The organism is Pseudomonas sp. Pseusp49 (assembly GCF_059491875.1).
Genome location: NZ_CP168514.1, coordinates 2,190,892 through 2,243,902, shown reverse-complemented (window position 1 = coordinate 2,243,902; position 53,011 = coordinate 2,190,892). Strand labels below are relative to the sequence as shown.

Here is a 53,011-nt window from a genome sequence, read left to right as displayed (position 1 = left end):
GGCAGCGCTCTTGACCGCGCCCCAGCTCGCCTCGAGAAAGCCGAGGTTCTGCTTGATGGACGTGGAGGTGCGGTTCAGACCATCCTCATACGCCGCCGTTGCCGCTGCCGCCGCCTCCTGCGTTCTCCCCTGCTCCTGCAACGACTTGATGTTTTCGTAGGTGGTGGCCGTGAGGAAGTTCATCGACTCGTTGAGTTTCAGAATTTCGCCGACAGGATCCTTGGCAATTTTCTCGAAATTCTCGACCGTTTTGCTGGCCGCAATTCCGGTCGCCGACTCGTACTTGATCACCGCCTCAGAGATCGACTCAAACGCCGCCACGGGGATCTTGGTAGAAGCCGCCAACTGCGCCAGCACTTCGGATGCTTTGCCGACGGTACCGCCAGAGCTCGACACCTGGCGGGCCATGGTTGCCAAGCTACTGGCCGTGGTGCCGGCGGTATTACCGGTCATGGCCAGCGAGGTGGTAAACGCGGTTCCCTCGTCTGAACCCTGTTTGTAAGCAAGCGCCAGAACACCAGCGGCGGCTGCCGCTACCGTGAACGGATTCACTAGGCCCAGCACGTAACCGCCCAACGCCTTGGCCGCAGGGCCGACGCCGCCGAACATGTCCTTGAGCTGGCCGCCCTGCTGCAGGAAGACCGTCATCGGGTTTTGGCCGGCCTGCAAGGACACGGCGATATCGGTGAACTGTGCCGGAACGCCGCGCAGGTTGGCTGCGTACTGCTTGGCGGTCTGGCCGTTCTTGGCCATGACCCGGTCGACCTTCTCGACCGCATCCCGCTGTTCCTTCAGCTTGTTGAGGTACAGGGTGAAGTCGGCATTATCCAGCCGACCAGCTGCGCGGTGCTTGCGCAGCTGCTCTTCCATTTTGTCGAGGCGACCGTAAGCCCCAATCACCGGGTCGATCTGGCCTACCAGTTTGTCGAGCTGGCCAGCCTGATAGGCTGCTTCCCTGGTCGCCGCTTTGAGCGCGCGCTGGGCGCGGTCCATGCCCTTTTCGAAGCCGCCGGTGTTGGCAACCAGATCGACCGTCAGTTGGCCAAGTGAATCAACCGCCATAAATCACCTCTTGACCGACTGCAGCAGCGCTAACAGATCCTGCGGCGTGGCTTCTTTTGGCTCGGGCTTTTGACCCCGATCGGGCAGGAAATCATCAAAGGTTGCCTTCCCGCCGTGCACGTTGTTGAGCAGCGTCGCCAGCATTGCGAAACCATGCTCGAGGCGAATTCCCAGATTCAGCGAACCGGCTTTCCGGGCATACCGCATCCAGTCCATCGCTTCGACATAGCTCAGGTTTTGCTTGGCTTCCGCGATCGTGCGGCCGCCGATCCCCGCGAGGACGAGCTCGTGCCAGAACTCTTCCTCGGGGTCGATTTTTTTTCCAGGGCGCCCTCCGACATCTGGTTGACTTCGCCAATCGCCGAAAGCAGCACGATTGCCAGCTCAGCACACAGCGGGCCGTGCCCTGTTTCAGGCCCGCCAAGAACGTCAGACACCGTGAACACCGGCTTGCCATCCTTGTCGACGATGCACGACGCAATGCGCTGCGCGGTAATATCCACACCTTGGTTCTGCGCGTCCCAGCGCTGGGTTACAGAGATGTACGACTCATGAGCCACGTAGACCGTGGCTTTCTGAAGGACACCGCCCGCGTGCCATTGAATTTCCTTCTTCACCGACGGAGCGGCGAACGCGCCGGCGGCTGCCAGCGCTGCAATACTCAGATCCATGGGGATTCCTTAAACAGAGGTTTTGGCAATCAGCTCGATCTCGCCGGACACCTGGATACCGACGTTGGACTTCACGACATCACCGAGTCCGAAGGTGAACGGGAAAGCGTTCATGTAGCCTTCGAAGGTGAGCCAGGTCCGGGTATTCGGAAGGTCGAAGTCAGCGCTTTCGTTGACCAGCGCACGCGCTGATGTACCAGTGCCTGCGCCACCGGTGAGCGCCACCGTCGGAGCGTTGGTATAGCCTGAGCCAGCGTTGGTGATGGTAAATCCGGTGACTTTGCCGTCGGCAATCTGGGCCGTAGCGGTCGCACCGGTACCGCCACCGCCGGTAATGGCAACGGTTGGAGCCGTGGTGTAACCCGTGCCCGCAGAGTTCAGCACGATGCCTGCCAGAGAACCTTCGGCACCTACCAGGGGTGGAATACCGGTTTCGGTATCGAAGTTGTAGCCGTCCGACCAACCCACCACCCACTTGAGCTTGGTGCCCGCCTTTTTCAGCTGGTGCAGCCGCAAATGGGAAGGGTTTTTCGGGTCGATGTTCAGGCCGAACGATGCAGATCCTGGCTCAGCCAAGCCGGCTTCATACTCGCGCGCCTTGGATTTGGTGCAGGTCACATCGATCTGCGCGATCGCCGTGTCAATCCCGTCCAGCGAAGTGAAGCAACCGACGTCGATGACGCTGTTGTCGGCCGGGTCGAGCGCGAAAAGCTCAGTGCCTTGGGTGTTAATGGTCAATTTGGTACTCCCCGATTTCCTGTGAAATCACTGTTTGACAGGCATAAAAAAACCCGCCGGAGCGGGTCGGTCTTTCTGGTGCGATCTACTGGCTCACAAGCCAGGCGACGTCGAAACCTTTTCTGTAGTTGTGCGTGTCCTTGTCCCGATCATCAACACCGAAACCGGTGACGTATGCACGCTTGGCGATCGCCTGGCGCAGCGCTTTCACAACCGCTTCAGCAGTTGATGCCGTTTCGGCGTACACGTCCACCTGCAGGCCGTACCGATCCGTGTCCGGAACGCCGTTGATGTAATTGATTGGCGAGCCGCTGACGACCTGCCAGACCGCGTACGGCCGGGGCGTACCCTCCGGTGCTTCGCCGTGCGGATAAAGCCGGGTCGGGTTGATGCCGAGCAGCGCAGTGACTGCCGGCGCCCCGGCGCACACCGTAAAAATGGGTGCGGTCATCAGTTCACCCCCAGCTTGATCAGTTGGTACTTGGCCGAACTCAGGAACTCCCTGAACAGCGCCTCGCGGTTGTTGGCCAGGGCCGGCCGGAGAAAAGGTTTCGCCCGGTTCTTCTCGGTACCCAACTCCACCCACCACCAATAGAACGTGTTGCCGCCCTTCTGCCCGCGCTTTCGCATACGCACGCCCACGGAGATGACCACGGCGCCGACTTCCTCGCCGATCGCCTTGCGTTCGATCATCGCCAGGTTGGCCGGGATGAAGTTGGCCGTTTCCGGGTCATCGATACGTGCTGCTCGATCCTTGGCGTCGAGCAGAACGATGTCCATGGCGTCCTTGGCCGCCGGCAACACCACCTTGCGGCGCATTTCCTCGGTCAGGCCCTTGAATCTGGCGGACAGTTCGTCGGCGCCCTTCAGGTTGTAAGTGACCCAATCAGCCATCGTTCACCCCCGAGGTGACCAGTAGCGTCAGATACTCCTTGCGAGAATTCGCGTCAGCCAGTGGAGGCCCAACGATGCCGCAAACAGTGCCATCATCCAGCACAACACGCATTGCAGTGGTGATTCCTTCGCGGTGTCGAATGACGACCCGACTTTTCGCCTCTGATTGGCCGGCCTGCGCGGCAATGAAGTCGCGAGCGCTCAAATCCTCGACTGAAGCCCAGACCTTGGCGAACTCAACCCATTGTTCAGTCAATTGCTCACCGGTTTGCTGATCCTGCGCCGTCACTTTGTGCTGGATTTGAACCCGATGCTTGAGTTTGCCGGCCTGCATTAGAAGCGCTTCCTGTACCAAAGCAGCCTGTCGACTGCGAGAGGGACGGCCGACGGCGCACCGCCGATCACCACTGCTTCCCGGTTGGAGTACCAGTGCCCCACCAGCAGCAAAATGGCCTGCTCGACATCTCGGGTCAGGCCCATTTCATCTGGCTCAACGGGATCCGCTTCGACCAGTTTGCGGTCGCAGTGCTGCTCAACGTGCGCCTTGGCTGCTTCGAGGTAGCCACCGATCAGCGCTTCTTCTTCATCGCCATCGACTCGCAGATGCAACTTCACGGTGGTCATGTCGAGCATCTACTTGGCCTCTTTGGGCGACGCCTGCTTGCTTTCCTTCGGCTTAGCGACCTTCGGCTTGCCGTTGGCATCCAGTTCAACCGCGAGACCTTTGCCGAGCAGCACATGGGCATACTCGTCATCAGCGTTTTCAAACTCTTGACCACGCTTGACCTTCGGCGAATCGGCGCCGAGGAGTTCGGCGTTACCTACAAAACCCCACAGAGCTTTGATTTTCATGTTGCCTCCAGAAACAAAAAGGCCGGCGAATGGCCGGCCTTGAACGGTGATGGTGAGTTACGGCGCGACCGTGAACTGGCCCTTGACCAGCGCTTCCTTGCGGCGGACGCCCAAGCCCAGGCGCTCCTCGACCAGCAGCGCGATCTCGTTACGAATGAACTGATCATTGATCAGGCCCATCTTGAACTGGTACGCCATGCGGTCGAACAGCGTGGTGGAGCGCGCGAAGTTCGCCACCAGGAACTCGCCACCGGTGTCTGCATCGCCCTCGTCCATGCTGTCGGAGGTGATCACCGGACGCCCCCACAGGATTGGCGTGACCAAGCCCTGCAGGTTGGCGAACAGGTAGCGGTTTTCGCCATCCTTCTGCAGCTCAATGTTCATCCAGTCGAGCTCGGTCATGACAATGCCGTCGGCCGACATTTTCGACTGCTTGCGAACCTGGTATATGGCGCGACGGATCAGGTCGATCGCCGTGTCACCGGTCTTGCTCAGGGTTGTGTTGTAGGTAGTGGCCTGAGTCATCAGGCCATTCAGGTTTTCGCCCGAGCCGTCACCCTTGAGGATCTGGGACTCCTCTTCGAGTTTCAGGTCGTAACGCAGCAGTTGCTGCAGATAGGCGAACATCTGAGGCACGTCGGACAGCACTTCATCGGTCGCCGGCATCCATACTGCGATCTTCTTCACACGATCGGTTTCGGTGGTGAAGGTGACGTTGCTGGTCGGCTTCAAGCCGCCTTCAGCGACCGGAGCCGCGCCACGGGTATGCACGTTCTCGCGGAAGTAGGTGTAGTTTTGGCCGGACACCGGAATGGTGGTCAGCAGGTCGCGGATGCGCAGCTCCTGACGGATGCCAGGTTGAATAACCGGGTCATAGATCGGAGCCACGATACCAGCGCTGGTGACCTTCATTTCCTTCATGCTGGCCAGGTCAGATTTCGTCACTTCGATTTCGGCGGTGCTGACACTCTTTTGCTGCAGGCCTTTGTAGTTGTCATGGCCCTTGACCATGTCGATGAAGCTTTTGCCCTCACCTGGCTGGCCGCGTAGCTTCACGCCTTTCTGTTCGAGGTCCTGCACCTGGTCGATGACCTTTTGCAGTTCACCTTTTTGGTCTTCGATCTGTTTCTTCAGATCGCCGGTGACTTGGTTGCCCTTCTGCACCTCGGTCATGGCCGAGTCATACTTTTCTTGCAGGCCCTGGAAGCCTTCCTTCAATTGCAGTTCCAGGGAGGATTTCAGTTCTTTCACTTCGCTCATGGCTTTGCTCCGAATGTAGTAGCGAATAGGGTGGAAATTTCTTTCAGCTCTTCCACGATCGCCGTGGCCTCGCTACCGCCGTCACGGCGGAGCGCGGGATAGCCGAGCGAAGCGACTGCCGCCGCTTCCTTCTGCGAGAGGCCCATGCGATCGCGCAGGGCATTCTCGAAAAGCCTGATATCTGATTTGACGCTGAGGATTTGAGCCTCGGGATTCATGCCGAACGGGACAAAGGAGGCCTCCCACAGCTCGGCTTCTTTGATAATTCGAACAGTCCGGCCAGCACGCTCTTCGAAATCAGCCTTGAGCGTGTTGAAACCGATGGACATGCTGTCGAGAATCCCGGCCCGCATCAGCTCATAGGCGTCTTTGGCATAGCTCACTGCCTGATTGACCTTCCCTTTCACCAGAAGGCCATGGTCGTCCTGGGTAAAATCCGCCAGACCGACCAATCGAGTCAGGTCGTGGTAGAGCGCCAGCTTTAATTTTCCGCTACGCGTTGTTTTTACTCGTGTGAAAGCACCGGGGAGGATGACGTCATCGCCGAGGTCAACGTTGTTGAATACCGCGGCGTAGCCCTCGAAGTTGCCCGCGTCATCCACGGTTTTCAGTTCGAACGGGACTTCAATTTTTGACATTGGTCTGCATCTCCCACCGGGTGACCTTGTTGTACTCGTCGCCAGCCAATGGCGGCAGATTCTCTTTTTCTCGAACCTCGTTGATGAACATCCATCCAGATCCACCGGAACCGCCAAGCGCTGCCTGGTAGTAAGCCGCGCGCCCGGCGCTGTCGGCCCGAAGAAGCCCTTCGACTGTGAACTCGGCGAAACGGGAAGACTTGCGGTAGACCTTGTCGTTGAACTCGTCCTCGACGGCGTCGATATAGGGTTTCAGGCCAAAGGTGATGAAGCCGGTGAGCTGCTGTTCGAGGTTCGACCCCATGATCGAAGTCTTGCCAGCACGGTTTGCCAGCCAGAGCGGCACGCCGTAGATACCGGCCAGCGCCTCCTCCTGAAACTGTTGGGATTCGATGAACTGAGCGTCTCGTTGGCTCAGGCCCGCAGGAACAATCTTTGGATTGCCCTGCAGGATTGCCATCTTCCCGATGTCGTCGGCATCTGCCTTCCGAACGTCCGGAAACTTCGCCATGATTTGAGCTTCCTGCTGCTTGGTCAGGAAGTTCTCATAGATCACGTAGCCGCCAGTGAATCCGCCTTTTCGCATGAACCGCGACGACCACTGCTGCCCAGCTTTAGCCAGACCCATCGTTTCTGCCTGGTACTCAATGGGTGACAACCCGACGATGCCGTCGAGGCTGAACAACTTGAAATGCAGCATGTTTTCCGGCGATACCGGATAGGGATCCCCCTCACTTGGCGTTACCAAATAAAAGAGATCGTCCTCGGTATTGATCGTGACAGTATCGAATCGCAGGGGGACAAACCCGATGGGGTCGCCGTTACGATTGCGCTCAATCAAGGCAAATGCGTTTCCCCGCAGCGCCATGTTCACCACCACGAACTTTAGGAAGTTCAGCCGCGTCATGTAGGGGTTGGGTTTTCGCAAAAGCTTCAGCGCAGGATCATTTCCCGGTACCTGTTTTCGACCAGATTCGGCGTCGTCAAACAGCTTGAGCGGCAAACCGCTCAGTGATTCCGAGAGGATCTTTACGCACGACCAAACCATGCTGATTGATAGCGCAGTTTTGGTGTTCACCCGGACGCCGGATTTAGTGCGCTTCCCGCCGATTTCCATATCCACTTCGACGTAATCGCCCGTGGTCGGATCGGTGTAGCCAAAGAATCCCCAGGTACGGGGGTTGTACCAACGAAATGCCATGGTCAGCCTACTAGTCCGAAAAAGCCGTTATTGAGGTAGTCGTCCATGCCCCCACGTGCCTCTGGGTTCAGAGACAGCAGCGATACGGCGTTGAACGTGGCCATGAGTGGGTCGATTTTCGCAGTGCCCGACGCCTGCTTTGTGATCAGGAATGCGTTGGCCGATGGCACGCCCTTCGCGTTGCCGCAGGCCCAGGCCATCAGTGGCTGACCACAGTGCAGCAGGGCGCCCTCTGCGAGCTTGCGCTCGGTGGTTTTGATTGCGCCTGTCAGCTTCCAGCCTTGTGAAATACCGATGATCTGGTCTTCCTCGACGCCGGCATCTGCCAACGCATCGAGCACGGCCCCGATGCCGGCCGGATCGAGCCCGACCTTGTCGAGCAGGCCCGCCTGATTGATGCGCGCGACCGTCGCGGCAAGGTGTTCAACGTCATCGCCAATTTTCTGCACAAGCGTGAGGTCACCAACTGCCGCCAAGTCCATCAAGCGTGGAGCTTCCGATTTACGGCGCGCCAGAACGGATGGGTGAGCGTATGCGTGCGCCCAGTGCAACCAAGTGCGCGACTCTCGAACCCGCCCCATGACCGCCAGCCCCAGCAAGTCATCCAGCCCCCCACCATCGACACCTACGACGATCACTTCACAGCGTTCAATGAGCGAATCCAGCGTCAGGCCCTTCTCGGCTTGTGGCTCCCAGAAATCGGCGCCCACCCAACTGTCAGACATCAGCGCCAGGCCGATCTCGATGTTCAGGAACTTGGCCAGGAAGCCTCGAACCTCGGCTTCGCCGTCGAGTTCGGCCTGCATAAACAGGCGTTCAAGCGTCGGCCTGTCCACCGAGTACCCCATGTTGGGGTTCACCAGGTGAAAATTCTCAGGGCGCCGGGCTTCGCCGCTCTCGATCATCTCCGGGGGAAATTCGTAAATCACCGGCAGGAAGCGTGGATCGTCGATTCGGCCCTCACGCACGCCGCGCGCGTAGCTCAGTTTCGACTTGAATATCCCGGCCGGCGGCTCGTTCGACTGAGTCGTCAGCCAGATGATGAAGCCTTCCGGACGGGACAGCAGGCCGCCCGTGGCCTCCCGGATCATGTCCGGTGCCTTGACGTTCTTGCCGAACAGCCAGGCCTCGTCGATCAAAACGCCGACGGCCTTTTTGCCACCTACGACGTCGCTGTCTGCTGCGACGACCTTCAATGTTGCGCCCGTCTCACGGTGCGTGATCAGTTTCAGGTGTGGCTGGACGTGAAGCAGATCGCTCAGCTCTTCGTCGTGTTTGACCATGGCCGCGCACGGCTTGAAGGCGTTGTCGGCAATCTCCTTGGTCGGTGCCAGGATGATGAACTCGGCTTCCAGCCGCCAGTTGCGAATCAGCGCGGTCAGCATGATCGCCGCCGCGATCGTCGACTTGGAGTTCTTCTTCGGAATGCAGAGGAAGTATTCGCTGATCAGGCGATGGCCTGTTTCGCTGTTGTAGCTGCCGAAAATAGCGCCGGCAAAATCCAGAACCCACGGCGCGCACGCTGTTTCGATGGTCGGGCAACCAGGTGCGTCCACGATTTTCAGCGAACGGAATACTTCCAGCCCTTCCTCCGCCTCTGCAGGAAACAGCGGTGCCGGGATGATTGACTCGCCCACAGAGAGGCGCTGCCACCAGTCAGGGCAGGCAGTTGTCCAAAGCATTGGCTACTTCCTTACGACAGTGAGCGGCGGCTTGCCGGCGGAGTATTTGCCCTTCCCCGCCTCCTTGGCGGCCTGCTCTTTCAGTTCCTTCTTGCCGGCGTCACCCTTCTTGCCATGCACATAGGGCACAGCCGTCTGGGCAGCGTTGCGCCGATCAAAAACCTTGGCCCTGGGCTCGTTCATTAGGGCCAGTAGCCAGACCAGTGGATCTTCGGTGGTGGGAAGGCAATCGAGGAACTCACCACCGGCTTCTTCCGTCTCAGGCACTTGGTCGGATGGCTGCTCTCGGCGTTTGCGCGATTTCTCAGGGTTAACACTGAGCTCGGCCCGGCGAGCAAGGATTGCGCTTGCAATCTTGGGATCATTGGCCCAGCGGGAACCCGCTGCGGAAGCCGTGGAAGCCTTACATCCTGCGGCTTCTGCCGCTTCTTTGTTGGACGCACCCCGGGCTTTTGCGTCAACAAACTGTCGTTGTTTGTCTGTTAACACCATTAACAAAAAACCTTAGGGTCGGGAAAAAAAGTACGAATGGGATCGGGCGCGGTCTGGAGCGTATTAACCCCCTATATTTAACACCCCCCCTCCATAGCTATTCTCAATCGCACCACCTTGGTGCATCTCAAATGAGATTTCATCTCATTTGCGCCGCGCTGCCCGAGCCACCTACCACCCTCCAGTCGCGCCAGCCTCTTCGGCCTGTTTGACCGAGTCGTGGCAAGGCTTGCACAGGGTCTGCCAGTTGGATCGATCCCAGAACAGGACCATGTCGCCGCGGTGAGCGATGATGTGGTCGACAACCCTGCCTGCTGTCACTCGACCGTTGCGCTCGCAGTAAACGCAGAGCGGGTGATCACGAAGCCAGACCTCACGCGCCTTCTGCCACTTGTAGCCGTAGCCGCGCTGAGCAGATGTCTCCTTCGTGGCACGCCATGAGTTCGTGTTGATGGCTGGCAGCCGGTCAGCCTGGGTTTGAACTCTGCTTCCCAGCGTCCTCAGCCTTCCCATCAGGTAACGCTCCGGTATTCGATTTCGGTGAGATCAACGAGGCAGCACGCTCTCGGGCGATGCTCAACCACTTAGCCGCTCGCACTCGGCGGGCGGCACATCCAGCACAGGCCATCACTCAGCACGCCGAGGCAGTTTGAAGTCGGCGAACCGATCAGCCAGGTCAGCGATCTTCTTCACACCGAGGAAGCCGATGAACACACCGGCGGCCGTGGCGAAGTTCTGCGGCAGACCGAAGTACTCAAGCAACGGGATCAGGCCGATGGTGATCAGCGTACAGAGCGAGGCTTCCAGCAGTGCCTGTCGCCGAGTGCCGCCGCCGTAAATGATGCGTAAGGCACCCACCACGAAAGACAGCCCACCGGCATAGATCGTTGGCGAGTGCTGGCTCAGCCACGCGAGAACGAGCAGCCAAGTGTCTGGTTTGTCGGGCATATTTGGCATCTCGGCGTCCTCCCTTTCGGGGAGCGAATTGATCCGGCTCCAGCAGCACTCCCAGCTCGGAGCAATGGGTGTGGTGGAGCCGAAAACGAAAAAGCCCCGGCCAATGCCGAGGCTCAAAATAAATAACTTTGGAACATATAAATCATTTGACCACTAGGCCCAATGGGCCTAATATAAGACCCATGGGAAGCGCACATCGCCCGGCCCGACAACCCCAAAGGGAAGAACAAATGAGCATCGACATGACCACCGCCGAACTCGAAAAGATCCACTCTGAAATCGCTAAGCTGATGGCAGAGACCAGCAAACTGAACGCCGAGACCAGCAAGTTCCGTGCTGAGACGTTCAAGATGAGCCGCGAAGCATTCTGGTATCCAATCGCGATAGCGTCGGGTTTGGTCGGCGCAGTAGCCGCAGCCACGGTCGCACTTACCAAGTTCCTCTCCTGATCCCAGAGCCCCGCAAAAGCGGGGCTTTCCATAAGGGCACTATGAAAACCATCAAGCACTACACGCCACCAAGCACCGTCGACCTCGAAGCCCTGAAAAATCGGCTGAACAAGACCGGCAATGATATGGCTGCGATCGCAGGATTGTCTGATGGCCGACAGTGGCGCAAGTACACTGGCGGGGCCAAGCCTCGTGAGGTCAGCGCTCAAATGCTGTTCTTCATTGCTGCGCGCTTGAGCCTGCCAGATGAACAACTCGGTGCCATCTATGAGCAGATGCGCGAGATGGGCGCGGAGCTTGAGTTTGAGTGAGTTTCGCAAACGGTAGAAAGCAAAAAGCCCGACTCAAGGGTCGGGCTTTGCTCGCGGAAAAACCGCAAAGTAACTGAAATCTATAGTTCGTCCCCGGCCTTGTCAAGCTGCCTCGCGGCGAAAATCTAACGCACCGTCAATCCATGCAATGCCGGCCTTCCACAGCTGGCGGGTCTTCTCTTCACCGAAGCCCAGTTTTTTGCCCACATCGACCAATGCCTTGTCCCGCGCGGTGTAGTACTTCATCAACACATTGCCGCACTCGGGGTAGCGCTTGAGCAGTCGCCCCATCAAACCATCAATCATCAGCGCATCGTCGTCCGTGATCATCGGCGTGTGAAGGGTGTTCTCGCGGGATGCGCAGCAGGACACGCCAGATCCCAGCACCACCCAGCGCCCCCAATGCTCCAGCAGATCTTCAGCCGTTCGCTCGGTGAAGCTTTTTGTTCTCGCCATGAATCAATCCCCCTTGAAAGACGAGCGGCCCGCGCCGCGGCTATTGCTCTGCTGGTACTCATCGACGATGCAGCGCGTTGGGCTCTTGCCAACCAACTGACTGCGCTCCCGGCGAACCATCCGCCCCAACTGGAACACCAGATCTTCGATCAACAGCGGTTCCAGGGTCTGGGCGTGAACGAAGCCCGAAGAGTGACAACCGATGCAATAGAGCTGGTGAAACACGCCCTGGATGATCCCTTTACCAGCACACGACGGGCAGTCGGCGAGCGGGATTAGAGAGCGCACAAGGGCGGGTCCGTGAGTCCTTTTATCCATTTTTAAACCTCGCCTATGGTTGATTCTTGAGTGGCCTTGCAGCCCTTGTCCCGTGCGGCTTCCAGCGCATTACCGGAATCTTCAAATCTAAAGCCGGTCAATCCGTGAATGACTGCAAACCCTTTCTGATCTAGATGCGCGTGCCACTGCTCCAGTGCGTCACGCTTGCGAGCCATGACGTCGGACTGGATGTACACCTTCACGTTGTGGCCCATCGCGTGGTTGATCAGCAGCTCGCCGATCAGGTGGTCTACGCCGAGATCTGCCCAACCGGTGCGGGCCACCTTGCGCAGGTCGTGGCTGGTCCATTCGCCCTGCCCCAACCGCCGGAACACGGCGCAGCCCTGGGCTTCACCGAGTGCCTTGCCATTGCGCGCCGGGAACAAGAACTGGCCGTCATAGCCTCGGGCGTACTGACCGTCGCGGTACCTGATCAACAAGGTGCAGACCTGCTCGGTCAGGGGCAGGTGATGCTCGACGCCGGTCTTGGTGTGCTCGGCCGGGATGAACCACTCGCGCTCGGCCAGACTGATGTGCGACCAACGCGCCATGCGGGTTTCGCCGATCCGTGTGCCGTGGCACAGCATCATCAGGGCCAGCATCGAATCCAGTGGCGCAGCGGGCATGACCTCGGCCAATTGCGTCAGCAGGCCTTCCAGTTGAACGCCACGCAGACGGGACGGCTTGATCCCAACCTTCGCTTTGGAGAAGTCGTTGAACTTGATCGCCGCCATTGGGTTGGCTGTGATCAGGCCCAACTTGAAGGCCTGACGGAAAGCCAAGGCCAGCAGCTGGAACACCGACCGCACGTAATCGATGGAGATGGTTTCCTGCAACGGCCACATGAGCTGGTTGTCCAGCGTGGCCTTGTCGAGACTGATCAGCGGCAGGTCACCAAGGCGCGGCATCAAGTGGCATTTGATCATCGACGCACCAGTTTTCTTGCGCTTTGCCGACAGGTTGCGATCCCGGGCCATGCGATCGGCGTACCAGTCCAGCAGCTCGCCTACGGTGTCCCACTTCGACAGACTCGCACCTTCCCCGGCAGCCAAGCGCAAGCGGATCGACGGCAGCGCCGCGACCACCTGGGTGTGAAAGAGCTCAGGGTACTTCCCGATAGGGTTCCATTTGCCCTTGAGCACCAGGAACCACGAGCCTCCGTTGCGCGCCTTGTTGAATCGCAGGTACAGGCCCTTGTTCTCGAGGTCTCGCAGGTCCTGAACAGTGCCAGCGGCCTGCCGTTTGATTTCGGCCTGAGTGATCTTGACGGCGGCGGTACTCATTCGGCCACCGCGACGGACTCAACGATCGGGTAATCGCGGATGTGCACGCGCACTTCGCCGCCTGGTACGGGATCACCGATGTTGATCGTGGTCACGAAGTTCTTGTCGTCGATGCCCAACCCGTCAGCAATGCCATCACGGCCAGCCTTGAAGCGCGCCAACAGGTTGTCGTCATCATAGGCCCGGCGGTTCGGCGGGCAGAACGTCACCCAGAAGTACTTCTTCCCGGCCAGGTGCGGTGCGTTGAGTGCAAGCGCAATCAGTCCGCAAGTGCGGCGGTAGGCCTTCGCGTGCCTGTGTTTTTGCTTCCAGTGCACGCGGGCGTTCGGACTCAATTCCTTCGGCGGCCACGGCAGCGTCATGTCGATCATGCAGCCCCCTTTACGGTGAGAATTCCGGCCCGGATCAGGGCCTCATGGGTTTCAGCGATGGCTCTGGGCATGTCCTGCCAATCGACCTCGCCGGCGCTGCGGCCGTCGATGACGTCGTGGCAGGCATTGCAGGCATACACCGCGACGGTGTCGAAGCCCTTCATGCCCATGCCTTTTTGCCCGCACGGCAGATGCGCGAGGACGGTGGTGGCTGGGTTGTGATTGCAGGTGCCCGGAATGCGGACGGTGCAGTCCTGACCATTGGCCGAGGCCCGGAGTTTCTTCGAGGTCACTCGCATACCCGCGCCCCAGTGACGACGTCGACGACTTCGTAAGTGCCCGGCCACATCCACGAACCGTAGCGCTTGGCCATGGCCGCATCCACGAACAGCGCCAGGGCGTGATCCGGCGTTGAGCTCAGATCAACCTTGAACGAGCAGCAGTACACCGCAAAGCGGTAGGTATCGATTTCAGGGAGAGCTAAGCGGCGATCAGACATGGGCAGCACCTCCAGAACGCATGGCGCGTAGATCGGCAAGCGCTTGATTACCGATCGAGGGAGTGCGGCGCCCTGCTGCCCGGGCCGGGAGCGCCAACGGCATCTTTTGCAACGGCAACCCATCGACCAAACGGCGCACAGTGATCACGTAATTGCGCTCGAAGAGCTTTCGCGCCAATGAAGTTTCGAGGCGGTTCAGGTTTTCGAAACCGGCCTCTTTCGCCGTGTGCCAGACCGCGTCATGAGACCAGTTAGCCTGGCCAGCCATCGACGGGTGGGCATTGCGGCAGGCTTCGCGAAATGCGGTGTCCAGCGGCGGGATGCCGAGCATTTCCGGAGTGGCCTGGCACAGGCCGATGAACTTGCCGACGCTCGGCGCAAAGTCGGAGCCGACCTTGCGGCACTGTTCGATGCCGAAGCGGATCTGCTCAATTTTCGTGATGCGCTCGGCCATGAAGGCCTTGGTCCATGTCGCCTTCGCGGCGTTCATCGCATCTTGATCCGGCCACGCCTGCTTCCATGCCGGAAAGATCGCCATCAGCTCGCGGAACAACGCGTTGATCACCTGAACCGTGCCCGCATCGGCCTTGAGCGGCACAACCTCGGCGGAGGAAGCGTTGGGCAATTTTGACAGCATGCTCGATACAGACTTCATCACAGACCTCCCAGGTCATCACCCCAACTGGTGTCGTTGAAATCTGGCTCTTGTCCCCGGCCTGCTGCTTGAACACGCTCACGCTTTACCCACTGGACAAGGCGATAGCACCAGCCAGCACTGGAATCGAGGGTGTTCGGTTTGGCGCAGTGAAAGCCCTTGAACTTGCGAACCGTTTCGTCAGGCACGCACTCGGCCGGCAGCCCGGCGATTGCGATCTGGTCGGCCAGTGACTTAGCGTCAGGCTCCCAGAGGGCAAACATGGCGAAGCGACCGTTGGAAGGATTGCATTCGGCGGCAGCCTGTTCCTGTCGAGAAATTTCATCAGCCAAATCGCGCTGCAGCTGCTCTTCGGTTACCTGATGGTTCAGTGACGGATTGGGTGCAGATTCTGCACCCCGTTCTGTCTCAGGCTGCACCCCGTTCTGTTGTGAGTTGCACCCCGTTGCGTCATTTGCACCCCGTTTTGTACGGGGTGCAGGATTTGCACCCCGCGATAGTTGAAGGTCGTAAACGACTGGGCGCCGGTCATGACGATCGATGTGCACGGCGGCAATAGCCTGATTGCCCTTCTGGATCAGCCCGACCTTCTCCAGATCGTCCAGCTTGTAACGCACGGTACGCTCGGACAGGCCGGTGTCTTGTGCCAGAGTTGAGGCCGATGGAAAGGCACCAGCACCGTTCGACCCGGCATAGTTGGCAAGGCACAACAGCACGTGACGCGCACTTGAGTCTTTCAGGGATTCGGTAGGCAGCGAGAGCGCCCAGGACATTGCTTGAACACTCACAGCATAATTCCTTGAAGTTGTTCCGCGAGCGTGACGATGCCCGAGCGGGTCACCATCACCTGCTCGACGACCTTGATGTCTTGCCCTTCCCCGCCCCCGACCTTGACCAGCTTGTGCTTGAGCCAGCCGGTGTTCAGGCGTGGCTGATACGCAACCCAGCTTGAGTGGGTGGTGCGGCGATGAATCCAGCGGTTCTGGTTCAACCATGCAAAAAGCTTGGTGGGGCGAACGCCGAGAATTTGCGCGGCGGTGGTGATGCAGACGTCACCTTGGGTTTTGGCCAATCGCTGAAGCGCCTCGACCTTTGGGATTTGTTTGTCGATGACCTGCTGAAGCTGGAGGTTCTGTTCTGCTTGGAAAGCTGCGAGCCGAAGTGCAGAGGGCAGATCCTGCGGAATCGTCACGACATGTCGCGACACGTTTTCGAGTTCGCTCAAACGTGTCACGACACGATGGCGAAGAGGAATGCTGTACCCGGTCAAAAGGGTTTCGGTCAGGATTCGGTCGAGGCGAAACTCGGCGGTGTAATCCCGCCCATCCTTGACCTCGTGGAGATGGCGCAGATCTGCGCCATCATCAGCCAGAGCTTTGCACATCACGCGGATGTCGCGAATGACGTCCTTGTGTTGTTTGCCGGTGAGCTCGGCGATCTCCCGACTCGACATAGTGACCGTATTGCTTGGAGCGACGATCGTGTTCATAATGGCGCCTCAACTGCTGTACGTTTTGAAGAAGCCGGTCTAGCCACCGGCTTTTTTGTGCCTGCGATTCAGGCGATTTCTTTCCTGCAGACGCGACCAATCCCGCCGACTGAGCTACCGCCCTCAGCGTTTAATGTCCCCAAACGTCCTGATGTATTGCCGTCCATTTCCTTTCCCCGAATGGTCTTCCTGATAGGTCTTTTCTACTGGATGGATCAACAGCCATTGCGATGCACTGCCCCTCTCCCCCGTTAAATCCGATACTGGCGCCAATGGACCTACGGGCTATTTCTCAGCGTTCCGAAGGTCTTCCCGAATCCCTTCAAGGTCTTCCTTGAGTAAATCGAGGTGGTGCTGCATGGCTTCCAATCGCTCCAGGGTGACTTCAGTGGTAGGCACAGCCCCCGCTATGCCACAGCCTTTTTTGGGTGAGCCTCGGCAAGCAACCAAGCGACATCAAAAGGCTTGCCTTTAGCGGCCGCCAATTCGGCAATTTTTTTGGCGTATTGGGTTTCACCGGTGTACTCAGTGCGCGGCAAAGCATCAGCGACCAGCCACTTGTAGATCGCTCGTGGCGTCTTCTCACAGGCCAGAGCCACAGCGGGAACACCACCGGCATCATCAATCGATTTCTTGAGCGGCCGCATATGGCCTCCGAGTCAAATATGAACTTACAGTACATATTATGTCGGAACTGAAAGTACATGCAAGGGCATGCGATATTGAACCTATGGTTCATATCGAAGACATCCGAGCAGCTTTCGTTGTCCGGCTCAAAAAAGCCCTAACTGCCCACGGCATCGACCAGTGGGGCGCAGGTGCTCGACTGGCCGAAATCGCTAAAGTCACGCCGAAGGCCTCAAGCAAATGGCTCAATGGTGAGTCTCTGCCAGGACCTGCCAAGATGAGCGCAATTGCGGATGCGCTCGGCGTGAAAATCGAGTGGCTGCAACATGGTTCGGGTAGCGAGCCCGCTTTTTCAAAGCTTGCCGAAGCGGATAGCGGCGAAACTGAAAGTACCTCACCTTCAGCAACGGATATCGTGCGCAACATGCTTGCCAAGCAAGGCAAAGGACTGTCAGACGATGCTCGCAGACGGATACTTGCGGTCGCCGAAGCAGAAGAAGGCGGCGGAGCAATTGAAATCGATTACTACCGACCTGGTGTCGTGGGAGATGAAGTCTGGATTGCGCATTACGACGTCCGGGCCGCGATGGGCGGCGGGCAGATTCCCCACGACTATCCCGAGATGTTCCAGGATGTGCGTGTCAGCCCACAGCATCTGCGCGAGATGGGCGTTGAGTTCAAAGAGCACTTTCACCTGAAGATGGTGACAGGCTGGGGCCAATCGATGGCTCCCACAATCAAGCATCGCGACCCACTGCTGGTCGACGTTAGCGTCCGCGAGTTCTCAGGCGATGGGATCTACATGTTCTCTTGGGAGGGGCATCTTTACATCAAGCGGCTCCAATGGATCGGCGACGAGCAGATCACGATGCTCTCAGACAACCCCCGCCATCCGCCGCAAACCATAAGGGCGGAAGACACCTACATTCAGGCACGGGTGCTGCTGGTATGGAATGCCAACTTGGTTTGAGCCCGCTTGCAAAAAGCCCGCCGTTCGAGCGGGCTTTTTTGTGCTCGTTCAAAAAGGCGCGGGCTCCTCAACTTCTTCGGCAACCTCCACCGGCCGGTCCTCTTCGGGGCTGGCTTCCCACCTCAGAGTCACCGACTCGTCGTCATTGAATGTCATTTCAATGCCGTCTGTTTCGGATAGCAAGCCCATCACCTCCTCCCACTCCCGATCTCCGTCCGTGTCCAGGCGATGAATCGTCACCCATCGCTGAGTCTGCGCTACTGGGTGATTGATCATCGATGAGACGCGCAGGCCGAGCCGCTCTATTCCGGTGATTTCCTGTCGAACGGTCTGCTTTGACTGCTTTTGCGGCTTTGCCATTCCACTCCCCTATTGCTGTATATGCATCCAGTATAAAGCAACTATATCGAAGCGGCTCCCAGTGGTAAATCCCCAAATGTGCCAGGTGGAGATTTCCATGAGCTCTGTACTTTCCATAAAAATATGTACTTTTGGTACTTGACCTAATATGAACTACTGGTTCATATTTAACCCATCGAAGCGACACACCGCCGCGACGACCACCAGACACCGCTCTTTAACAATCAGCGAAACAAACAACAGACCGCATTGCCTCTACCGGCGACCGGCGAGCAGACAGGCCCGAAAGCCTGCCAACGACAGGAACAACCTGGACGGCTGCTCGATGGTGAAACGCCTTAACCGTGTAGCCCAGTAGGCACGAATGACCCGGCAAGCAATGCACCCCGCCCCTTCCGGCGGTAATAGGACGGACAGTTTCACTGATGCACCTGGATACCCGGGTGCATTGGGAAATCAACCGAGAGGTACACAGCATGGAATCAACAATCAAAAGCGGCACATGGATCGGCCATCTCGGCCGAGGCCTTGCTCGTCGCGAACTCCAGTTTTTGCTTTCAGTTGCCCAGGGCTTAACCGCAAAACAAATCGCCCGAGCCTTCGATGTCGAGCCAGGGACCGTGGTTAAGCGCATATCCAACGCAATGTTCAAGTTGGGCGTCAACCGCCAGACCGCCCTTGTTGCCGAGGCGATGCGGCGGGAAATCATCGTTGGCCAGGCTGAAGGCCCGAATCCTCAAGGCCCAGTTGGGGAATCTACTGATGGTGTTTTTATCGCGTAAACGACGGCAAAGCATCGCTGCTGCACCTTGGCGACAGGGTGCATCGGGATGACAACCAAACAAGGTGACACCGATGAAAACAGAACAATTAACTGTTCGGGTTGAGATCCCTAAGCAAGGGGACGCGGACTTTGAAGCGCTGGTAGCACATCTCGCTGAGGCGGTGTATCAACGAGTGAAAGAGCGCCTAGAGCAAGATGCTAAAGGCGCCGGTGGCGATATCAGCGACGCTTGAACGCCTTCTCGAGACGCTTTTTCATATCCTGGACAAGCTTATCGGCCTCTTTCTGCGCTGCCTCTCTCAGCTTGGCCGTTACCGCTGCTTTATCCCCGATATCCGTGTTGCATTCGCTGCACCGGACCATCTGATCGACCTCGTCGTCATCCGGAATCACGAGCATCTTGCTCCCGCACGCTGCACATACTGCAGAAATCTGCATAAGACTTTCCTTGCTGATTGGTAGAGCTCTCAGCATATCTGGGAAGCGCGTCACCTGCGTAGTGGTGAGATGGCCGCTGGCCACCCTACTCGCAAAGCACCACTTCTGCCCATTCACTGAGTGGGCAGCGGGATGCGGATGATTCTGCACCGCGCAATGCGGCCCCCCGCAGGCAGCACCAGAGAACGGCGAGCGCCCGCCAAGATGCCAACGGCGCGTTCTTGAGGATGACCAGCATGAAGTAGCCCACCGATTCACCGGCGTGGCGCAGTAAGCCTGAAGGCTGCGCCCAACACCTTGGCAGGCAGCGGACATCTTGGCCGTCGGTGTCACCGCGCACCAATCGGGCAACCGGTAGGCCTACCCCCTCGCGACAACACACTGATGATGATTCAAACCCAGGCCGTCGCCAGTAGCGGGCCTGGGAGGCTGTCACGTAGGGAGGTCTTCGTGACGCAAACAAAAGCCCGGTTCCGATCGGGCTTTTTTTCGCCTGCCTTTATCCGTCAGCACTCTCCCCTGCGCCCAACGGCAACCAGCAGGCGGCCCGAGTGCTGACGGATACACGCAACCCCACCAAGGAATCGCCATGCATCCATCACTTCAACAGCGAGTCGACGGGGTTGCCGCCCTGCGTGCTCGTGCAAGCATCGCCACCGCCGCGTTCTACGCCCTGATCGGCAAGGAGCCACCCGTGCAGAAGGTACGTTTTCAGGTGAAGACCGCCGGCAAGGCCTATCACGTCGTCGACCTGGTCACCGGCAAGACCCGCGGCTTCCGCTTCGAATACGCATCCGCCGTCGACTTCGCCATCCAGCTCGAGGAAAAGGCCAACCGGCTCCCAGGGGGTGCGCAGTGATCGGCGTACCAATGCCCAACCCGCGCGACTCGCTCATCGACGACCTGAACCGAAAGCTGGATCAGTTCTTCGGTGCTGGCCGATCGGTGCAGGAAATCGCCCCAGGCGTCAGCGGTGAACGAGAGTTAATGTTCGGCAGCTCCCACAGTAACAAGCTGAAGATCGAGCGCGACAAACTCGCGCCACGGCTGAAGGAACTGGCCGTCGCCGGCAAGACCGTCATCGAAGCAGCGAAAGAAATGGGCATGGAAGCCAAGCGCGCCAGGCTCATCGCCCGCGAGAACAACATCAAGTTCCCGGGGCCGCCGTGAGAAAAATCAGCAACCAGGTGCGCCAGCGCCGACGACAGACATGGCTGGATCTACCGGCCCACAGAATTGAAGAGGCAGGCCATGGCCGAGGAACAGCAGGAGCCGACGGCGGAAGCCATCAAGCAGCGCAAGAAGCGCGAGAAGGAAGCGGCCAAAAAAGCCGCGCTGGGCATCGAGAAGTTCACAGTTGAGGTCGCCGGCGTGTTCAAGCCTGACCTCAAGCGCGTGATGAAAGAACACGGTTTCAACAACCAGCAGGAGGTGTATCAAAACCTGCTACGTAACTTGATCGCCGCGGACTTTGATACCGCTGCTCGAATGCTTCGATGTGTCACGACACCTTACGAACCAAGCGAAAAGGTGTCGCGAGCTTTTCAGACGGAAAGCATTGCAGAACTCAGGCTCGATCCCGGCGATGAAATCGTCGATCCAGATTAGACCTCACTTCTTGCTTTGCGCTGCAGCTACTATTTTAGCTAAATGCTCTTGCCGTTTAAAACGAGCGATATACCAATCTTTAATGAGCGTCTCGATCAACTCAATTAGGAGTTGAGCCTCCTCGGGATCAACATCAATTATCTCGTTAATATCCCTCTCCATGTGAGCACCAATATTTCCAATCTGACGAACCGCATCAATTGCTGCCCAAGTATCAGAGTCCACCTCACCCTTTAGTGCATCTATCTCATCTACCAAGCGCTTTTTAACTATGCCTTTAAAGTCCCGAATGATCCCTTGAAGGCATCTCCGAGAAAGAGTGGCAGATGCTTTCGGGCTAAGATCACGGATCTTACAGGCTTCTTCATAATCTTGACGAATAGCCGCAGGTACATATTCAGGGAAGACGATAGCAAAGCTAGAAGGTCTCAATCTCCAACTATCGAATTCCTCTCCCACACGAAAGTTTCCGTTTACAACTCTCGACTTACCAAAATTAGCGACGAGAGCGACCTCTCTACATTCCGGATTGGGGCAGACTATTGACTGTATAAACACAATCAACCCACAGTCAAACTTATTATTATCATTAAAATTTAAGTAAGTTGACGATGTATTTTCACCGCCTATTGTTGAATTATTTCCGCAAAACGGACAGCGCCAGTTAAATGCCATATTCCCTCCCTCAAAAATTGTCGTTGAAGCACATAGGTATATCGCTCGGGCCTCGCCCTTAGAGAGCGAGCGCCGTAGCGCCCATCGTTGCAGTCAGCCAAGAACATATCCTTCCGGCTCCATACCGGCCGAACACAAATACCCCACTTCAACGAATCACGCCAGCCGGCGAGGATCCTCTATGTCCGCACAACAGAAGAAACACCCCTTCGATTTCAAAACCCAATACGGACTTGGCTTCAGCACTCAGGACGATGAGATCGTTGTCGACTTCTTCTGTGGTGGCGGCGGCGCCGGTACCGGGCTGGAGATGGGCCTGGGTCGCGCGGTGAATGTGGCGAAAAACCACAGCCCTCAGGCGATCAGCATGCACACAGTGAATCACCCGGGCGCAGTGCACTACACCACCGACGTGTTCGATGGTGATCCGGACACCGAGTGCGGCGGAAAGGCCGTTGGCTGGTTTCATATGTCGCCGGACTGCACACATTTCACGCAAGCTTCCGCAGGTCAACCCCGCAAACGCGAGATCCGCAGCCTATCGTGGATCGGCCTGAAGTGGGGTGGCAAGAAGAAGCCGCGGGTGCTAAGCCTCGAGAACGTGAAACAGATACTTCAATGGGGTCCACTGATCGCTAAGCGCTGCAAAAAAACTGGCCGAGTGATGAAACTCGACGGCACCGTTGCCCAGATAGGTGAGCGCGTTCCGGTTGAACAGCAGTACCTGGTCCCAGATCCGGCTCGGCGCGGTCGCACCTGGCGTCGCTTCATTGCCTTGCTGGAAGCCATGGACTATGTGGTTGAGTGGAACATCCTCAAGGCTTGCGACTACGGCGCACCAACCAGCCGCGAACGTCTGTTCATGATCGCCCGCTGCGACGGCCAGCCTATCGTGTGGCCTGAGCCGACCCACGCCAAGCACCCGACTAAAGGCCAGAAGAAGTGGCGGACTGCTGCCGAGTGCATCGACTGGACGATCCCAAGCAAGAGCATCTTCGACCGGCCAAAGCCGCTGGCACCGGCCACCCTGCGCCGGATCGCCAAGGGCATGAAGAAGTTCGTCATCGATGCCGCCGACCCGTTCATAGTGCCGATCGCGAACTGGTCCGGAGAAAGCGTCCAGTCATCGCTTGAACCGCTGCGCACCGTAACGTCCTGGCCGCGCGGCGGTTCGTTTGCGCTGGCCAGCCCTGTGTTGGTAGGTGTCGGTGGTCCCGAATACGCAGGGAAACCGGTATCGATCGAGCAACCAACAGGAACGCTGATGACCCAGAACCACCGGTCGATAGCTTCAGCGCACCTGGTAGCCGCGAATCTCGCAACGCTGCGTAAAAACTGCATTGGCCGAGGGCTGGATGAACTCGTACCGACAATAACCTCTGGTGCCGAGCACCACGCACTTATCGAATACAAGCTGTCCCCTGACCACGAGGACGGCGCGTTGCGAGTCGCCGCTTTCCTGATCAGCTATTACGGCACCGAGAACGTGAGCGGCGCCAATGAGCCAGCACCAACAATCACCACCAAGGATCGGCTGGGACTGGTTACCGTAACGATCAAGGGCACGCCCTACGTCATCGTCGATATCTGCCTGCGGATGCTGCAACCAGCCGAGCTGTACAAGGCCCAGGGCTTTCCCTCTGACTACATCATCGGTCACGGTGCCGACGGAAAACCATTCACCAAAACCCAGCAGGTGCACATGTGCGGGAACAGCGTCAGCCCACCACCGATGGCAGCGCTGGCTAGGGCGAATGACCCATGGCGGCAAGCAACATACCAAGTTAAAGCAGCGTAACCCATAAGGCGGATATGTAGCTCTGCTCAGCTTCCCATTACTGCCAAAGACTATCGTCCAGATTTCTAACGATTTTGTAGTTTTTAAATGCAGTTCTTACCTTAAAGCACTCAACTTCGCCGTAGCTTTCTCCCAACGAACGCTTTAGCTGCTCTCTCGATACCGAAGAATTACAACCCAGTATCACCTGACGCAACTTACCGATCTCCGAAAATGGTTTGAAATAAAGTTCGCCACTTTTTTCCGTTCCAGACAATAGGAAAATTTGGCGAACTTCCTTCTCATACGACCATTCAGAGTGCTTTATACGCAGCTGTCTTAACATAATTTCAGAACGTTCATCTTTTGACTTTTTGATGAAGGTCTCGGGAGAAAACTGCATACGGCCGCGTCGATACTCAACTATGTGTAGATCCTCGGTGCTTACATCGAATGCCAAGCATAATCCCTTATGCCTGTCTCCATAATGCCCCCACTGAACGGGGCTAACATAGGTTTTACTAAAACATAACATCCCATACAGTTCAGCCACACGTCTTTTGAAATAAGAAATGGCTTTCCTCATATCGGCCTCAGGAGAGGAGTAGCACATCATTTCAAATGGATCATTTAAATCCATAACCGTTGCAACTTTCAGCCTAGATCTTTCAATGTTTTGCAAGCCATATTCTTGATTGCAAAAATGATAAACCCTAATCGTTGACGCATTTGTCATGCTCTCCCTCACCTGACAGAGGACAAAGCGCCAAATATACCGCCGAGGCTTCTCCATGCCCACAGAAAACAAACCGACCGAGCCGCTGCAGGTTGAGCGCTCGACAGTGACAAAGCTGGTGATCACCGGCGCACTGCGGCTCGACCCAATCACCGTGTTCCTCGAAGACTTTGGCCGGCGCGACTGCCCTATCGAGTCAGACCCGAACTACCAGACCGCCCAGGGCAAGATCACGATCAACTGCTGGGACAAGAGCTGGAACGCTTACTGGGGCGGCATGGGGCCGCGCACCGTCGCGGATTTCGTCACCAACTGCGGCTGGGACTACGTGTTGAACTGCCTGGATCGCGGGATCAGCAGCACGCGATTCAGCGGTGACGCCCTCTATACCTTCGCCAAAAAGTGCATCGTCCAGCGCCGCCGGCAACAGACCGGGCGCCATGACTGGGAACTGGGCGAACTGAGCAAAGGTGAAGCCTACGAGCTTTGGCATGACATCGATGTTCTGCGTAGCGTCGAGTCGCCAAACGAGTGCTGGCATCACAGCAAGCTGCTGACCGAGTTGTTCGGTGATGAATGGCATTACCCAGTCGACGACTGGGCTGTCGAGGAAAACCGCGAATACACGTACCTGCGCCGCATCGTCGAGGCTGTCCAGGCAGCGCTGCGTCAGGAATAGCAGCAGACTTCCCGAAAGGAGTACATCTGCACTCCACCCCGCTCTAACTCACTCTCTCTTCCTTCGAAGTCAGCCGCAGCTTAAAATTTCACTACTTAACCAAACGGAGATACGGCCGTTCTTTTGGGGTTAACAGAAACTCTTTCTTCGCTGCGGCAAGAAGACTGGATAGTTTCCCGAGATAAATTTCACACAATTTGTCAACAGATAGGTCCTTCAATTCACCGGGGATATTATCTGGCAGGCTATGGAAAACCTGTTTAAATTCACCTATAGATTTTGGAATTTCGACGTAATACATAATAGATTCACCATGACCAAGGTCCATTTCCCAGCCTGAGCAACCATTTTCATCCCCCATAACAAATGAAGTCGCATCAAACGGAGGCTTTTCTAATTTCGCCAAATCACCTGAATTAAAACTTTTGATATAGCCTGAAGTAGCGACATCAAGACGACCTTGCTTTTCCAGATTATTTCTCGCTTCCACGAAATATCGCATCAACGGATCGGCGCGCATCAAATCTTGATGAGGGGCATACCAATTATTAAATCTTTGCTCACCAACAATAGATTTCAGATTCTGAATCACGAACGTTACCGACCTTCCAAAGACCAGTACATTTCTTAAACCTGCAGACCTCTCCGATGGATGCCCGTTTTTCAAGAATTTTAGCCCAAAGTAAGCGGTATCAAGCACTTGCTGTGCACGTTTGATGGCGAGAGCTGTCTCGTCTTTTTCCATTTTGTACTGATCCTTTCACTGGGACTGTGACAATACCCTTTGACCAGACAGGTCGAAAGCCCCCCCCTAACCCTCCCCCTGCAAAGTCAGCCGCTATAGCGGCAAGGACGAAGTCATGCTCAAAGAATACCTAGCCGCCCTGCTGGACGGCATTCAGTACCCAGCGCATCGAAGCATCGCAAAGGACCAGATTGAGGCCGCCAAGGCTGCCGGCCTGGTGATCGTTTTCGGCGCCAGCGATGACCTGATGGAATTCGAAGGCGCTATCCGCGACGAGTTTGGCTGCTACGACGGCGGAGTCGCGTTGATCGATGACCAAGGCCTGCTACCCGAGCGGGAGAACATCGAGGATGACGAAGAGCTTGAGAAGTACTTCAAGCGCAAACCCTTGGCCAGAAAGATCGAGGCGCTCTGGTGCAAGGAGGAAGGTTATTCATGGACCTACTCAACGGACGTTCCCCACTCGACCTTCGATGTGCTGGATGGAGAGGACCACTACTGCCGCGGAATTGTGTTTTCACTGGCAGACCTCGGCCAGAAGGAAGCTCCATGATCTTCGCCCCGCTCTACATGTTCTGGCTCATCTACAAGGGGCCGCGGCGGTAAGAGCTCACCTCGCCAGTCACCTCAGGGGAGAAAGCGTGTACGCAACTGGCGAGGCGAACCAATAAACCGTAGCTCACCCGCTCAGCTCACCTGACGCCCCTCATCTGATTTCACAATCCACCTACCAGCCTGCCGATAAACGGCGGGAGAGGATTTCGCATGTCCGCATTAAACCGATTCCACGAAACCGCAAGCGATGCACTGGAGAAGATCAGCGCCAGCCTGCCGCCCGACGCCAAACTCTGCTTGGTCATCTACACACCAAAAAAGCCAGAGCTCGACATTGTGCTGCAGGACAAGGGCCTGGACCTCAATGAGGTGCTTTCAACCCTGCGCCGACGCGGCCTGAGTATCGACGGCGACAACGTCTACAAGCGCGACTTGCTTGATTCGGTCGTGGGGGCGATGGCCTTCGGAGTAAAGAACCTGAACCCACCACCGGCCGGACACTGTGGTCAACGCTTCTGGGATATCGCCCGAGAAGAACGTGCTCTGTCCGAAGAGCTGGTCGCAGCGTTGAAGCTCACCCGCGAGAACCTGCGCGCCTGCCAGGCAACCATCCACCTGTGCGGCGGTTTCGATCCTGCCTATGTCACCGAGGCCCAGGCCGCGATGAAGATCGCAGACGCCATCCTTGCCAAAGCCACCCAATAACCACCTTCTGCCGCCACGTGCAGCATGGAGCATCATCATGGCAAAAGTCCTGGCCCAAATTACGGTCAAGTTGCCGCGCCTCATGGAGGCAGGCGAATACAGGAAGCTGCGGTACGTCGGCGGAAAGCCGAGCCTGCAGCAGTTGAAAAAATGGATTGAGGAAGGCGAAGTGATCGGAGAGGTAAAGGGCGGGATGTATTTCGTGGATGTGCAGGCGGCAATCATGGGGTCGAGCGACCCGCTGCTGGCCAAAATGCTGGAGATCGGCTGATGGCTGCCCGGCCGCGCACGCTTCAGAACAAGAAGCTACCGCCAAACCTCTACCCGAACGGTAAGTATTGGCGGTACCGCAACCCCGTCACCGGTGTGATGACCAGCATCAACCGCCCACTGGAAGAGGCGATCAAGTTGGCCAGGGCGGCAAACTTGAAGTTCGCGGAACTGGTAGTGGACGACGGCTCGCTGCTTGCCGTCCTGACCGGGGATCGACTGCCGATCGTCAGCAACCTGCTGCAGCGCTTCACGGACGAGTGGCTGCCGGACAAGGGCTACGCCTCCCGCACCCTGGAGGAAATCAAATTCAAGATCGGGCGGTACCGGCAGGACCTGGGCGACCGCCTCATTGGGCAAATGGACGTGCTGGCTATGGCTGAATACCTGGACCAGTTCAGCAACAACGCCTACACGAAGCACCGAGGGTTGTGGGTGCAAATCTTCGCCTTCGCGGTTGCCAAGGGACTGGCCGAGCGCAACAACGCCGAGCTGACCCTGGTGAAGAAGGAAGCGGAGAAGAAGCGCCAGCGGCACACGCTCGACGGACTGAAGACGATCATTGACGCGGCGACCACGCCGCCCTGGCTAAAGCGTGCCATTCGTCTTGCACTGGCCAGCCTTCAGCGCCGCGAGGACATCGTGACCTGGCTGAAGTCGGCTGTGGACATGGACAAGAACACGCTGACGGTATCGCCCGGGAAGACCCAGGGCTACGAAAACCCGGTCCACCTGAAAATCACCATGGGAGCGGCACTGCGTGAGGTTGTCGGTGAGTGCTTGCGATCGCCGCTGGTGTCGCCGTACCTCATCCACTACAAGCCGAAAGCCAGGCGCCGGGAACAGATCGATGCAAAGGACCATTGGACGTCGGTGACCCCGGACTATCTGACCAAGGAGTTCAGCAAGGCCAGGGATGCGGCGCACGCCTACGACCACGTGCCGGCCGGCGAGCGCCCCACTTTTCACGAGATTCGCGCTTTAGGGGCATGGCTGTACGAGCAGCAAAATTTCCCACAGGAATACATCCAGGCGCTGATGGGCCATGCTGATGAGAAAATGACGAAGCACTATCAGGAGGGGCACGACGAAAAGAAGATCGAGTACCTGGAGGTGGGCGCCGAATTGGCGTTCTGAGGTGGGAGTTTTGCAAAAGTTTTGCAAAAGTTTTGCAAATCGCAGAAAGCAAAAAGGGGTTACCGTTTCCGGTAACCCCTCTAGACCGCCCAGCAGAGCGGATTTTGTTTGGTAGGCGCGATTGGACTCGAACCAACGACCCCCACCATGTCAAGGTGGTGCTCTAACCAACTGAGCTACGTGCCTGCTGTGAGGCGGCATTCTACGGAATTCCGGAGGGGTGTCAACACCTTTTTTCGCGCTAACCCTATGAATATGCAAAATATTTAATTTTGCCGGTACAAAGAAGATTTTCCGGGTGGCTGGCGGGCGATTTTCAACTCGGGTAGGATCAACACACTCGTAAAATATATTAAACAGAGGCTGCAGGATGGCTAACACCCCCTACCCAGAATCCTATTACGCCGCATCGGCCAATGCGGTTCCGCCGCGCCCGGCGTTGCAGGATGACGTCGAGACCGATGTCTGTGTGATTGGCGCCGGTTACACGGGGCTGTCCTCTGCCCTGTTTCTGCTGGAGAACGGTTTCAAGGTCACGGTGCTTGAGGCCGCCAAGGTGGGTTTCGGGGCGTCCGGGCGTAATGGCGGGCAGATCGTTAACAGTTATAGCCGCGACATCGATGTCATCGAGCGCACGGTCGGCCCCAAGCAGGCTCAGTTGCTGGGGCAGATGGCGTTTGAAGGTGGCCGGATCATTCGTGAGCGGGTCGCCAGGTACAACATCCAGTGCGATCTGAAGGACGGTGGCGTGTTCGCCGCGATGACCGCCAAGCAGATGGGTCATCTGGAGTCGCAGAAGCGCCTGTGGGAGCGATTCGGCCATACCCAGCTCGAGTTGATGGATCAACGGCGCATTCGCGAAGTGGTGGCGTGTGATCAGTATGTCGGCGGCATGCTGGACATGAGTGGCGGCCACATTCATCCGCTCAACCTGGCGCTGGGTGAAGCGGCGGCGGTCGAATCCCTGGGCGGGACGATCTACGAGCAGTCGCCGGCCGTGCGTATCGAGCGCGGTGCGAATCCGGTGGTGCACACGCCGCAGGGTAAGGTCCGCGCCAAATTCATCATCGTCGCCGGCAACGCTTATCTGGGTAACCTGGTGCCGGAACTGGCCGCCAAGTCGATGCCTTGCGGCACGCAGGTGATTACCACCGAGCCCCTGGGCGAAGAACTGGCCAGGACTCTGCTGCCTCAGGACTACTGCGTCGAAGACTGCAATTACCTGCTCGACTACTACCGCCTCAGCGGTGACAAGCGCCTGATTTTCGGCGGCGGCGTGGTGTACGGCGCGCGGGATCCGGCGAACATCGAAGCGATCATTCGACCGAAGATGCTCAAGGCCTTCCCGCAACTCAAGGACGTGAAGATCGATTATGCGTGGACCGGTAACTTCCTGCTGACCCTGTCGCGCCTGCCGCAGGTCGGACGCCTGGGCGACAACATCTACTACTCCCAGGGCTGCAGCGGCCATGGCGTGACGTACACGCACCTGGCGGGCAAGGTGCTGGCCGAAGCTTTGCGCGGCCAGGCCGAGCGTTTTGACGCATTTGCCGACCTGCCCCACTACCCGTTCCCTGGCGGACAAATGCTGCGTACGCCGTTTGCGGCGTTGGGTGCGTGGTATTACGGATTGCGGGACAAGTTCGGGTACTGACCGTTAAAGCAAAAGATCGCAGCCTGCGGCAGCTCCTACTCCCTGGGCTGCAGCGGCCATGGCGTGACTTACACGCACCTGGCGGGCAAGGTGCTGGCCGAAGCGTTGCGCGGCCAGGCCGAGCGTTTTGACGCGTTTGCCGACCAGCCCCACTACCCGTTCCCCGGCGGACAGTTGCTGCGTACGCCGTTTGCGGCATTGGGTGCGTGGTATTACGGATTACGGGATAAATTTGGTTATTGACCGTTAAAACAAAAGATCGCAGCCTGCGGCAGCTCCTACTCCCAGGGCTGCAGCGGCCATGGCGTGACCTACATGCACCTGGCGGGCAAGGTACTGGCCGAAGCGTTGCGCGGCCAGGCCGAGCGTTTTGACGCGTTTGCCGACCTGCCCCACTACCCGTTCCCTGGCGGACAAATGCTGCGTACGCCGTTTGCGGCATTGGGTGCCTGGTATTACGGATTGCGGGATAAATTTGGTTATTGACCGTTAAAGCAAAAGATCGCAGCCTGCGGCAGCTCCTACTCCCAGGGCTGCAGCGGCCATGGCGTGACCTACACGCACCTGGTGGGCAAGGTACTGGCCGAAGCGTTGCGCGGCCAGGCCGAGCGTTTTGACGCGTTTGCCGACCTGCCCCACTACCCGTTCCCTGGCGGACAGTTGCTGCGTACGCCGTTTGCGGCATTGGGTGCGTGGTATTACGGATTGCGGGACAAATTCGGGTACTGACCTTTACAACAAAAGATCGCAGCCTGCGGCAGCTCCTACAGGAACCATGATCCTTGTAGGAGCTGCCGCAGGCTGCGATCTTTTGATCTTAAAGCCGGTCCCGCGCAATACCGCTGCGAATCCGCAGGATATCCGCCAGCACCGCCAGGGCAATCTCCGCCGGCGTCTTGCTGCCCAGGTTCAGCCCGATTGGCGCATGAATCCGCCCCAACTCGACCTCCCCCAGACCGCCGATGCGCCGCAAGCGCTCGAAGCGCTTCTGCGAGGTCTGCATGGAGCCCATCACACCGATATAGAACGCCTCGGTGCGCACCGCCTCCATCATCGCCAGGTCATCGATACGCGGGTCGTGGGTCAACGCCACCACCGCCGTGTCGCTGTGGCAGCCGCCGTCGGCGATGAACACCGACGGCAGTTGGCGGCGAATCTCCACGTTATCCAGCACGACGCCTTCCAGCACTTCGTCCCGCGGATCGCACAGAATCACCTCAAAACCCAGGCCCACGGCAAACTCCGCGCAGGCCTGAGCCACACTGGAATACCCGGCCAGCAGCAGACGCTGGGCCGCGCCGACACGCACACGCACGCGGTCGATCTCACGCTCGATGCGCACACCCTGCTCACGATCATCGAACAGGCTGCGCGCACCGCTTTGCAGATCGACTTCGCGGATCAACCGACGTCGACCCAACAGCGCCGACTCCAGCTCGCGCAAATGCGCCTGCACGTCACATTCGGCGTCAAGCTTCTCGACCAGCACGTCCAGCACCCCGCCACAGGGCAGGCTGACGCGCGAGCGTGGGTCGTCGCCTTCGCCGTAGCGAACGACGCTGACCGGCTGCAGAAACGCGCCCTCGGCGACTCGCTCGAGAAAGTCTTCCTCGACACAGCCACCGGACAGCGAGCCAATCCAGTGCCCGTCAGCGTTCACCGCCAGCAACGAACCCGGTGCGCGCGGTGCCGAGCCGTAAGTTGCCAGCACTGTACACAGCCAGATACGCTGACCGGCCGTCGACCACTCCAGCGCCCGGCGCACCACTTGCAGATCGAGATGCTGCATATCAGTGCGCCTTGTGCTCGAGCGGCGGCGCATCGGCCCGCAACTTCTGCACGTCGTTCACCGCCAGGTCATTGGGCTGACCGCCCCAGCCCTGACGCAGGTAGTTCAGCAGATCCGTGAGTTGCCCGTCGCTCAACTTCTCGGCGAAGCCCGGCATCGGCTGCATGTGCTCGAACCCGGAGAACTTCTGCTCACCGATACCGTCGTCGATCACCCGCACCAGGTTGCGCGGGTCTTCCAGGCGCAGCGTGGTGTTGCCGCGCATGGCGACGGCGATGTGCGGCTTGCCCTCGCCGCCCGGCGCATGGCAACCGGCGCAGACGTTCAAATATTCCTGACGGCCACGCTGGGCACTCGGGCTCAGCTTGTCCAACGGCACTTCGGTGAGCACTTTCGCCGCTGGCGGCTGATCGCCGAGCAGGAAGGTCGCCATGGCCGCCAGATCCGGATCGCTCAGGCCCTGGGTGCTGTTGTGGAACACCGGGAACATCTCGTTGAACATCGTGCCCTGGGCGCTCATGCCGTGCTTGAGGAACGAGCTCAGGTCCTGATGGTTCCAGCCACGGGCTGCCAGGTCGTTAGCCAGCAGGCTTGGTGCGAGATAACCATTGAGAATGCCGCCGGTCATGCGCTTGTCCTGCTGCATCGCACCCGGCAGGCCGCGCGGGGTGTGGCACTCGCCGCAGTGACCGAGCACGTCGACCATGTACTGGCCGCGCTTCCAGGCTTCGCTTTTGCCTTCAGCTGGCTCCAGCTTCACGTCCTTGCCGTACATCATGTTCCAGCCCATCAGGCCCTGGCGCACGTTGAACGGGAAGCTCAGGCGGGTGACCGGGGCGGCGCGCTCGATCGGCTCGACGGTTTTCAGGTAGGCATGGATCGCGTCGGAATCGGCGCGCGGCATCAGGTGATACGAGGTGTACGGCATCGCCGGATACAGGTTCGCGCCATCGCGGCGCTTGCCTTCGGTCAGCGCGGCGAAGAACTCGTCATCGCTGTACAGGCCGATGCCGTGCTCTTTGCTCGGGGTAATGTTGGTGCCGTAGATCGTGCCGAACGGCGACACGATCGGCAGGCCGCCCGCATAGGGCGCGCCACCCGGCGCGGTGTGGCAGGCCATGCAATCGGCGGCGCGGGCAAGGTACTGGCCTTGCTTGACCTGCGCCTCATCGGCATGGGCCAGCAACACAGGCGCAGCCAGGCCGACCGCCAGCGTCAGGCGGGACAATAGTGACTTCATGCTTAACCCTCCTTGACCAGGCCGAGATCGGTCAGCACGTTGCGGGTGGCGCTGTAGTAGCGCACGTACCCGGTGCAACGGCAGATGTGATGACCGAGGCTGTCCTCGATGACTTTTTCCAGCTGGCTTTTGACGATCGGCTGACGCTGCAGCTTTTCCACCAGCACGGTCGCGGCATTCACGAAGCCCGGCGCGCAGTAGCTGCACTGGAAGGCGAATTCATCGACGAAGCGCTGCTGGATCGGGTTCAGCTCGGTGACCTTGCCTTGCTCGTCGCGGGTCGCATGGCCTTCGATGGTCCGTACTTTCTTGCCTTCGAAATAGTGCGCACCGGTGATGCAGGTGCGAACTTCTTCGCTGGTGCCGTCGGGGTTGTCGACGATCACCACGCAGGCGTGGCAGATGCCCTGGCCGCAGCCCAGGCGCGAACCGGTGAGGTTCTTGTATTCGTGCAGGTAGTCGATCATCGGCAGGTCATCAGGGATGTCCACCGGGCCGACGGATTGACCGTTGAGGGTCAGTTGAAGCGGACGGTTAGCCATTGAGGGCCTCCTTGATGCGTGCAGAAGTGATAGGCAGGTCGCGGACACGTTTACCGATGGCATGGGCCACGGCATTGCCGATGGCACCGACCACCGGAATCATCACCACTTCGGCAATGCCCTTGGACGGGTCGCTTGGCGAGAGTGGCGGCAGGATCTCCGCCGTCTGCTTCCACACCGCGACGTGGCGCGCCATTGGCAGGCGGTAACGGTTGAAGTTCCAGTCACCCTCCCCCGGCCCGCCTTCGTACAGCGGCATTTCTTCCATCAGCGCATGGCCGATGCCCATGGCGATGCCGCCTTCGAGCTGGCCCTTGACCAGTTCCGGCACCAGCACACGACCGCACTCGACCCACGAGTGATGGTTGAGTACCGACACTTCGTTCGAACCCTTGTTGACCTTCACTTCCACCAGCGTCGCCACCGGGCTGTAGTACGTCACCGCCGCGTTGTTCAACTGGGTTGCCGGGTAGGCGATGTTCTGCCGGTCCAGCAAATGGAAACCGGCGCTGTTCATCTGCGCCTTCTTCGCTTTCGGTGCACCGTCGCCGTACTTCACGGCCAGGCCATCGAGCGGCAAGCGCTCACGCACGCCGTCGATGCTGAACTCGGCCTCGGCCCAGCTCCAGCGGTTGAAACCGTGCACCGTGGCGCCGCTCACCAGGCCGCGCTCGTGAACACGCTTGGCCAGCATGGCGAACGGCAGGGGTTCCATGCCGTTGGCGGTGAGCTTGCCGTCGACCCAATGGGCGTCTTCGCGGCGCACCACGTAAGGGTTGGCCTGACCGCCGTAAGGGCCTTGGCGCCAGATCTCCAGCGCCGCCGGCCACAGGCCGTGGTTGAACAGCACGCGCGCGGCTTCACGGGTGGCGTGGCTGAAGTAGTACGCCGAGTTGGTGGCCGACGATGCCGAAGCCACCTTGCCGACCCAACGCGGGTTGCGCAGGACATTGTCCTGTTCGGCCTGGCTCATGATGTACGGGTTGCCGCTGCTGGTCAGCTGCAACTCTTTCCATTCGGTTTCACCGGTCTTCACTTCGTGCGCCGGGACACCGAGGAAGTCGGCCACGACCATGGCCTGCGAGGTCGACATGCCGGTGCCGATCTCGATACCGATGTGGCGCAGGCTGATGCGACCTTCGGCGGTGAATTCAATGCTGGCCATCGGCGCTTCGGAACCGGTGCCGAAGTCTTTCTGGCAGATGGCGAAACCCACCCCGTACCAGTTGTCCGGATCGGCGGCTTCGCGTTGCTTCTTGATCGCGTCGCGGTTTTTCCAGACCTCGTGGACAGCCGCCTTGTCGAGAATCTCGTGCAGGCGCAAGGCACCGGCCGGAATCGCGCCCTGGGTGTTTTTCATGCCCGAGCGCAGCGCATTTTTGCGGCGCAGTTCAATGGCATCGATACCCAGGCGATCGGCGATTTCGTCGACCATCATTTCGGTCGACGCCATGCTCTGCAGGGTGCCGTAGCCACGCATCGACCCGGCTTCTACCGCGCGGGAATGGTAAGCCGTGACCTGCAGGTCGTTCTGCGGCATGTAATAGATCGATTGCGCAGCCGTGGCGCCCACCGCCGCCACCGACGGGCTGTAGTTGATTCGCCCGCCACCGTCGACACTCATTTCAGCGCGGAAGATCTTGAAGCTGTGGTCGTTCTTGTCCACCGCCAGCTGGTAGCGAATGTCGAACGGGTGACGCTTGATGCCGCTCTGGAACTGCTCGTAGCGGTCGTTGGCCAGGCGCACCGGCACACCGGCGCCGTACAGCGCGGCCAGCGCTGCGTAGTAGACGAAAATGTTGTGGTCTTTCGAGCCATAACCGACGGTGTAACCCGGGTGCATGTTCAGGTTGGCCAGGCCGAAACGCGACGGCGCGATCATCTTCGCCGTCTCGGTCGCGGCTTCCAGCGGGCACTGGGTGGCGACGACGAAATGCAGGGTCTTGGTGGCCGGGTCGTACCAGCCGTTGCCGTTGTCCGGCTCAAGGGCAGCCGGTTCGATCGACGGGGTCTTGTAGCGCTCGTCGAACACCAGCCAGTTGTCCGGCGGCGTATCGATCTGCTGCTTCATGCGGTCGGCGTAGAACAACCCGCGCTCGGTCAGGTTGCCGTGCAGGTTCGGCTGGGAATTCCACACCGGACGACGGTTTTTCAGCATCGGGAACAGGATCGAATCCTTGAGGCTGGCGAACTCGTCTTCGTCGGCCGAGGTCGCACCGCCGACGCGCACATAGCGGAAGCTGCCGTAAGGATCGCCTTCGTAGAACGGCACTTTATCGCCGTAGCGGATGGCCTTGTCATTGAACTTGAGCTGATTCTTGGCCTGACGGAAGCGCTCGAAGTCGTTCCAGATCAGGATCGCCACCGGATGACCGATGAACATCGGCACCTTGCCGGCCGGCAACAGTGGATCCGGGGCGTGCTCCTCAGGGAACACGATACCGTCCTTGACCAGGTCTTCGGCGGTGACGATGCGGTCCGGCTGCAACTCGGCACCCAGCCACGACAGGTCGATGCCTGCGAAGATGTGGTCGGCCTTGATGGTTTTCAGCAGCATGGCGTGGCCTTGCTGCTGCGGCCAGCCCGGCATGTCCTTGGCGCGGATGTCGCGGGCAAAGACTTTGCTGCCGCAGACCTTGGACAAGGCATCGTTACGGGCGCGCGCCTTGCCATTGTTGCCGAGCCACTGCTCGGACGGCACGGTCACGCTGTTTTCCATCAAGGCGGCCAGCGCCTGGTTGCTCAACGGCGTGAGCGTCACGCTCACGCCCGCTACCAGCCCGCCCTGAAGGAACGAGCGCCGGGATATATCACGGTTGGACATGGATCATCCTCTGGGCGGTTATGGGGTCCGCCCTTCTGGTTATGTACTGGAAATCTCGAGTCGTGCAGAAGCCCCTTTTGACAATACAAAGGGCTGTTGTTGACAGTGCAAAGCTGACCGAAAGGTTAAGTTTATAGGCTTATGGCCTGACGGAAAACTAAAAACTGACCAAGGAATCAAAAAACCGCGACTTTTCGACGCAGCAGTTCGATGAACAACCCCAACTCCCGGCTGATGTGCTCGCCCTTGCGCAACAACAACCCGAATGGCGCCATCTGCACATCCAGTTCCACCGGCAATGCCACCACCAGGCCCATTTTAAGATAGTCGCGCAATGCGGTTTCCGACAGGACCATGATCGCGTCGGTCAGCTGAATCAGTTGCTGCATGGAGTACACCGAACTGCATTCGATGATGTCCGCCGGTAGCGGCAAGGCTAACCGCTGCAAGGCCTGATCCAGGCCGATGCGCGCCGGACTGGTTTCCGGTTGCAGGATCCACGGCCAACCGCTGACCAGCTCGGCCATTTCCAGTTTTTTGCGCCGGGCCAGCGGGTGGCCGGCGTGCACCACCACCAGCAAGCGTTCGTTACCCAATTGCTCGAAGACGTAATGCTCACTGTCCGTGGCGGCATTGCGCCGGGCGATGGCGAGGTCGATGCGGCCCTGTTCCAGCAACTGGATCACCTGGTCGCTCGTGTCGCCCATGATGCGGATCCGCAGTTGCGGATTGAGCGCCTTGATCTCGGCAATCGAATCCATGACCAGGCCCGGCGCCGCGCCCATGATGGTACCGATCGACAGATAGCCGTAGCCGCCCTGCTGCCGCGCCATCAGGTCCTCGGCACAACGGTCCAGACCACTGATGGCCGACTCGGCAAAGCGAATCAGTTCCTGGCCCAGCGCTGTCGGGCGCATCCCCCGCGGCAGGCGCTCGAACAGATCGCAGCCGAACATGTCTTCAATCTCATGGAGCATGCGAGTTGCCGCCGGTTGCGACATGTTCAGGCTTTGCGAAGCGCGGTGCAGGTTCTGGCTGGAGCTGAGCGTCACCAGCATGTGCAGATGCTTGTAACGCAGGCGATTGAGCAGGCTGCGGGAGATGATCGGCGTGGTCATGGCGGGCCTTTTTATCGATACCCTCAAGGTATCAGTTGTGAGCTAGATTCGATTTGTAACGCATCGATCAGCGGCCGTACAGTCTTCCCCATAAGAACAAATGCCCTACCAAAGGAAAACTGCGATGAAGACTCTACCCGCGCCTCTGCTCGCCAAAATTTCCTGGCGGCTACTCCCGTTTCTCCTGCTGATGTACATCATGGCCTTCCTCGACCGCGCCAACGTCGGGTTCGCCAAACAAGCCTTCCAAGCCGATACCAACATCAGCGATGCCGCCTTCGCCTTCGGCGCCGGGGTGTTCTTCGTGGGCTACGCGTTGCTTGAAGTGCCGAGCAACCTGATCCTGCACCGCGTCGGCGCCCGCCTGTGGATGTGCCGGATCATGGTCACCTGGGGCCTGGTCTCCGCCGCCATGGTCTTCGCCCACACAGAAACCAGCTTCTACATCCTGCGCTTCCTGCTGGGTGTGGCCGAAGCCGGGTTCTTCCCCGGCGTGATCCTCTACCTCACCTACTGGTTCCCCAGCGCCGTGCGCGGCAAGGCCATGGGTTTCTTCTATTTCGGTGCGCCGCTGGCGTTCATCTTCGGCAGCCCGTTGTCCGGCCTGCTGCTGGAACTGGACGGCTTCGCCGGCTTCCACGGCTGGCAGTGGCTGTTTGCCGTTGAAGGCCTGATGGCGACGGCGGTGGGCATCTGGGCCTACTGGTACCTGGACAACCGGCCGGCCGACGCCAAGTGGCTGACCGTCGAGGAACGCCAGCAAGTACAAAGCCTGCTCGATCAGGAAGACAGCCATAAACAGAACCACGGCCGCAGCCTGCTCAACGTCATTTGCCAACCCTCGGTGCTGTACCTGTGCCTGATCTACCTGTTGATCCAGGCCAGTGTCTACGGCGTGGTGTTTTACCTGCCAAGCCAGGTCGGCGGACTGCTGGGGACCAAGGTCGGGCTGATGGTCGGCCTGGTCACGGCGATTCCATGGATTTGCGCCTTGATCGCCGCCTACCTGATCCCCGGCTACAGCGACCGCACCGGTGAACGCCGCCGCACCGCGTGCCTGACCTTGCTGATGGCCGCCGCCGGGATCGCCTGCTCGGTGACCTTCAGCAACCCGCTGCTGGGGATCATCGCCCTGTGTTTTGCCGCCTCCGGCTTCATCGCCGTGCAACCGGTGTTCTGGACCTTCCCCTCCAGCTACCTCGCCGGCAGTGCCGCCGCGGCCGGGATCGCCCTGATCAACTCGTTCGGCGCCCTCGGCGGCTTCATCGCCCCCATCCTGAAGAACTGGGCCGAGGGCGCTTTCCATTCACCGGCAGCAGGCTTGTACGTGCTGGCCGTTACCACCGTCATCGCCGCGTTGCTGGTCCTGGGCGTACGGGCGCCCGGCCATGAAGCCTCGAACAAACCGGCCACCGTTTAACTTGACTGCCGTTTAACAAAAGGAATCACACCATGGGCATTCCAACCATCAAACACGTCCGCGCTTTCACCCTGCGTGGCGGCGGCGCGGATTATCACGACCAGGCCGACGGCCACTGGATCGACGATCACATTGCCACGCCGATGAGCAAATACCCCGAGTACCGCCAGAGCCGCCGCACCTTCGGCATCAACGTGCTCGGCACCCTGGTGGTGGAGATCGAGGCCAGCGATGGCACCGTCGGTTTTGCCGTGACCACGGGCGGCGAGCCGGCCGCCTACATTGTCGAGAAGCACTTGGCGCGCTTCCTCGAAGGCGCCCGGATCACCGACATCGAAAAAATCTGGGACCAGATGTACCAGTCGACCCTGTATTACGGGCGCAAGGGCATCGTCATCAACACGATCTCCGGCGTCGACCTGGCGCTGTGGGACTTGCTCGGCAAGATCCGCCAGGAGCCCGTGCACCAGTTGCTCGGCGGTGCGGTGCGCGACGAATTGCAGTTCTACGCCACCGGCGCCCGCCCGGACCTGGCGCAGAAAATGGGCTTCATCGGCGGCAAGATGCCGCTGCACCACGGCCCGGCCGAAGGCGAAGAAGGCCTGCGCAAGAACCTCGAAGAACTGGCGACCATGCGCGAGCGTGTCGGTCCGGACTTCTGGCTGATGCTCGATTGCTGGATGAGCCTGGACCTCAACTACGCCACCAGACTGGCGGTTGGCGCCCACGAATACGGCCTGAAATGGATCGAAGAAGCCCTGCCGCCTGACGATTACTGGGGCTACGCCGCCCTGCGCAACAACGTACCCAAGGGCATGCTGGTCACCACCGGTGAACACGAAGCCACGCGCTGGGGCTTCCGCATGCTGCTGGAGATGGGCTGCTGCGACATCATCCAGCCGGATGTCGGCTGGTGCGGCGGGATCACTGAACTGGTGAAGATCTCGGCCCTGGCCGATGCCCACAACGCGCTGGTCATCCCCCACGGTTCTTCGGTGTACAGCTACCACTTCGTCGCCACCCGGCATAACAGCCCGTTCGCCGAGTTCCTGATGATGGCGCCGAAGGCTGACGAAGTGGTGCCGATGTTCCACCCGCAATTGCTTGGCGAACCGGTGCCGGTCAATGGCCGCATGCGCCTGTCCGCGCTCGACCAGCCGGGTTTCGGCGTGACCCTCAACCCGGAATGCCAACTGCATCGGCCGTATAACCGCTGAGAAAGGAGTTCGTGATGAACATGCCGCACAACGCGTTCAAGGCCGCACTGAACAACAGCGAAACCCGGTACGGCATCTGGGCCGGGTTCGCCACCGGCTACGCCGCCGAGATCGTCGCCACCACCGGTTACGACTGGATGCTGATCGATGGCGAGCACGCGCCCAACACCGTGCCCGGCGTACTCGCCCAGTTGCAGGCCGTGGCGCCCTACTCGACCGCGCCAGTGGTGCGCGCGGTGAACGGCGATGCCAACCTGATCAAGCAACTGCTGGATATCGGCGCGCAGACGCTGATGATCCCGATGGTCGAAACCGCTGAGCAGGCACAGGCACTGGTGCGCGCCATGCGCTACCCGCCCCACGGCATCCGCGGGGTCGGCGGCGGCCTGACCCGGGCCACGCGCTGGGACGGCGTGCCGGATTACCTGAATACCGCCCACGAACAACTGTGCCTGATCGTGCAGGTGGAATCGCGCACTGGCGTGGAAAACGTCGCCGCAATTGCCGCCGTCGAGGGCGTGGATGCGGTGTTTATCGGGCCGGCGGATTTGTCGATCGGCCTGGGTCACGCCGGCAACCCCGGTCACCCGGAGGTCCAGGAACGGATTCAACACGCCGTGAACGCCACACTGGCGGCCGGCAAGGCCTGCGGGATTCTCGCCCCCAACGAAGAAGACGCCCGCCGCTACCAGCGCTGGGGCTGCCAGTTCATTGCGGTGGCCATCGACATCAGCCTGCTGCGCCAAGGCGCCATGGCCACCCTCGCCCGCTATCGCGAACCTGCCACCACTCAAGCGCCGTCACGCACCTACTGATCTGCCAAGGAGTCGCACCATGTCATCCGTGCCTGTATACGAAAACTTCATCGACGGCCAGTTCGTGGCCAGCGCTGCCCACCTCGATGTGATCAACCCGGCCACCGGCGCCGTGCTGTCGAAAGTCCCGGCCTCGACCGCCGAGGACGTCGACCGCGCCCTCGCTGCCGCCCGTGGCGCGCAGAAAGACTGGGCGCGCAAACCGGCGAATGACCGCGCCGGCTACTTGCGCCGGATCGCCGCGAAACTGCGGGAAAACGTCTCGCACCTGGCGCGCACCATCACCCTGGAGCAAGGCAAGATCAGCGGGCTGGCGGAAGTCGAAGTCAACTTCACCGCCGACTACCTCGACTACATGGCCGAATGGGCCCGGCGTATCGAAGGTGAAATCATCACCAGCGACCGCCAGAACGAAAACATCTTCCTGTTGCGCAAACCACTGGGCGTGGTGGCCGGGATCCTGCCATGGAATTTCCCCTTCTTCCTGATCGCCCGCAAGATGGCCCCGGCCCTGCTGACCGGTAACACCATCGTCATCAAGCCCAGCGAAGAAACCCCGAACAACTGCTTCGAATTTGCCCGGCTGGTGGCCGAAACCGACCTGCCGCCCGGCGTGTTCAACGTGGTCTGCGGTGACGGCCGAGTCGGCGCGGCACTGAGCGCACACAAGGGCGTGGACATGATCAGCTTCACCGGCAGCGTCGACACCGGCTCACGAATCATGGCCGCCGCCGCACCGAACATCACCAAGCTCAACCTGGAACTGGGCGGCAAGGCGCCGGCCATTGTGCTGGCGGATGCAGACCTCGACCTGGCGGTCAGGGCGATCCGCGATTCGCGGATCATCAACAGCGGCCAGGTGTGCAATTGCGCCGAGCGGGTCTATGTCGAGCGCAAGGTGGCGGATCAGTTCATCGAACGTATCGCGGCGGCCATGAGCGCAACCCGTTATGGCGATCCGATTGCCCAGCCCGACGTGGAGATGGGCCCGCTGATCAACCGCCAGGGGCTGGACAGCGTCAACCGCAAAGTCCGCACCGCGTTGAGCCAGGGCGCAAGCCTGATCAGCGGCGGGCAGATGGCCGATCTGCCGAATGGCTTCCACTTCCAGCCCACTGTTTTAGCCGGTTGTCGCGCGGACATGGAGATCATGCGTGAAGAGATTTTCGGGCCAGTGCTGCCGATCCAGATAATCGACGATTTGGACGAAGCCATCGCCCTGGCCAACGATTGCGACTATGGCCTGACTTCGTCGATCTACACCCGTGACCTGAGCAAAACCCTGCAGGCGATGCGCGAGCTGGATTTTGGCGAAACCTACGTCAATCGCGAGAACTTCGAAGCCATGCAAGGTTTCCATGCCGGTGTGCGCAAGTCCGGCATCGGCGGCGCGGATGGCAAGCACGGGCTGTACGAATACACCCATACCCACGCGGTGTATTTGCAAGGCTAAGTGAGGTATTCAGGCGGATTGCCAAATCGCAGAAACAAAAAACCCCGGTCTTTCGACCAGGGTTTTTGCTATCGACTCGAAGTAACCAGTGGTTTCTTCGTAGCTCCAAGGCGTTCAGTGGGCCTCGGGGCAGATATGGCGCAGCGGACGGGACTCGAACCCGCGACCCCCGGCGTGACAGGCCGGTATTCTAACCGACTGAACTACCGCTGCGTATCGCTTTGAGCAGATGCTCAAGTAACTCGTCTGATTGAAAACTCAGTAGCTTTTCAATCTCGAACCAGATGAATCTGACTCGGAAAATATGGCGCAGCGGACGGGACTCGAACCCGCGACCCCCGGCGTGACAGGCCGGTATTCTAACCGACTGAACTACCGCTGCGCGTCGGTGGAGGCATTTCAGCCTACCTCTTGCTTTCGCAAGTATCTCGGGAGTGGTGGGTGATGACGGGATCGAACCGCCGACATTCTGCTTGTAAGGCAGACGCTCTCCCAGCTGAGCTAATCACCCGTTTGCATCTCCGAGGCCGCGAAATTTACGCAGGTAGCGAACCTAAGTCAATAGCAGGATTGAAGTTTTTTTCAAAAACAGCTTTTAGCGGCAAGCTTCGAGCTGCAAGTAAAAGCAAGCATGCATATAGCAGGCACACCACCGTCACGCTTTACCTTGCAGCTTGACGCTTGAAGCTGCCTTTCACTGCTCATAGATCATCTTCTTGGTCATGCCGCCATCGACCACGAATTCCTGACCGGTGACAAAACCGGCATTCCTCGACAGCAGCCAGGCCACCATCGCCGCCACATCCTCGACCGTCCCCACCCTGCCCGCCGGATGCTGGGCATGATCGGCCTCGGTCAATGGCTCGGCACGCCGCACCGAAGGGTCGCGTGCATCGATCCAGCCAGGGCTGACGGCATTGACCCGGATCTCCGGGCCAAGGCTGATGGCCAATGCGTGAGTCAGGGCCAACAAGCCGCCCTTGCTCGCCGCATAGGCCTCGGTGTCGGGTTCCGACTGGGCGGCGCGGGTCGAGGCCAGATTGACGATGGCGCCGCTGTGAGCGCGCAGGTACGGCGCACAGTGCTTGGCCAGCAGCATCGGCCCACTGAGGTTCACCGCCAACACCCGATTCCAGTGAGCCAGGTCGAGGCTTTCCAGGGTGATGTTGTGCGGATCGGCCACCGCCGCATTGCAGACCAGCGCATCCAGGCGCCCGAACTGGCCGAGCACCTCGGCCACGCCCAGCGCGACTTGCCCCTCGTTGGCGACATCCATGGCGATGAACCAGGCGTTGTCGCCCAGCACTTTCGCCACTTTCGAACCGCGCTCGCGGTCCAGATCCGTCAGCACGACTTGCCAGCCTTCGCTGATCAGCCAGGCTGAAATCCCCAGGCCTATGCCTCGCGCGGCGCCGGTCACCAGCGCTACGCGGCCATTGGAGCCGGTGGTCGGCGTAGACAACTCGATCACAACGCAGCCAGGCCGCGCGCCAGGTCGGCTTGCAGGTCCGCCACGTCTTCCAGGCCGACCGCAATGCGGATCAGGCTGTCACGAATGCCCGCCGCTTCACGCTCCTGCGGCGCCAGGCGACCATGGGACGTGGTGCTCGGATGCGTGATGGTGGTTTTGCTGTCGCCCAGGTTGGCGGTGATCGAAATCAGGCGCGTGGCGTCGATAAAGCGCCAGGCACCCTCTTTGCCACCCTTCACCTCAAAACTGACGACCGCACCGAAACCCTTCTGCTGGCGCAGCGCCAGCTCGTGCTGCGGATGGCTCTTGAGGCCGGCGTAATGGACTTTCTCGATGCCTGCCTGCTGTTCCAGCCACTCGGCCAGTTGCTGGGCGTTGGCGCAATGGGCCTTCATCCGCAGGTTCAGGGTCTCCAGGCCCTTGAGGAAGATCCAGGCGTTGAACGGGCTCAGGGTCGGCCCGGCGGTACGCAGGAAGCCAACCACTTCTTTCATCTGCTCGCTGCGACCGGCGACCACGCCACCCATGCAACGGCCCTGGCCATCGATGAATTTGGTGGCCGAGTGCACGACGATGTCCGCGCCCATTTTCAGCGGTTGCTGCAAGGCCGGGGTGCAGAAGCAGTTGTCGACCACCAGCATCGCGCCTTTGGCGTGGGCGATTTTCGCCAGTTCGGCAATGTCGACCAACTCGGCCAGCGGGTTGGACGGCGACTCGACGAACAGCAACCTGGTGTTGGTCTTGATCGCCGCGTCCCAGCCGGACAGATCCGCCAGGGCCACGTAATCGACTTCGATGCCGAAACGCTTGAAGTACTTTTCGAACAGACTGATGGTCGAGCCGAACACACTGCGCGACACCAATACGTGATCGCCAGCGCTGCACAGGCTCATCACCACGGCCATGATCGCAGCCATGCCGGTGGCGGTGGCCACGGCTTGCTCGGCGCCTTCCAGGGCGGCGATGCGCTCTTCGAAGGCGCGTACGGTCGGGTTGGTGTAGCGCGAGTAAACGTTGCCCGGTACTTCCCCGGCAAAACGCGCGGCTGCGTCGGCAGCGGTGCGGAATACATAGCTGGAAGTGAAGAACATCGGATCACCGTGTTCGCCTTCCGGCGTACGGTGCTGACCGGCACGTACGGCCAGGGTATCGAACGCTACGCCTTCGAGGTCGCTGTCCAGCCGACCGGCATCCCAATCCTGACTCATGCTGTCACTCCTTTCCCTATTCTCGTAATTTAAAAGCCGGATACAAAACCGGCCCCTCAGGGCCGGTAGAAACTCAGTTGTTGTACAGGTCGATGATCGCGCTGACTGCCTGCGTCTTGACCTTGGAGGCATCGTTGCGTGCCTGTTCGATCTTGTTCAGGTAAGCCTCGTCGACGTCGCCAGTGACGTACTGGCCATCGAACACCGCGCAATCGAACTTGTCGATCTTGATCTTGCCGCCACCGACCGCTTCGATCAAGTCAGGCAGATCCTGATAGATCAGCCAGTCGGCGCCGATCAGGTCAGCCACGTCCTGGGTCGAACGGTTGTGCGCGATCAGCTCGTGAGCGCTCGGCATGTCGATGCCGTAGACGTTCGGGTAGCGAACCGCTGGCGCCGCGGAGCAGAAGTAGACGTTCTTGGCGCCGGCTTCGCGGGCCATCTGGATGATCTGCTTGCAAGTGGTACCGCGCACGATGGAGTCATCCACCAGCATCACGTTCTTGCCGCGGAATTCCAGTTCGATGGCGTTGAGTTTCTGGCGTACGGATTTTTTCCGCGCGGCCTGGCCCGGCATGATGAAGGTCCGGCCGATGTAGCGGTTCTTCACGAAGCCTTCGCGGAACTTCACGCCCAGGTGGTTCGCCAGCTCCAGCGCGGCGGTGCGGCTGGTGTCCGGAATCGGGATGACCACGTCGATGTCGTGATCAGGACGCTCGCGCAGGATCTTCTCGGCCAGTTTCTCACCCATGCGCAGGCGGGCCTTGTAGACCGACACGCCGTCGATGATCGAATCCGGACGCGCCAGGTAGACGTGTTCGAAGATGCACGGGGTCAGGGACGGGTTGGTCGCGCACTGACGGGTGTACAGCTTGCCCTCTTCAGTGATGTAGACCGCTTCGCCTGGCGCCAGGTCGCGAATCAGGGTGAAGCCCAGCACGTCCAGGGAAACGCTTTCCGAGGCGATCATGTACTCGACGCCTTCGTCGGTGTGACGCTGGCCGAAAACGATCGGGCGGATACCGTGCGGGTCGCGAAAGCCCACGATGCCGTAGCCGGTGATCATGGCTACGACGGCATAACCACCGACGCAACGGTTGTGCACGTCGGTGACGGCGGCGAACACGTCTTCTTCGGTCGGCTGCAACTTGCCGCGCTGGGCCAGTTCGTGCGCGAACACGTTGAGCAGCACTTCCGAATCGGAGCTGGTGTTGACGTGGCGCAGGTCAGATTCGTAAATCTCCTTGGCCAGTTGTTCAACGTTGGTCAGGTTACCGTTGTGCGCCAGGGTGATGCCGTAAGGCGAGTTGACGTAAAACGGTTGAGCTTCAGCCGACGTCGAGCTGCCCGCGGTCGGATAACGCACATGGCCAATGCCCATGTGGCCGACCAGGCGCTGCATGTGACGCTGCTGGAACACGTCACGCACCAGGCCGTTATCCTTGCGCAGGAACAACCGGCCATCATGGCTGGTCACGATACCGGCAGCGTCCTGGCCGCGGTGCTGGAGCACGGTTAGCGCGTCATACAGCGCCTGATTGACGTTCGACTTACCGACGATACCGACGATGCCACACATGCGACGCAACCCCTACTTAATGGATCTGAACTGAACAACACTTACTGAGGCGTTTTGGCCGTCGGCAAGAGTTGCTCCTTGAACGGAATATCAGCGGGTACGCTGATTCCGCTGGCAAGCCACTGACTGCTCCACCCGAGGATCAGGTTTTTGGACCAGTCGGCGACCAATAGAAATTTTGGCACGAGCTGTGACTCTTTCCACCACCCGTCCTGCTGTACCGGCCCCAGGCTCAACAGCCCGACGGCAATGACCACCAGCAACCCGCCCCGCGCGGCGCCGAAGGCCATGCCGAGGAATCGGTCGGTCCCGGAGAGCCCGGTGACGCGAACCAGTTCGCCGATAAGATAATTGATCATTGCGCCTACGATTAAAGTGGCGACAAACATGATGGCACAGCCCGTGATTATACGAGCCGATGGCGTTTGAATGTACCCGCCGAGGTACTCGGACAGTGAACCACCGAACATCCAGGCAACGACTCCTGCGATGATCCAGGTCAGCAGCGACAGTGCTTCTTTGACGAAGCCGCGACTCAGACTGATCAATGCGGAGATGGCGACGATTGCTACGATCGCCCAGTCAACCCAGGTAAATGGCACAGTGCAGCCTACAGACGGATAAGGCGGCGCATTTTAGCAGAGCCCATGCTTATCGGTAAGCTGCGATTGTCAGTGCATTGCATATCGGGGCGATAGTTTTAGCCACGTTCCGGCTGAAAGCGCACGACAAACCCCTTCAGGTTCTGCTGGCGGTTCAGCAAATCCCGAAGCCGGTCGGCTTCTGCACGCTCGATCAGCGGCCCGACAAACACCCGGTTTTTGCCGTCGGCGGTCCGGATGTAGGCGTTGTAACCCTGGCTGCGCAGGGTTTTCTGCAGCTTTTCCGCGCTTTCACGGTTCGCCAGGCTGGCCAGTTGCACCGACCAACTGACCGACAAGCCATTGGCATCGACACGGCTTTGCGTGGTGTCCGGCTTGCCGGGTGCCGCTGTGATGGGCTGGGCAGGCGCGGTCGCAGGCTTGGCGGCCAGCGCCGGAACGGGTGCAGGCGCAGGCGCAGGCGGCGGCGTAACCGGTTTGGCAGCCGGTGCCGGTGCCGGAGCCATCGGCACAGCCGGCACCGCCGATTCCTGCTGGGCGATTTCGTCATCGCTCGGCACGGGCTCCTGGGGCAAGGCTTGCGGCTCAGGCACCGCCACAGGCTCGACCTGCACTTGGGGCAGCGCAGGCGCCTGCGGGGCCGCCGGCGCTTCGACCGTCACCTGGCGCTGTTCGTCCTGGCGGGAAAACAGCATCGGCAGAAAAATCACCGCCAGCGCGACCAACACCAGGGCGCCAACCATGCGCTGTTTGTATGCCTTATCCAGCAATGCCATTTGCCGCTTCCTCCGTGGAGCGCCGGGCCAGCCATTCAAGGGCCTCGGCGACACAATAAAATGATCCGAACAACAGGATTTCGTCGTCGCTCGTGGCCTGCGCGCACTGCCCTTCCAGGGCGGCCGCTACACTGTCGTATGACGTGACCGAGGCACCAAGACCCTGCAATGCATCGTGCAGATCCGCAACCGGACGCGCCCGAGGCGAATCCAGCGGTGCAACAGCCCAGTGCTGGACACTAGCATTCAATTCGCCGACAACACCACCCAGATCCTTGTCCGCCAGCAGCCCGAACACCGCCAGACGCTTGCCGACCGGTGGACGGCTGGCCAGACGACGGGCCAGATACTCCGCCGCATGCGGGTTATGCCCCACATCCAGCAATAAATTCAAACGCTTGCCCTGCCACTCGAACGTGCGGCGATCCAGACGACCGACCACCTTCGTAGCCTGCAGCGCTTCGATAATCTGCGCATCCACCCAAGGCAAGCCAAGAAGCAGGTAAGCCTGCAACGCCAGCGCGGCGTTTTCCATCGGCAGATCGAGCAGCGGCAGGTCGCGCAGCTCAACCGCACGCCCTTGCGCATCGACACCGCGCCATTGCCAGTTGTGATCGGTCACGCCGAGATCAAAATCGCGCCCACGCAGGAAAAACGGGCAGTTGAGCTCGCGCGCCTTGTCCAGCAGGGGTTTTGGAGGATTCAGATCGCCGCAGAGCGCAGGCGCGCCCTGGCGGAAAATACCGGCCTTCTCGAAGGCCACGGACTCTCGGGTATCCCCCAGGTAATCGGCATGATCGACGCCAATACTGGTGACCAGTGCCATGTCGGCATCCACCACGTTGACCGTGTCCAGACGACCGCCCAGACCGACTTCCAGCACCACCGCATCGAGCCCGGAGTGCTGGAACAGCCAGAACGCCGCCAGGGTGCCCATTTCGAAGTAGGTGAGCGAAGTGTCGCCACGCCCGGCCTCTACCGCAGCAAAGGCCTTGCACAGCTCGGCGTCAGTGGCTTCGACGCCGTTGACCGTTACCCGCTCGTTGTAGCGCAGCAGGTGCGGGGAGTTGTAAACCCCCACTCTCAAGCCCTGGGCCCGCAGCAAGGACGCCACGAACGCACAGGTGGAACCCTTGCCGTTGGTGCCGGTGACCGTAATCACCCGAGGCGCCGGCTTGCCCAGTCCCATGCGGGACGCTACCTGCTGCGACCGCTCCAGCCCCATGTCGATGGCCGAAGGGTGCAACTGTTCGAGGTAGGCGAGCCATTCGCCAAGGGTACGTTGGGTCATAGGCTGGCAGGTACCGGTGGAACCACGATTGGCTCGATGGGTGCAGCCACGAACTTCGGCGTCGGCAGGCCCATCATTTGCGCCAGCAGGTTGCCCAGGCGCGGACGCAGCTCCTGACGATCGATGATCATGTCGATGGCACCGTGCTCCAGCAGGAACTCGCTGCGCTGGAAGCCTTCCGGCAGTTTTTCACGCACGGTCTGCTCGATCACTCGAGGACCGGCAAAACCGATCAGCGCCTTCGGCTCGCCGACAATCACGTCGCCCAGCATCGCCAGGCTGGCGGAAACGCCGCCGTAGACCGGATCGGTCAGCACGGAGATGAACGGGATGCCTTCTTCACGCAGGCGCGCCAGCACCGCAGAGGTCTTGGCCATCTGCATCAGGGAAATCAGCGCTTCCTGCATCCGCGCACCGCCGGAAGCCGAGAAACAGACCATCGGGCAACGTTTTTCCAGGGCGTAGTTGGCGGCGCGAACGAAACGCTCGCCGACGATGGCGCCCATCGAACCGCCCATGAAGGAAAACTCGAACGCAGAAACCACGATCGGCATGCCCAGCAACGTGCCGCTCATCGAAACCAGCGCGTCTTTTTCGCCGGTCTGCTTTTGTGCAGCGGTCAGGCGGTCCTTGTACTTCTTGCCGTCGCGGAATTTCAGACGGTCAACCGGCTCCAGGTCTGCACCCAGCTCGGTACGGCCTTCAACGTCGAGGAAGATGTCGATACGGGCGCGGGCGCCGATACGCATGTGATGGTTGCACTTGGGGCAAACGTCCAGGGTCTTTTCCAACTCCGGACGATACAGCACAGCCTCGCAAGACGGGCATTTGTGCCAAAGACCTTCAGGCACCGAGCTCTTCTTGACCTCGGAACGCATGATCGAAGGGATCAGTTTGTCTACTAACCAGTTGCTCATGCTTTCTTTCTCCAGTACCGGCGGCCCGAACGCTCTGGTTCGCAGCCCCGTGTATGCCCTAGCGCTAAATTCATGTGTGCGGCGATGATCAGTGAATGGCCGGATCAGCGAAACGTGACCTGCGTACCACCCCATGACCCTCAGCCGTTTTGTACAGTGCAGTGGACGGCGGCAGTCTGCCAGCCGTCACATCAACAGGTGCTACCGCGTACCGCCTTGATAAATGCCTGGACCTTTGCGTGATCCTTGATGCCCTTGCTCGCCTCTACCCCGCCACTGACATCCACGGCATAGGGGCGGACGCGGGTTATCGCTTCGGCGACGTTATCCGGTGTCAGGCCGCCGGCCAGAATGATCGGCTTGCTCAAGCCTTGCGGTATCAGTGACCAGTCAAACGCCTCACCGGTTCCTCCGGGAACGCCTTCGACATAGGTGTCGAGCAGGATACCGCTGGCACTGGCATACGCATCACAGGCCGCGGCGATGTCATCCCCGGCCTTGACCCGCAGCGCCTTGATGTACGGACGGTGCCAGCCTTCACAATCCGCCGCGCTTTCATCGCCGTGAAATTGCAGCAGGTCCAGGGGCACCGCGTCGAGGAGTTCGCCCAGTTCGCAACGGCTCGCATTGACGAACAGGCCCACAGTGGTCACGAACGGCGGCAGCGCCTGGATGATCGAGCGCGCCTGCTGGAACGTCACTGCACGGGGGCTTTTGGCATAGAACACGAATCCGATGGCATCCGCCCCGGCCTCGACGGCTGCCAACGCATCCTCTATGCGGGTAATCCCACAGATCTTGCTGCGAACGGCTGACATGTCGATACAACTCCAAGACAAATCCGGGAAAGTCCCGGATGGTAACAAAAGCGTTCGAGGGCGTCAGCCGCCAAGTTCGGAGAAGCCGGTCAGGAAGTGTGGACCGATGTAACGTTCTGGCAATTCGAACTCGTCACGGTACTCGACCTGCACCAGATACAACCCGAATGGATGCGCCGTCACGCCACCGGTCCGGCGAATCCGGCTCTCCAGCACCTCTTTCATCCACTCCACCGGACGCTCACCGGCGCCAATGGTCATCAGCACGCCGGCGATGTTGCGCACCATGTGGTGCAGGAAGGCGCTGGCGCGAATGTCCAGCACGATCATCTTGCCGTGACGGGTGACGCGCAGGTGATGCAGTTCCTTGATCGGCGACTTGGCCTGGCACTGGCCGGCACGAAAAGCGCTGAAATCATGGGTACCGAGCAGGTATTGAGCGGCCTCGGCCATGCGCTCGACGTCCAGCGGGCGGTGGTTCCAGGTCACTTCTTCGTTCAGGTGCGCGGGGCGGATCTGATCGTTGTAGATCACGTAGCGATACCGCCGGGCAATGGCCTTGAACCGCGCATGGAAGTGCGCCGGCATGACCTTGGCCCAACTGACACTGACGTCGTGGGGCAAGTTGATGTTGGCGCCCATGGTCCAGGCCTTCATCGAACGCTCGACCTGGGTATCGAAATGCACCACCTGTCCGCAGGCATGCACCCCGGCGTCGGTACGCCCGGCGCACATCAGCGAGACGGGCGAGTCGGCGACTTTGGACAAGGCGTTTTCGAGGGTTTCCTGCACGGTGAGCACCCCGGACGCCTGGCGCTGCCAGCCACGGTAGCGCGAGCCTTTGTATTCAACGCCCAGCGCGATCCGGAAAAAGCCGTCGGCTGCCATTTCGGCGGCCGGGTTATCTATATTTGCCAAGGAGGGACAGCCTGATGATGTACCAAAGGCGGGCATTATAAGGCCACCGGGCGGGGATACCAGAGAGATCTCCTTTGACTGTTCCGGCCCCTTCGCGGGCAAGCCCGCTCCCACAGGTACAGTGTGACCCTGTGGGAGCGGCGGTGCGGCGATCCGACTTGCCCGCGAAGAGGCCGCAGCAGACGACATCAATTCATCGCCCAAACAAAAACGGCAGCCTCACCGGGCTGCCGTTCCGTTTACAACTTGACGATCACTCAAGCCAGACGCGAAAGCATCTCCCTGGCTTCGCTCTTCTGCTCGTCACTGCCTTCGCTCACGACCTCATTGAGGATGTCGCGGGCACCGTCGCTGTCTCCCATGTCGATATAGGCCTGGGCCAGATCGAGCTTGGTAGCGGCTTCATCGGTACCCGAGAGGAAGTCGAACTCGTCATCGCCATCCAGTGCGGCATCGGCTTCGGTAAAGGTCGGCTCACCGATGCTGTTGGACAGGCTTTCCAGCTCGGCGTTGACATCATCCAGCTCGGCGGCGAACGTATCCGGCGTGCTCATTTCGTCGGCCAGAGACAGGTCGAAGTCGGCAGGCAGATCCAGATCATCCAGCGCAACGTCAGGAACAGCCGGGGTTTCGGCGACTGGAAAATCCTTCACGCCCTCATCCAGATCCAGCAGGAAATCATCTTCCGCCAACATCGCCGGCGACGGTTGCGCACCGAGATCCAGGTCAAGGTCGAAGTCCGACAGGTCGTCGAGGTTTTCCTTGATTTCGGTCTGTTGCTGCAACACCGACTCAAAACTCAGATCGTCATCCAGCGGGAATTCGTCCAGATCCGCCAAAGCCTCCACTTCAGGCTCCGGTACAGGTGCAGGTGCAGGTGCAGGTGCAGGCGCCACTGGCTGGATCGTGTCCAGATCATCCAGACTCAGGTCGAAGGCGCTGTCGAGGTCATCCTCGAGCGGCATCGGTTCCGGCGCAGGTGCTGGCGGCTCATCGAGCAACAGGTCCTTGACGT

64 protein-coding genes, 4 tRNA genes and 4 pseudogenes (2 of these 72 running past the window's edge) are annotated in these 53,011 nt (G+C 59.6%); 22 read left to right on the top strand and 50 right to left on the bottom strand.

From position 1 onward, the window contains the following. The 16 genes from ACEN83_RS10150 to ACEN83_RS10075 all read right to left on the bottom strand — a co-directional run. A protein-coding gene (locus tag ACEN83_RS10150) for a phage tail tape measure protein (RefSeq protein ID WP_495580168.1) crosses the window boundary here: on the bottom strand, positions 1 to 1,062 show its start. It extends 1,824 nt beyond the left edge of the window; the window shows 1,062 of its 2,886 coding nt (coding positions 1-1,062); its start codon is at positions 1,060 to 1,062; its stop codon lies beyond the left edge, outside the window. A 3-nt stretch (positions 1,063 to 1,065) separates the two neighbouring features. Then, the gene (locus ACEN83_RS10145; RefSeq protein WP_420832655.1) at positions 1,066 to 1,296 is read right to left on the bottom strand and encodes a phage tail assembly protein T; all 231 of its coding nucleotides are present in this window, start codon (positions 1,294 to 1,296) and stop codon (positions 1,066 to 1,068) included. Then, positions 1,293 to 1,733 (bottom strand): phage tail assembly chaperone family protein, TAC, encoded by a 441-nt coding sequence (locus tag ACEN83_RS10140; protein WP_495580167.1) that lies wholly within the window; start codon positions 1,731 to 1,733, stop codon positions 1,293 to 1,295. The genes ACEN83_RS10145 and ACEN83_RS10140 overlap by 4 nt, the downstream gene beginning before the upstream one ends. A gap of 9 nt (positions 1,734 to 1,742) precedes the next feature. Further along, positions 1,743 to 2,471, bottom strand: coding sequence for a phage tail tube protein (locus ACEN83_RS10135; RefSeq protein ID WP_495580166.1), 729 nt, complete (start codon positions 2,469 to 2,471; stop codon positions 1,743 to 1,745). Positions 2,472 to 2,556: 85 nt separating this feature from the next. Then, positions 2,557 to 2,922 carry a DUF3168 domain-containing protein gene (locus ACEN83_RS10130; RefSeq protein WP_495580165.1) on the bottom strand — a complete coding sequence of 122 codons (366 nt, stop codon included), beginning with the start codon at positions 2,920 to 2,922 and terminating at the stop codon, positions 2,557 to 2,559. Continuing rightward, complete coding sequence (locus tag ACEN83_RS10125) at positions 2,922 to 3,365, bottom strand: HK97-gp10 family putative phage morphogenesis protein (protein WP_258685384.1); 444 nt, start codon at positions 3,363 to 3,365, stop codon at positions 2,922 to 2,924. Before ACEN83_RS10125 ends, ACEN83_RS10130 begins: the two co-directional genes overlap by 1 nt. Further along, the gene (locus ACEN83_RS10120; RefSeq protein ID WP_495580164.1) at positions 3,358 to 3,699 is read right to left on the bottom strand and encodes a phage head closure protein; all 342 of its coding nucleotides are present in this window, start codon (positions 3,697 to 3,699) and stop codon (positions 3,358 to 3,360) included. Before ACEN83_RS10120 ends, ACEN83_RS10125 begins: the two co-directional genes overlap by 8 nt. After that, positions 3,699 to 3,998: a head-tail connector protein gene (locus ACEN83_RS10115; RefSeq protein WP_495580163.1), complete on the bottom strand. Its 300-nt coding sequence runs from the start codon at positions 3,996 to 3,998 to the stop codon at positions 3,699 to 3,701. Before ACEN83_RS10115 ends, ACEN83_RS10120 begins: the two co-directional genes overlap by 1 nt. Then, the gene (locus ACEN83_RS10110; protein WP_495580162.1) at positions 3,999 to 4,217 is read right to left on the bottom strand and encodes a hypothetical protein; all 219 of its coding nucleotides are present in this window, start codon (positions 4,215 to 4,217) and stop codon (positions 3,999 to 4,001) included. Positions 4,218 to 4,274: 57 nt separating this feature from the next. Continuing rightward, positions 4,275 to 5,477 carry a phage major capsid protein gene (locus tag ACEN83_RS10105; RefSeq protein WP_495580161.1) on the bottom strand — a complete coding sequence of 401 codons (1,203 nt, stop codon included), beginning with the start codon at positions 5,475 to 5,477 and terminating at the stop codon, positions 4,275 to 4,277. Beyond that, complete coding sequence (locus ACEN83_RS10100) at positions 5,474 to 6,115, bottom strand: HK97 family phage prohead protease (protein WP_495580160.1); 642 nt, start codon at positions 6,113 to 6,115, stop codon at positions 5,474 to 5,476. The genes ACEN83_RS10105 and ACEN83_RS10100 overlap by 4 nt, the downstream gene beginning before the upstream one ends. Continuing rightward, a complete protein-coding gene (locus tag ACEN83_RS10095; protein ID WP_454237898.1) occupies positions 6,102 to 7,316 on the bottom strand; it encodes a phage portal protein in 1,215 nt (404 codons plus the stop codon). The genes ACEN83_RS10100 and ACEN83_RS10095 overlap by 14 nt, the downstream gene beginning before the upstream one ends. Before the next feature lie 2 nt (positions 7,317 to 7,318). Continuing rightward, on the bottom strand, positions 7,319 to 8,998 hold the full coding sequence (locus ACEN83_RS10090; RefSeq protein WP_495580159.1) for a terminase large subunit: 1,680 nt from the start codon (positions 8,996 to 8,998) through the stop codon (positions 7,319 to 7,321). A gap of 3 nt (positions 8,999 to 9,001) precedes the next feature. Beyond that, a complete protein-coding gene (locus ACEN83_RS10085; protein ID WP_495580158.1) occupies positions 9,002 to 9,490 on the bottom strand; it encodes a terminase small subunit in 489 nt (162 codons plus the stop codon). Positions 9,491 to 9,661: 171 nt separating this feature from the next. Continuing rightward, entirely contained in the window at positions 9,662 to 10,003 is a 342-nt protein-coding gene (locus ACEN83_RS10080) for an HNH endonuclease (RefSeq protein WP_495580157.1), read from the bottom strand. A 114-nt stretch (positions 10,004 to 10,117) separates the two neighbouring features. Beyond that, positions 10,118 to 10,447, bottom strand: a complete 330-nt coding sequence (locus ACEN83_RS10075; protein WP_150705387.1) for a phage holin, lambda family — start codon at positions 10,445 to 10,447, stop codon at positions 10,118 to 10,120. A 230-nt stretch (positions 10,448 to 10,677) separates the two neighbouring features. Between ACEN83_RS10075 and ACEN83_RS10070 the strand changes: the two genes are divergently transcribed. Together ACEN83_RS10070 and ACEN83_RS10065 are read left to right on the top strand one after the other, a co-directional pair. After that, positions 10,678 to 10,896, top strand: a complete 219-nt coding sequence (locus ACEN83_RS10070; protein WP_495580156.1) for a hypothetical protein — start codon at positions 10,678 to 10,680, stop codon at positions 10,894 to 10,896. Positions 10,897 to 10,937: 41 nt separating this feature from the next. Continuing rightward, positions 10,938 to 11,207: an XRE family transcriptional regulator gene (locus tag ACEN83_RS10065; protein ID WP_495580155.1), complete on the top strand. Its 270-nt coding sequence runs from the start codon at positions 10,938 to 10,940 to the stop codon at positions 11,205 to 11,207. Positions 11,208 to 11,309: 102 nt separating this feature from the next. Here ACEN83_RS10065 and ACEN83_RS10060 read toward each other — a convergent pair whose 3' ends face one another. From ACEN83_RS10060 to ACEN83_RS10015, 10 genes are all read right to left on the bottom strand, one after another. Beyond that, positions 11,310 to 11,663 (bottom strand): antiterminator Q family protein, encoded by a 354-nt coding sequence (locus ACEN83_RS10060; RefSeq protein ID WP_495580154.1) that lies wholly within the window; start codon positions 11,661 to 11,663, stop codon positions 11,310 to 11,312. 3 nt (positions 11,664 to 11,666) lie between these two features. Further along, the gene (locus tag ACEN83_RS10055) at positions 11,667 to 11,951 is read right to left on the bottom strand and encodes a hypothetical protein (RefSeq protein ID WP_495580153.1); all 285 of its coding nucleotides are present in this window, start codon (positions 11,949 to 11,951) and stop codon (positions 11,667 to 11,669) included. A 32-nt stretch (positions 11,952 to 11,983) separates the two neighbouring features. Continuing rightward, positions 11,984 to 13,264: a tyrosine-type recombinase/integrase gene (locus ACEN83_RS10050; protein ID WP_495580152.1), complete on the bottom strand. Its 1,281-nt coding sequence runs from the start codon at positions 13,262 to 13,264 to the stop codon at positions 11,984 to 11,986. Continuing rightward, a complete protein-coding gene (locus tag ACEN83_RS10045; protein WP_495580151.1) occupies positions 13,261 to 13,635 on the bottom strand; it encodes a RusA family crossover junction endodeoxyribonuclease in 375 nt (124 codons plus the stop codon). The genes ACEN83_RS10050 and ACEN83_RS10045 overlap by 4 nt, the downstream gene beginning before the upstream one ends. Beyond that, positions 13,632 to 13,934 (bottom strand): nuclease domain-containing protein, encoded by a 303-nt coding sequence (locus ACEN83_RS10040; RefSeq protein WP_495580150.1) that lies wholly within the window; start codon positions 13,932 to 13,934, stop codon positions 13,632 to 13,634. The genes ACEN83_RS10045 and ACEN83_RS10040 overlap by 4 nt, the downstream gene beginning before the upstream one ends. Next, entirely contained in the window at positions 13,925 to 14,134 is a 210-nt protein-coding gene (locus tag ACEN83_RS10035; protein ID WP_495580149.1) for a hypothetical protein, read from the bottom strand. Before ACEN83_RS10035 ends, ACEN83_RS10040 begins: the two co-directional genes overlap by 10 nt. Beyond that, complete coding sequence (locus ACEN83_RS10030; protein WP_495580148.1) at positions 14,127 to 14,789, bottom strand: replication protein P; 663 nt, start codon at positions 14,787 to 14,789, stop codon at positions 14,127 to 14,129. The genes ACEN83_RS10035 and ACEN83_RS10030 overlap by 8 nt, the downstream gene beginning before the upstream one ends. After that, positions 14,789 to 15,562: a helix-turn-helix domain-containing protein gene (locus ACEN83_RS10025; protein ID WP_495580863.1), complete on the bottom strand. Its 774-nt coding sequence runs from the start codon at positions 15,560 to 15,562 to the stop codon at positions 14,789 to 14,791. Before ACEN83_RS10025 ends, ACEN83_RS10030 begins: the two co-directional genes overlap by 1 nt. 11 nt (positions 15,563 to 15,573) lie before the next feature. Then, the gene (locus ACEN83_RS10020) at positions 15,574 to 16,278 is read right to left on the bottom strand and encodes a phage antirepressor KilAC domain-containing protein (protein ID WP_495580147.1); all 705 of its coding nucleotides are present in this window, start codon (positions 16,276 to 16,278) and stop codon (positions 15,574 to 15,576) included. A gap of 407 nt (positions 16,279 to 16,685) precedes the next feature. Further along, positions 16,686 to 16,925, bottom strand: a complete 240-nt coding sequence (locus tag ACEN83_RS10015) for a helix-turn-helix domain-containing protein (protein ID WP_454237910.1) — start codon at positions 16,923 to 16,925, stop codon at positions 16,686 to 16,688. An 83-nt stretch (positions 16,926 to 17,008) separates the two neighbouring features. On the opposite strand from ACEN83_RS10015, the gene ACEN83_RS10010 reads away from it, so the two are divergent. Continuing rightward, entirely contained in the window at positions 17,009 to 17,875 is an 867-nt protein-coding gene (locus tag ACEN83_RS10010) for an XRE family transcriptional regulator (protein WP_495580862.1), read from the top strand. Positions 17,876 to 17,923: 48 nt separating this feature from the next. Here the strand turns inward: ACEN83_RS10010 and ACEN83_RS10005 are convergent, their stop codons facing one another. Next, positions 17,924 to 18,235 (bottom strand): DUF1654 domain-containing protein, encoded by a 312-nt coding sequence (locus ACEN83_RS10005; RefSeq protein ID WP_495580146.1) that lies wholly within the window; start codon positions 18,233 to 18,235, stop codon positions 17,924 to 17,926. Between the two features lie 476 nt (positions 18,236 to 18,711). Between ACEN83_RS10005 and ACEN83_RS10000 the strand changes: the two are divergent. Both ACEN83_RS10000 and ACEN83_RS09995 read left to right on the top strand, forming a co-directional pair. Beyond that, a pseudogene (locus tag ACEN83_RS10000) lies at positions 18,712 to 18,945 on the top strand (response regulator transcription factor); the annotation flags it as partial. Between the two features lie 145 nt (positions 18,946 to 19,090). Continuing rightward, a complete protein-coding gene (locus ACEN83_RS09995) occupies positions 19,091 to 19,252 on the top strand; it encodes a hypothetical protein (RefSeq protein ID WP_454237912.1) in 162 nt (53 codons plus the stop codon). On the opposite strand, the gene ACEN83_RS09990 is transcribed toward ACEN83_RS09995, so the two are convergent. After that, entirely contained in the window at positions 19,239 to 19,457 is a 219-nt protein-coding gene (locus ACEN83_RS09990) for a hypothetical protein (protein ID WP_454237913.1), read from the bottom strand. The genes ACEN83_RS09995 and ACEN83_RS09990 overlap by 14 nt on opposite strands. 589 nt (positions 19,458 to 20,046) lie before the next feature. Between ACEN83_RS09990 and ACEN83_RS09985 the strand changes: the two genes are divergently transcribed. The 3 genes from ACEN83_RS09985 (at position 20,047) to ACEN83_RS09975 (ending at position 21,065) form a co-directional block, all read left to right on the top strand. After that, positions 20,047 to 20,316, top strand: a complete 270-nt coding sequence (locus ACEN83_RS09985; RefSeq protein ID WP_495580145.1) for a hypothetical protein — start codon at positions 20,047 to 20,049, stop codon at positions 20,314 to 20,316. After that, on the top strand, positions 20,313 to 20,627 hold the full coding sequence (locus ACEN83_RS09980; protein WP_495580144.1) for a hypothetical protein: 315 nt from the start codon (positions 20,313 to 20,315) through the stop codon (positions 20,625 to 20,627). The genes ACEN83_RS09985 and ACEN83_RS09980 overlap by 4 nt, the downstream gene beginning before the upstream one ends. Positions 20,628 to 20,708: 81 nt before the next feature. Continuing rightward, positions 20,709 to 21,065 (top strand): hypothetical protein, encoded by a 357-nt coding sequence (locus ACEN83_RS09975; protein WP_495580143.1) that lies wholly within the window; start codon positions 20,709 to 20,711, stop codon positions 21,063 to 21,065. A 3-nt stretch (positions 21,066 to 21,068) separates the two neighbouring features. On the opposite strand, the gene ACEN83_RS09970 is transcribed toward ACEN83_RS09975, so the two are convergent. Then, positions 21,069 to 21,740, bottom strand: a complete 672-nt coding sequence (locus ACEN83_RS09970) for a DUF4145 domain-containing protein (RefSeq protein WP_495580142.1) — start codon at positions 21,738 to 21,740, stop codon at positions 21,069 to 21,071. A 181-nt stretch (positions 21,741 to 21,921) separates the two neighbouring features. Here ACEN83_RS09970 and ACEN83_RS09965 point away from each other — a divergent pair, with 181 nt between their 5' ends. Further along, entirely contained in the window at positions 21,922 to 23,538 is a 1,617-nt protein-coding gene (locus tag ACEN83_RS09965) for a DNA cytosine methyltransferase (RefSeq protein WP_495580141.1), read from the top strand. 37 nt (positions 23,539 to 23,575) lie between these two features. Here the strand turns inward: ACEN83_RS09965 and ACEN83_RS09960 are convergent, their stop codons facing one another. Continuing rightward, entirely contained in the window at positions 23,576 to 24,253 is a 678-nt protein-coding gene (locus ACEN83_RS09960; protein ID WP_495580140.1) for a DUF2971 domain-containing protein, read from the bottom strand. A gap of 55 nt (positions 24,254 to 24,308) precedes the next feature. Here ACEN83_RS09960 and ACEN83_RS09955 point away from each other — a divergent pair, with 55 nt between their 5' ends. Further along, positions 24,309 to 24,932, top strand: coding sequence for a phiTE_072 family protein (locus ACEN83_RS09955; RefSeq protein ID WP_495580139.1), 624 nt, complete (start codon positions 24,309 to 24,311; stop codon positions 24,930 to 24,932). A 91-nt stretch (positions 24,933 to 25,023) separates the two neighbouring features. Here ACEN83_RS09955 and ACEN83_RS09950 read toward each other — a convergent pair whose 3' ends face one another. Beyond that, positions 25,024 to 25,677, bottom strand: coding sequence for an Ea47 family protein (locus ACEN83_RS09950; RefSeq protein ID WP_495580138.1), 654 nt, complete (start codon positions 25,675 to 25,677; stop codon positions 25,024 to 25,026). Positions 25,678 to 25,792: 115 nt separating this feature from the next. On the opposite strand from ACEN83_RS09950, the gene ACEN83_RS09945 reads away from it, so the two are divergent. The 4 genes from ACEN83_RS09945 (at position 25,793) to ACEN83_RS09930 (ending at position 28,344) form a co-directional block, all read left to right on the top strand. Further along, positions 25,793 to 26,230, top strand: coding sequence for a hypothetical protein (locus ACEN83_RS09945; protein WP_495580137.1), 438 nt, complete (start codon positions 25,793 to 25,795; stop codon positions 26,228 to 26,230). 212 nt (positions 26,231 to 26,442) lie between these two features. Continuing rightward, on the top strand, positions 26,443 to 26,937 hold the full coding sequence (locus ACEN83_RS09940; protein WP_495580136.1) for a hypothetical protein: 495 nt from the start codon (positions 26,443 to 26,445) through the stop codon (positions 26,935 to 26,937). A 37-nt stretch (positions 26,938 to 26,974) separates the two neighbouring features. Next, positions 26,975 to 27,208, top strand: coding sequence for a hypothetical protein (locus tag ACEN83_RS09935; RefSeq protein ID WP_223511471.1), 234 nt, complete (start codon positions 26,975 to 26,977; stop codon positions 27,206 to 27,208). Next, a complete protein-coding gene (locus ACEN83_RS09930; RefSeq protein ID WP_495580135.1) occupies positions 27,208 to 28,344 on the top strand; it encodes a tyrosine-type recombinase/integrase in 1,137 nt (378 codons plus the stop codon). Before ACEN83_RS09935 ends, ACEN83_RS09930 begins: the two co-directional genes overlap by 1 nt. Positions 28,345 to 28,453: 109 nt before the next feature. Here ACEN83_RS09930 and ACEN83_RS09925 read toward each other — a convergent pair. Continuing rightward, positions 28,454 to 28,530: transfer RNA gene (locus tag ACEN83_RS09925), tRNA-Val, on the bottom strand. A 184-nt stretch (positions 28,531 to 28,714) separates the two neighbouring features. On the opposite strand from ACEN83_RS09925, the gene ACEN83_RS09920 reads away from it, so the two are divergent. The 4 genes and pseudogenes from ACEN83_RS09920 to ACEN83_RS09905 all read left to right on the top strand — a co-directional run. Then, positions 28,715 to 29,998 carry an NAD(P)/FAD-dependent oxidoreductase gene (locus ACEN83_RS09920; RefSeq protein WP_104449624.1) on the top strand — a complete coding sequence of 428 codons (1,284 nt, stop codon included), beginning with the start codon at positions 28,715 to 28,717 and terminating at the stop codon, positions 29,996 to 29,998. A 36-nt stretch (positions 29,999 to 30,034) separates the two neighbouring features. Next, positions 30,035 to 30,241, top strand: a pseudogene (locus tag ACEN83_RS09915) (gamma-glutamylputrescine oxidoreductase); the annotation flags it as partial. A 36-nt stretch (positions 30,242 to 30,277) separates the two neighbouring features. Further along, positions 30,278 to 30,484, top strand: a pseudogene (locus tag ACEN83_RS09910) (gamma-glutamylputrescine oxidoreductase); the annotation flags it as partial. A 36-nt stretch (positions 30,485 to 30,520) separates the two neighbouring features. Continuing rightward, positions 30,521 to 30,727, top strand: a pseudogene (locus tag ACEN83_RS09905) (gamma-glutamylputrescine oxidoreductase); the annotation flags it as partial. A gap of 88 nt (positions 30,728 to 30,815) precedes the next feature. Here the strand turns inward: ACEN83_RS09905 and ACEN83_RS09900 are convergent. The 5 genes from ACEN83_RS09900 to ACEN83_RS09880 all read right to left on the bottom strand — a co-directional run bounded on the left by ACEN83_RS09900 (position 30,816) and on the right by ACEN83_RS09880 (position 37,511). After that, positions 30,816 to 31,787: an XdhC family protein gene (locus ACEN83_RS09900; RefSeq protein ID WP_495580134.1), complete on the bottom strand. Its 972-nt coding sequence runs from the start codon at positions 31,785 to 31,787 to the stop codon at positions 30,816 to 30,818. Position 31,788: 1 nt separating this feature from the next. Beyond that, entirely contained in the window at positions 31,789 to 33,027 is a 1,239-nt protein-coding gene (locus ACEN83_RS09895; RefSeq protein ID WP_495580133.1) for a c-type cytochrome, read from the bottom strand. A 2-nt stretch (positions 33,028 to 33,029) separates the two neighbouring features. Next, entirely contained in the window at positions 33,030 to 33,569 is a 540-nt protein-coding gene (locus ACEN83_RS09890) for a (2Fe-2S)-binding protein (RefSeq protein WP_007982256.1), read from the bottom strand. Beyond that, on the bottom strand, positions 33,562 to 36,393 hold the full coding sequence (locus tag ACEN83_RS09885) for a xanthine dehydrogenase family protein molybdopterin-binding subunit (RefSeq protein WP_495580132.1): 2,832 nt from the start codon (positions 36,391 to 36,393) through the stop codon (positions 33,562 to 33,564). Before ACEN83_RS09885 ends, ACEN83_RS09890 begins: the two co-directional genes overlap by 8 nt. 176 nt (positions 36,394 to 36,569) lie before the next feature. Next, a complete protein-coding gene (locus ACEN83_RS09880; protein WP_116582029.1) occupies positions 36,570 to 37,511 on the bottom strand; it encodes a LysR family transcriptional regulator in 942 nt (313 codons plus the stop codon). A 124-nt stretch (positions 37,512 to 37,635) separates the two neighbouring features. On the opposite strand from ACEN83_RS09880, the gene ACEN83_RS09875 reads away from it, so the two are divergent. Genes ACEN83_RS09875 through aldA form a run of 4 tightly spaced genes read left to right on the top strand, consistent with a single transcriptional unit; the run spans position 37,636 to position 42,416 of the window. Further along, a complete protein-coding gene (locus ACEN83_RS09875; protein ID WP_407800113.1) occupies positions 37,636 to 38,931 on the top strand; it encodes an MFS transporter in 1,296 nt (431 codons plus the stop codon). 32 nt (positions 38,932 to 38,963) lie between these two features. Beyond that, entirely contained in the window at positions 38,964 to 40,148 is a 1,185-nt protein-coding gene (gene rhmD, locus ACEN83_RS09870; RefSeq protein WP_258685300.1) for an L-rhamnonate dehydratase, read from the top strand. A gap of 14 nt (positions 40,149 to 40,162) precedes the next feature. Then, on the top strand, positions 40,163 to 40,963 hold the full coding sequence (locus tag ACEN83_RS09865) for an HpcH/HpaI aldolase/citrate lyase family protein (RefSeq protein ID WP_258685298.1): 801 nt from the start codon (positions 40,163 to 40,165) through the stop codon (positions 40,961 to 40,963). Between the two features lie 19 nt (positions 40,964 to 40,982). Continuing rightward, positions 40,983 to 42,416: an aldehyde dehydrogenase gene (gene aldA, locus ACEN83_RS09860; RefSeq protein ID WP_495580131.1), complete on the top strand. Its 1,434-nt coding sequence runs from the start codon at positions 40,983 to 40,985 to the stop codon at positions 42,414 to 42,416. 136 nt (positions 42,417 to 42,552) lie between these two features. On the opposite strand, the gene ACEN83_RS09855 is transcribed toward aldA, so the two are convergent. The 13 genes from ACEN83_RS09855 to ACEN83_RS09795 form a co-directional block, all read right to left on the bottom strand. Next, positions 42,553 to 42,629, bottom strand: a tRNA-Asp gene (locus ACEN83_RS09855). A gap of 92 nt (positions 42,630 to 42,721) precedes the next feature. Beyond that, positions 42,722 to 42,798 (bottom strand) — tRNA-Asp (locus tag ACEN83_RS09850). Between the two features lie 53 nt (positions 42,799 to 42,851). Further along, positions 42,852 to 42,927: transfer RNA gene (locus tag ACEN83_RS09845), tRNA-Val, on the bottom strand. Between the two features lie 183 nt (positions 42,928 to 43,110). After that, entirely contained in the window at positions 43,111 to 43,887 is a 777-nt protein-coding gene (locus ACEN83_RS09840; protein ID WP_116582033.1) for an SDR family oxidoreductase, read from the bottom strand. After that, a complete protein-coding gene (locus ACEN83_RS09835; RefSeq protein WP_495580130.1) occupies positions 43,884 to 45,095 on the bottom strand; it encodes an O-succinylhomoserine sulfhydrylase in 1,212 nt (403 codons plus the stop codon). Before ACEN83_RS09835 ends, ACEN83_RS09840 begins: the two co-directional genes overlap by 4 nt. A 73-nt stretch (positions 45,096 to 45,168) precedes the next feature. Next, positions 45,169 to 46,674, bottom strand: coding sequence for an amidophosphoribosyltransferase (gene purF, locus ACEN83_RS09830; protein ID WP_007975670.1), 1,506 nt, complete (start codon positions 46,672 to 46,674; stop codon positions 45,169 to 45,171). Positions 46,675 to 46,715: 41 nt separating this feature from the next. Then, on the bottom strand, positions 46,716 to 47,276 hold the full coding sequence (locus tag ACEN83_RS09825) for a CvpA family protein (protein ID WP_056722189.1): 561 nt from the start codon (positions 47,274 to 47,276) through the stop codon (positions 46,716 to 46,718). Between the two features lie 98 nt (positions 47,277 to 47,374). Further along, positions 47,375 to 48,052: an SPOR domain-containing protein gene (locus ACEN83_RS09820; RefSeq protein ID WP_495580129.1), complete on the bottom strand. Its 678-nt coding sequence runs from the start codon at positions 48,050 to 48,052 to the stop codon at positions 47,375 to 47,377. Next, positions 48,036 to 49,343 carry a bifunctional tetrahydrofolate synthase/dihydrofolate synthase gene (gene folC, locus ACEN83_RS09815; protein WP_495580128.1) on the bottom strand — a complete coding sequence of 436 codons (1,308 nt, stop codon included), beginning with the start codon at positions 49,341 to 49,343 and terminating at the stop codon, positions 48,036 to 48,038. The genes ACEN83_RS09820 and folC overlap by 17 nt, the downstream gene beginning before the upstream one ends. Beyond that, positions 49,340 to 50,260 (bottom strand): acetyl-CoA carboxylase, carboxyltransferase subunit beta, encoded by a 921-nt coding sequence (accD, locus tag ACEN83_RS09810; RefSeq protein ID WP_007975665.1) that lies wholly within the window; start codon positions 50,258 to 50,260, stop codon positions 49,340 to 49,342. The genes folC and accD overlap by 4 nt, the downstream gene beginning before the upstream one ends. Before the next feature lie 191 nt (positions 50,261 to 50,451). Beyond that, on the bottom strand, positions 50,452 to 51,078 hold the full coding sequence (locus tag ACEN83_RS09805; protein ID WP_007975664.1) for a phosphoribosylanthranilate isomerase: 627 nt from the start codon (positions 51,076 to 51,078) through the stop codon (positions 50,452 to 50,454). Between the two features lie 63 nt (positions 51,079 to 51,141). Beyond that, complete coding sequence (gene truA / locus ACEN83_RS09800) at positions 51,142 to 51,966, bottom strand: tRNA pseudouridine(38-40) synthase TruA (RefSeq protein WP_032829430.1); 825 nt, start codon at positions 51,964 to 51,966, stop codon at positions 51,142 to 51,144. A gap of 287 nt (positions 51,967 to 52,253) precedes the next feature. Next, on the bottom strand, positions 52,254 to 53,011 hold the 3' end of the coding sequence (locus tag ACEN83_RS09795; protein WP_495580127.1) for a motility hub landmark protein FimV. Its footprint extends 1,870 nt past the window's final position; only the last 758 of its 2,628 coding nucleotides appear in the window; its start codon lies beyond the right edge, outside the window; its stop codon occupies positions 52,254 to 52,256.

Excerpts from the sequence above, each read along its gene's own strand:
- ACEN83_RS10115 (WP_495580163.1), bottom strand. The coding sequence starts at position 3,998 with ATGCTCGACATGACCACCGTGAAGTTGCATCTGCGAGTCGATGGCGAT.
- ACEN83_RS10090 (WP_495580159.1), bottom strand. The coding sequence starts at position 8,998 with ATGCTTTGGACAACTGCCTGCCCTGACTGGTGGCAGCGCCTCTCTGTG.
- ACEN83_RS10130 (WP_495580165.1), bottom strand. The coding sequence starts at position 2,922 with ATGACCGCACCCATTTTTACGGTGTGCGCCGGGGCGCCGGCAGTCACT.
- ACEN83_RS10080 (WP_495580157.1), bottom strand. The coding sequence starts at position 10,003 with ATGGGAAGGCTGAGGACGCTGGGAAGCAGAGTTCAAACCCAGGCTGAC.
- ACEN83_RS10100 (WP_495580160.1), bottom strand. The coding sequence starts at position 6,115 with ATGTCAAAAATTGAAGTCCCGTTCGAACTGAAAACCGTGGATGACGCG.
- ACEN83_RS09820 (WP_495580129.1), bottom strand. The coding sequence starts at position 48,052 with ATGGCATTGCTGGATAAGGCATACAAACAGCGCATGGTTGGCGCCCTG.
- ACEN83_RS09955 (WP_495580139.1), top strand. The coding sequence starts at position 24,309 with ATGCCCACAGAAAACAAACCGACCGAGCCGCTGCAGGTTGAGCGCTCG.
- ACEN83_RS09940 (WP_495580136.1), top strand. The coding sequence starts at position 26,443 with ATGTCCGCATTAAACCGATTCCACGAAACCGCAAGCGATGCACTGGAG.
- ACEN83_RS10030 (WP_495580148.1), bottom strand. The coding sequence starts at position 14,789 with ATGAAGTCTGTATCGAGCATGCTGTCAAAATTGCCCAACGCTTCCTCC.
- purF (WP_007975670.1), bottom strand. The coding sequence starts at position 46,674 with ATGTGTGGCATCGTCGGTATCGTCGGTAAGTCGAACGTCAATCAGGCG.
- ACEN83_RS10060 (WP_495580154.1), bottom strand. The coding sequence starts at position 11,663 with ATGGCGAGAACAAAAAGCTTCACCGAGCGAACGGCTGAAGATCTGCTG.
- ACEN83_RS10040 (WP_495580150.1), bottom strand. The coding sequence starts at position 13,934 with ATGCGAGTGACCTCGAAGAAACTCCGGGCCTCGGCCAATGGTCAGGAC.
- ACEN83_RS10095 (WP_454237898.1), bottom strand. The coding sequence starts at position 7,316 with ATGGCATTTCGTTGGTACAACCCCCGTACCTGGGGATTCTTTGGCTAC.
- ACEN83_RS10005 (WP_495580146.1), bottom strand. The coding sequence starts at position 18,235 with ATGGCAAAGCCGCAAAAGCAGTCAAAGCAGACCGTTCGACAGGAAATC.
- ACEN83_RS10125 (WP_258685384.1), bottom strand. The coding sequence starts at position 3,365 with ATGGCTGATTGGGTCACTTACAACCTGAAGGGCGCCGACGAACTGTCC.
- ACEN83_RS09930 (WP_495580135.1), top strand. The coding sequence starts at position 27,208 with ATGGCTGCCCGGCCGCGCACGCTTCAGAACAAGAAGCTACCGCCAAAC.
- ACEN83_RS09885 (WP_495580132.1), bottom strand. The coding sequence starts at position 36,393 with ATGTCCAACCGTGATATATCCCGGCGCTCGTTCCTTCAGGGCGGGCTG.
- ACEN83_RS09890 (WP_007982256.1), bottom strand. The coding sequence starts at position 33,569 with ATGGCTAACCGTCCGCTTCAACTGACCCTCAACGGTCAATCCGTCGGC.
- ACEN83_RS10025 (WP_495580863.1), bottom strand. The coding sequence starts at position 15,562 with ATGTCCTGGGCGCTCTCGCTGCCTACCGAATCCCTGAAAGACTCAAGT.
- ACEN83_RS09880 (WP_116582029.1), bottom strand. The coding sequence starts at position 37,511 with ATGACCACGCCGATCATCTCCCGCAGCCTGCTCAATCGCCTGCGTTAC.
- ACEN83_RS09975 (WP_495580143.1), top strand. The coding sequence starts at position 20,709 with ATGGCCGAGGAACAGCAGGAGCCGACGGCGGAAGCCATCAAGCAGCGC.
- ACEN83_RS10140 (WP_495580167.1), bottom strand. The coding sequence starts at position 1,733 with ATGGATCTGAGTATTGCAGCGCTGGCAGCCGCCGGCGCGTTCGCCGCT.
- truA (WP_032829430.1), bottom strand. The coding sequence starts at position 51,966 with ATGGCAGCCGACGGCTTTTTCCGGATCGCGCTGGGCGTTGAATACAAA.
- ACEN83_RS10010 (WP_495580862.1), top strand. The coding sequence starts at position 17,009 with ATGGTTCATATCGAAGACATCCGAGCAGCTTTCGTTGTCCGGCTCAAA.
- ACEN83_RS09990 (WP_454237913.1), bottom strand. The coding sequence starts at position 19,457 with ATGCAGATTTCTGCAGTATGTGCAGCGTGCGGGAGCAAGATGCTCGTG.
- ACEN83_RS09900 (WP_495580134.1), bottom strand. The coding sequence starts at position 31,787 with ATGCAGCATCTCGATCTGCAAGTGGTGCGCCGGGCGCTGGAGTGGTCG.
- ACEN83_RS09895 (WP_495580133.1), bottom strand. The coding sequence starts at position 33,027 with ATGAAGTCACTATTGTCCCGCCTGACGCTGGCGGTCGGCCTGGCTGCG.
- ACEN83_RS10065 (WP_495580155.1), top strand. The coding sequence starts at position 10,938 with ATGAAAACCATCAAGCACTACACGCCACCAAGCACCGTCGACCTCGAA.
- ACEN83_RS09960 (WP_495580140.1), bottom strand. The coding sequence starts at position 24,253 with ATGACAAATGCGTCAACGATTAGGGTTTATCATTTTTGCAATCAAGAA.
- ACEN83_RS10015 (WP_454237910.1), bottom strand. The coding sequence starts at position 16,925 with ATGCGGCCGCTCAAGAAATCGATTGATGATGCCGGTGGTGTTCCCGCT.
- ACEN83_RS09995 (WP_454237912.1), top strand. The coding sequence starts at position 19,091 with ATGAAAACAGAACAATTAACTGTTCGGGTTGAGATCCCTAAGCAAGGG.
- ACEN83_RS10085 (WP_495580158.1), bottom strand. The coding sequence starts at position 9,490 with ATGGTGTTAACAGACAAACAACGACAGTTTGTTGACGCAAAAGCCCGG.
- ACEN83_RS09865 (WP_258685298.1), top strand. The coding sequence starts at position 40,163 with ATGAACATGCCGCACAACGCGTTCAAGGCCGCACTGAACAACAGCGAA.
- ACEN83_RS10070 (WP_495580156.1), top strand. The coding sequence starts at position 10,678 with ATGAGCATCGACATGACCACCGCCGAACTCGAAAAGATCCACTCTGAA.
- ACEN83_RS10020 (WP_495580147.1), bottom strand. The coding sequence starts at position 16,278 with ATGAACACGATCGTCGCTCCAAGCAATACGGTCACTATGTCGAGTCGG.
- ACEN83_RS10045 (WP_495580151.1), bottom strand. The coding sequence starts at position 13,635 with ATGATCGACATGACGCTGCCGTGGCCGCCGAAGGAATTGAGTCCGAAC.
- ACEN83_RS10120 (WP_495580164.1), bottom strand. The coding sequence starts at position 3,699 with ATGCAGGCCGGCAAACTCAAGCATCGGGTTCAAATCCAGCACAAAGTG.
- ACEN83_RS09805 (WP_007975664.1), bottom strand. The coding sequence starts at position 51,078 with ATGTCAGCCGTTCGCAGCAAGATCTGTGGGATTACCCGCATAGAGGAT.
- ACEN83_RS10035 (WP_495580149.1), bottom strand. The coding sequence starts at position 14,134 with ATGTCTGATCGCCGCTTAGCTCTCCCTGAAATCGATACCTACCGCTTT.
- ACEN83_RS09950 (WP_495580138.1), bottom strand. The coding sequence starts at position 25,677 with ATGGAAAAAGACGAGACAGCTCTCGCCATCAAACGTGCACAGCAAGTG.
- folC (WP_495580128.1), bottom strand. The coding sequence starts at position 49,343 with ATGACCCAACGTACCCTTGGCGAATGGCTCGCCTACCTCGAACAGTTG.
- accD (WP_007975665.1), bottom strand. The coding sequence starts at position 50,260 with ATGAGCAACTGGTTAGTAGACAAACTGATCCCTTCGATCATGCGTTCC.
- ACEN83_RS10075 (WP_150705387.1), bottom strand. The coding sequence starts at position 10,447 with ATGCCAAATATGCCCGACAAACCAGACACTTGGCTGCTCGTTCTCGCG.
- ACEN83_RS09835 (WP_495580130.1), bottom strand. The coding sequence starts at position 45,095 with ATGAGTCAGGATTGGGATGCCGGTCGGCTGGACAGCGACCTCGAAGGC.
- ACEN83_RS09920 (WP_104449624.1), top strand. The coding sequence starts at position 28,715 with ATGGCTAACACCCCCTACCCAGAATCCTATTACGCCGCATCGGCCAAT.
- ACEN83_RS09935 (WP_223511471.1), top strand. The coding sequence starts at position 26,975 with ATGGCAAAAGTCCTGGCCCAAATTACGGTCAAGTTGCCGCGCCTCATG.
- ACEN83_RS10050 (WP_495580152.1), bottom strand. The coding sequence starts at position 13,264 with ATGAGTACCGCCGCCGTCAAGATCACTCAGGCCGAAATCAAACGGCAG.
- rhmD (WP_258685300.1), top strand. The coding sequence starts at position 38,964 with ATGGGCATTCCAACCATCAAACACGTCCGCGCTTTCACCCTGCGTGGC.
- ACEN83_RS10110 (WP_495580162.1), bottom strand. The coding sequence starts at position 4,217 with ATGAAAATCAAAGCTCTGTGGGGTTTTGTAGGTAACGCCGAACTCCTC.
- ACEN83_RS09965 (WP_495580141.1), top strand. The coding sequence starts at position 21,922 with ATGTCCGCACAACAGAAGAAACACCCCTTCGATTTCAAAACCCAATAC.
- ACEN83_RS09875 (WP_407800113.1), top strand. The coding sequence starts at position 37,636 with ATGAAGACTCTACCCGCGCCTCTGCTCGCCAAAATTTCCTGGCGGCTA.
- ACEN83_RS09985 (WP_495580145.1), top strand. The coding sequence starts at position 20,047 with ATGCATCCATCACTTCAACAGCGAGTCGACGGGGTTGCCGCCCTGCGT.
- aldA (WP_495580131.1), top strand. The coding sequence starts at position 40,983 with ATGTCATCCGTGCCTGTATACGAAAACTTCATCGACGGCCAGTTCGTG.
- ACEN83_RS09945 (WP_495580137.1), top strand. The coding sequence starts at position 25,793 with ATGCTCAAAGAATACCTAGCCGCCCTGCTGGACGGCATTCAGTACCCA.
- ACEN83_RS09970 (WP_495580142.1), bottom strand. The coding sequence starts at position 21,740 with ATGGCATTTAACTGGCGCTGTCCGTTTTGCGGAAATAATTCAACAATA.
- ACEN83_RS10105 (WP_495580161.1), bottom strand. The coding sequence starts at position 5,477 with ATGAGCGAAGTGAAAGAACTGAAATCCTCCCTGGAACTGCAATTGAAG.